Below are 55,713 nucleotides of genomic sequence, written 5' to 3'. Positions count from 1 at the left end.
GTGGAGTTCTGCCGCAACCCGCGCCCGGCCGCCGACCGGCTCTCCGCCAGCTCCCCGCTGACCAGGACACCCCCGCTCAACTCAAGCCAGCGACTGCGGCGGGACCTGGGCCTGTTCCGCGAGTACCTCAACGCCGGTGGCGCGGGCGAGGTCGCCCGCCGGGCCGGTGGGCGGCTGGCGCGGCTGGCCAAGGACCGGCTGCGCGGCGGGGACGAGAGAAGCCAGTGAGAGGAAACGCTGACGTGAAGCCGCTCCGGGTGCTGCTGGACGGCAACCCGCTGCTCGGGGACCGGACCGGGGTCGGCCGGTACACCTCCGCACTGGCCGAGGAACTCGCCTCGATGTCCACTGTGGACGTTCGCGCGGTGGCCTTCACCCTGCGCGGCTGGCGGGCGCTGCGCTCGGCCGTGCCGCACGGGGTGCGTGCCCGCGGCCTGCCGGTGCCGGCCCGGCTGCTGCGCGCGGCCTGGCTGCGCTCGCCGCTGCCGCCGATCGAGGTCTTCGCCGGATTCACCGACGTGGTGCACGCGACCAACTTCGTGCTGCCGCCCTCGCTGCGCGCCGGCAGTGTGCTCACCATCCACGACCTGGCCTTCCTGGACGCGCCCGCGGAGATCCCGGCCAGCGAGTCCGACCTGCCCGAACTGGTCCGGCGCTCGGCCAAGCGCGCCGACGTGGTGTGCACGCCGACGCACGCGGTGGCCGAGACGGTGAGCGAACGCCTCGGCGTGCCCAAGGAACGGATCAAGGTCACCCCGCTGGGCGTGGACCCGGCCTGGTTCGTGGCCAGGGCGCCCAGTGAGAACCTGCGGCGACGGCTCGGCCTGCCCGAGCAGTACCTGCTCTTCGTCGGCGCCGAAGGCCCGCGCAAGGGCCTGGCCAGCCTGGTCGCCGCGCACGCGGCCGATCCGGAACTGCCGCCACTGGTACTCGCCGGCCCCGGCACCGACACCGTCGGTGGCGCGGCGGACCGGGTGATCCGGACCGGGTACCTCTCCGAGCTGGACCTGCGCCGGGTGGTCGCGGGGGCCGCGCTGCTGGTGCTGCCGTCCCGGGACGAGGGCTTCGGCCTGCCGGTGCTGGAGGCCATGGCCTGCGGCGTGCCGGTGGTGTGCTCGGATGTGCCCGCGCTGCGCGAGGTGGCCGGCGGACTGGCCACCCTGGTCCCGTTCGGCGACGTGGAAGCGCTCACCGCGGCCCTGTCGTCCACATTGGACGATGGCGTGTCAGCGGACACCCTGGCCAAACGGCGGGCGCACGCCTCGGAGTTCACCTGGCGGCGCTGTGCCGAGGAGACCGTGGCGGCCTACCGGCAGGCGGCGGGCAGGCGCTGACTACGGCGTTGCCAAGGCGCGTGTGACAGAGCTGTCACGACGGAGTAACCCGTTGCTCCAAACGCGTTCCAGGCACGTGAAAGTCCTCGTGAGCGTGCCGTGATGCTGCCAGCATGGAGGCCATGACCCCAGGCGAGGAAGCCGAGTCGGCGCTCAAGGAGCTGCACGCCTCCCTCGACGAACGGCACCGTCCCGAGGACGTCGCCGAACTGGTGCTCCAGGCGCTCGGCGGCAAGCTCACCGCGGCGGAGTCCGCGTTACTCGGGGTCGCCGCGGCCAAAGGCCGGGGCAACGGTTACTTCTCCTCCATGCCGGAGGACTTCGCCCGCCCGGTCGGCGGCACCGCGCAACTGGCCTGCGCGGCCAAGGTCTTCGGCCTGCCCGAACCACCCGCGGTCAACCCGGACGACCCGCAGGCGCTGCGCGCGGTGGCCAACTCCCTCGGCGAGACCGTGGGCTGGCACACCGACCACGCCGACTTCCTGGCCCACCGGCTGGACCGGCAGGAACGCCAGCGGGCCGGGATGGAGATCACCGCGCGGCAGTACAACCGGCGCTGGCGCGCGCTGCACCGGCTGGCGGCCAAGGCGAAACAACTCGAACACGAGCAGTTCAAACGGCGGCTGGTGATGCTGGGCCGCTCCGGATTCGCCGGACAACTGGACTTCGCCCGCTTCCGCGCCGATGAGGACGCGGCCTGCTTCATCGCCTACTACACCGCCCGGCGCAACCTGCGCCGCGAGTTCTCCCTGGCCGGGCGGGCCAACCCGTTCGACCAGATCGCCGACGCGCTGCTGGCCCGCTGCGAACGCGGGGCCGCGACCGACTGGGCGATGATCGCACTCGTACTGCCCAGCCAGGAGGTGCTCTACCGGCTCGACGACGCCCAGCGCGGCGAACTGCTCGGCCGCTGGTCAGCGGTGATGCACCAGGCCGCGACCCTGCTGGGACGGATGTGGCGCACCGGCGGCTTTGATCGCGTGCGGATGGTTGTGCGCCGAGGCAACGATTCCAGCACCTGGAACCTGCTCGCCCAGGGCTACAACGCCGCCCGCGCGGCCTGGCTGTCCTGCCTGGCCGCCACCGGCACCGAACGACTGCTGGAGATCGCCTGCCCCGGCAAGGCGATGCGACTGATGGCCGCCGACCTGGTGCAGTGGCACGCGGCAGGCGCCGACCTGTCCCCCGACACCGCGGTCTGGGCCGGCCTGCCCCTGCCCTGGGACGTGCTGGACGGACACGTGGAATGCGGCCGGGCCAAGGTCGAGGAGGTCTGCGCCCGGGTCGGCCTGGACCCGCGCCTGTCCGGCTGGACCGCGCCCCGGCCCGCGGACGGAGTCGCCGAGTTCACCCCGACCCCGGAACTGGTGCACGGGGTCAGCATCGCCGATCCGGCCTGGGCACAGGTGCTGCGCCGGTCCGGATTCTTCAGCGGGCGGCCGATCGGGCGAAGTTCTGGCGCGACCGAGTAGTCCTGTGTCACTGTGGAAAGTCCGACTCGCTGTAGCTCAGTGGTAGAGCGCTCGGCTCTCAGGACCGAGTAGTCACCGGTTCGAGCCCGGTCAGCGAGGCTGTGTTGGATTGGCGTGCTCCGCACGCTGGATTTTTCGCTCTGAGTCGCCTCGTCGTGCATCCGCCGCACGCGAAGCAAGCTTCGGATGCGTCGGACGCACGACAAGGCAACGCGAAAAATCGGTACCCCGCCGCTGGTTAAAGGCTCGCCGTGTCGCTGCGCGCCACGCCTTTTCGCAACAAGTTGTGGTGGTTGCGTTTGGCTGCTTGGGCTATTCGGGGTTGATCAACAGGCAGCCGCTGGGGTGGACTTTTGCCGCGTGGCCTGGTTGTACGAGGGTGGTTGAGTCTGGTTCTACGATCAGGGCGGGGCCGGGGATTATGTTGCCTGCCAACAACTTGGTTCGGTCGTAGACGTCTGCGGCTACCAGGGTTGAGTCGACCATGATCTTCTTGGTGCGCAGGAGGGCGTCCGGGATTGGGTTCTTGCGGCCGGGTAGGGGCTCGTGGGTGAGCAGTGGGGGGCGGGGGCCGCGGACGATCACGCGTAGTTCCACGATTTCGGCCTCTGGGGGGATGCCCAGTGCGCCGCGTGGGTCTCCGGCGCTCAGCACTGAGCTGTCCAGGTCGGCCAGCAGTTCGGTGTTGCGGCCGCCGGGCAGACAGAGCGTGATGTCGGCCTGGGCCTTCAACTCGGTGCGCGGGATTCCTCTGGCGGCCAGGCGGTCGCCGGCGGAGTGGATCAGGTCAGCGAGGACCGCGCGTAGGCGGGCCGGGCCTGCGCCGGCGAGGCCGGGGGCGGCTACTACCTCTTCGCTGGGTTCGGTGGCTGCCAGGCCGTAGGCGGCGAGGGTGCCGGGGGATGGGGGGACGATGACCGGCCAGGTGCCGGTGATGCGGGCCAGGGCGTTGGCGTGCAGGGGGCCCGCGCCGCCGAAGACGACCAGGGGGAAGTCCTTGGGGTCGTGGCCGTTGCGGACGCTGACCAGGCGCAGGGCCCGAAACAGCTTGTCGTTGACCAGGGCCAGGACTTCGCCCGCCGCGCGTTCAGGGGTGGGCAGAGCGAGGGCGTCGGCCAAGGCGGCCACCGCTTTGCGGCCGCCTTCCAGGTCCAAGCGGATCCGGCCGCCCGCGATGGCCTCCGGCAGGTAGCCCAGGGCCAGGTTGACGTCGGTGACGGTGGGCTTGGTGCCGCCGTTGCGGTAGGAGATCGGGCCGGGCAGCGCGCCGGCCGAGGCCGGGCCGATGCGCAGTTCCATGGTGCTCTTGGACACCCGGACCAGCGAACCGCCGCCGAGGGCAACCGTATGCACGTCCACGCCGGTGGCGCGCAGGGTCAGGTCGCCGACCGCGGTCTGGCGGTCGATCCGCGGCCGCCCGTCCCGCACCAGCGCGACATCGGCCGAACTGCCGCCCAGGTCCAGGCTGAGGAAGTCGGTGAACCCGGCCAGCCCGGCGAAGTGCGCGGCCCCGAGCAGCCCACCGGCCCGGCCGGAGGAGACCGCGGCGATCGGGCGTTCCGCGGCGTGCCCGGCCGCGGTGGCCCGGCCGTCGTTGCGCAGCACCGAGATCCGCGCGGTGATCCCGGCCGCGGCCAGCGCGGTCTCCAGATCCCGGACCGCCCGGCTCGCCTGCGGGCGCAGATAGCTGTTGACCACCGCGGAGACCGTGCGCTCGTACTCGCGCGGCTCGGTGAGCACGTGCGCGGACAGCGACACCGGCACCCCGGGCAGCTCCTCGGCGGCCAGCCTGCCCAGCAGCCGCTCGTGCCGGTCGTTGACCCCGGCGTTGAGCAGCGAGATGGTCAGCGCCTCCACCCTGGCCGCGCGCAGGCGGCGCAACGCGATCCGGGCCGCGCCGGTGTCCAGCGGCAGCAGCACCGAACCGTCCGGGCCGATCCGCTCGATCACCTCGACGGTGTCCTCCGGGCGGGCCAGCGGTTCGGCGGCGTAACTGCGGGCCAGTTGCAGCACCTGGCGGAAGCCGCTGGTGGTGACCAGGCCGACCCGCGCGCCGCTGCCTTGCAGGATCGCGTTGCTGGCCACCGAACCGCCGTGCAGCACGTGGCCGATCAGCTTCGGGTCCACCCCGGCCGCGCGGCAGGTGTCCCGGATGCCGTTGAGCACGGCCACCGCGAGGTTGTGCGGGGTGGTCGGGATCTTGGCGCGGAAGGCCGCGCCGGTGCGCTCGTCGACCAGCAGGACGTCGGTGAACGTGTCTCCGACGTCGACCCCGAGTCGAAAGCCCCCCACCGAATTCTCCCTGTGCCCCACCCTGTCGCCATCCTTGTCCCAGGACCCTAGAGGACCCTACGCGCCTGCCGCGCAAGGACTTCCGCCGCCATCCCACGCCGGTCTACCTGGTATACACCCGGAGCAGAACCCGTTTCGCGGCCAGCACATGCGCCCGCATCACCGCCTCCGCCCAGTCCGGATCCCCCTCGGTCAGCGCGTCCACCAGCTCGCGGTGATGGGAGAGGCTGCGGGCCAGCTCGGCCGGCTGGTAGTCGTGGAAGGTGCGCAGCACCAGCGGCATCTCGATCACCGTGGTCAGCATGGTCAGCACCCGAGGGCTGGCCGCGGCCGCGCCGATGATGGTGTGGAACTCGCAGTTGGCCTCGGCCACCCTGGTCAGGTCCTGCGCCGCGCCCGCGGTCGCCGCGGCGGCCATGATGTCGCGGAGCTGGGCCAGCCGGGCCAGCGCGCCCTGGCCGATCCGGGTCGCGGCGCGGGCGGCCACGAAGGACTCCAGCAGCATCCGCAGGTCGTACAGCTCCTCCACGTCGGCGCGGGTCCACTGGGCCACCCGCGCGCCGCGGTGCGGCTCCAGCTCGACCAGGCCCTCGACCTCCAGCCGCCGCAACGCCTCCCGGACCGGGGTGCGGGACAGGCCGAGGCCCTCGGCCAGCTCGACCTCGGCCAGGCGCTGAGCCGGCTGGTGGGTGCCGTCCAGGATGCCCGCGCGCAGGGTTTGGTACGCCTTCTCCGCCGCCAGCGCCACTGGTCACGCTCCGAAATGCAAGCTGCATCATTTTGTATGCAAACTAGAGCGATGCAGCAACTTGACACAAGTTGTCAGCGCCTGGATGCTCCGCTCGAACGTTTGCTTTGTATACATGGAGCCGTCTGTGGACGCTGTTGAGCTGGTCGAGGTCGCGCCGCGGGACGGACTGGCCGGCGGCGGTCTCGCGCTGTCCGCGGTGGACACCATCGAGCTGGTGGAATGCCTGGCCGCGGCCGGGTTGCGGCGGATCGAGGCGGCCTCGTTCTGCCCGCCGTTCTCCCCCGCGGCCGAGCAGGTGCTCAGCGCGCTGCCCCGGCTGCCCGGCCTGCGCTACGGCGCGCTGGTGCCGGACCGGGCTGCCTTGCAGCAGGCGGCGGCCTACCTGGACGAGGCCCAGTTCGTACTGCCGGCCACCGAGGATTTCGCGCAACGGCAGGAAAAGCGCTCCCAGGCCCAGCTGCTCGCCGAACTGGCCGAGGTGACCAAGGCCGGACTGGCGGCCGGGGTGCCGGTCTCGGTGGGCATCGCGGTGGCCTTCGGCTGCCCGTTCGCCGGCGAGGTGCCGCGGGCCGCGGTGGCCGAACTGGCCGCGAAGGTGGCCGCGACCGGCCCCGCCGAACTGTCCCTGGCCGACACCCTCGGCGTGGCCACCCCGGACCAGGTACGCGCGATGATCACCGAGGTGCGCGCGGCCGCGCCAGGGATCCGGCTGCGCTGCCACTTCCACAACACCCGCAACACTGGGTATGCCAACGCGATCGCCGCGGTGGAGGCCGGGGTCAGGGTGCTGGATGTCTCCGCTGGTGGCTTCGGGGGTTGCCGGTTCGCCCCCGGCGCGGCGGGCAACATCGCCACCGAAGACGTGGTTTACGCACTGGAACGAATGGGTATCGCAACCGGCGTGGACATGATCGCGGTGGCCGACACGGCAGGCTGGCTCGCCCAGCGCCTGGGCAGGCCCGTACCCGCGCTGCTGGGCCGCGCGGGCATGTTCCCGCCGACCATCTGACCAGCCCGGCCGGCGCCTGACCCCCAGGGGCGCCGGTCGGGCCCCTCGTGGCTCACCTGGCCGGCGCCCGGAGCTTGACCCCGCGCCGGATCGAGTACCAGAGCACCACCACCAGCATCAGCAACGGCGTCGCCCAGGGCAGGAACTGCCCGGCCAGGTAGGCCACCGGCGGCACCGCGCCGGCCGCGTAGAGGTGCGAAACCGGCGCGGCAGCCTGCTTGCCCGGCGGCGTCCACGGCGTCCGTTTGCCCGGCTTGGCCACCGAAAGCCAGGCCTGGAAAGCGATTCCGCCCACCATGAAGGCCGAGGCCACCGCCAGCCACACCGCCGGACCGCGCCCGCCGGTCTCCGCGGCCAGCACCGAGTCGTGCAGGTTGGCGCTGAGGATGAAGATGCCGATGTAGAGCTGTAGCAGGGTGATCGCGAACTTGATCAGCACCCACCAGTGCCGGAAGTAGCCCCATGGCGTCAGCGCGGAGAGCATGAACCCGGTGAACGCCGAGGTCTCCGCCAGGATCTGCAACACCCGCAGGTCCAGCACCTCGGCCATCCGGAACGCGGCCAGCCGCAGTCCGGGATCCTCGACGCCGATGCCGTAGGTCACCAGCGCGAACAAGGTCAGCGCCAGCGACATCCAGCCGACCGAACTCACCACATGCAGCCACACCAACAGGTTCCGCGCCCGCTGCGCCCCGGATTTCGCCATGCCCCCAGCGTCATCCGGCCGCGCCCGCCGGACATCGGGTCAACCCCCGACCCGGCCCCCGACCCCGGTCGACACACGCCGTACGCCCCGGCTACAACACCCGCCGTACAACCAATCCGACGAGTTGGGCCAACTGGTACGCCGAGTTTGCCCAAGTGGGCGTACCAGTTTGCCCAAGTGGGTGGCTCAGGCCGTGCGGAACCGCTCGCCCTGCTCGGCGAACGCGGCGGTCAGCGCCTCACGCCAGGGGCGCAGCGGGGTCAGTCCGGCCGACTCCCAGGACTTCGGCGAGAGCACCGAGTACGGCGGGCGCTTGACCGGGCTGGGGAAATCGGCCGAGGTGCACGGCCTGACCCGCTCGGGATCCGCGCCCAGCTCGGTGAAGATGGCCTGGGTGAACCGGTACCAGGTGGTCTCCCCGCCGCCCGCGCAGTGCAGCAGCCGCTGCTCCGGCGGGTTCGGGCCGGTGGCCAGCACGGCCAGGTCCAGCAGGCCGGATGCCAGGTCCACGGTCCAGGTCGGGCAGCCCACCTGATCGTCCACAACGGACAGTGTGTCCCGGCTGGACTCCAGCCGGACCATGGTGCGCACGAAGTTCTTGCCGGTGGAGCCGTACACCCACTGGGTGCGCACCACGTAGGCCAGTGCGCCCGAGTCCAGCACCGCGCGTTCCCCGGCCAGCTTGGTCCGCCCGTAGGCCGAACGCGGCCCGGTGGCGTCGCTCGGCTCGTACGGCCGGGTGCCGTCGCCTGGGAAGACGTAGTCGGTGGAGAGGTGGATCAGCGGCACATCCCTTGCCGCACAGGCCTTGGCGAGCAGCCCGGCGCCGGTGCCGTTGATCGCCAGCGCCCGGTCCTCGTCGGTCTCGGCGGCGTCCACCGCGGTGTAGGCGCCCGCGCTGATCACCACCGGGCGCAGGCCCGCGTCCCTGGCCGCACAGGCGATCCCGTGCACCGCGTCCTCGACCGCGTCCGCCTCGCTGACGTCCAGTTCGGCCGAGCCGGGCGCATGCGTCAGCCAACCGTCCTTTGTGGACGCGAGAGCGGCCAGGTCGGTGCCGAGCTGACCGCGGCCGCCGGTGACGAGCAGTCCCAGTCCAGGCACCGGCTCAGCCCTTGGCCAGCTCAGCGCGCTGCTTGAGCGCTTCCCACCAGGTGCGGTTGTCCCGGTACCACTTCACCGTCTGGGCCAGGCCCTCGGTGAAGGGCACCCGCGGCGCGTAACCCAGTTCGGTGCTGATCTTGGTGATGTCCACCGAGTAGCGCCGGTCGTGACCCTTGCGGTCGGTGACCGGAGTCACACTGCCCCAGTCCTTGCCGGTGGCCTCCAGCAGCAGCCCGGTCAGCTCCTTGTTGGTCAGCTCGGTGCCGCCGCCGATGTTGTAGATCTCACCCGCCCGGCCGCCCTCGGCGACCAGCTGGATGCCCCGGCAGTGGTCGTCCACGTGCAGCCAGTCCCGGATGTTGAGGCCGTCGCCGTAGAGCGGCACGGTCTTGCCGTCGATGAGATTGGTCACGAACAGCGGGATGACCTTCTCCGGGAACTGGTACGGACCGTAGTTGTTCGAGCAGCGGGTCACGCAGACCGGCAGTCCGTGGGTGCGGAAGTAGGAGCGGGCCAGCAGGTCCGAGCTGGCCTTGGACGCCGAGTACGGCGAGTTGGGCTCCAGGATGTGCTCCTCGGTCCACGAGCCGGACTCGATGGAGCCGTACACCTCATCGGTGCTGACGTGCACGAACCGGCCGACGTTGGCCTCCAGCGCGCCCTGCAGCAGGGTCTGCGTGCCCAGCACGTTGGTCAGCACGAAGTCGGCCGCGCCCAGGATGGAGCGGTCCACGTGCGATTCGGCCGCGAAGTGCACCACCACGTCCTGGCCGGACATGAGCTTGCGCACCAGCTCGGGATCGCAGATATCGCCTTCGACGAAGGTAAGCCGGGGGTTGTCGGCCACCGGTTCGAGGTTGGTCCTGGTGCCCGCGTAGGTGAGTTTGTCCAGCACCGTCACCTCCGCCTCGGCGAAGGCCGGGTACGCGCCACCCAGCAGCTGTCGGACGTAGTGCGAGCCGATGAACCCGGCACCGCCTGTGACCAGTACCCGCATCCGTATCCTCCCCTGAACCCTGCCGCGTGGTCTCGTGCTGATCCGGTCGCAGTCTGTCACGAGCAGCAACCAGCAAACCCTCTGATGCGTCCACGTTATGTCGGCAACCGCGAACGCGGTGCCAGACCCCAGATAATCTGGTCCGATCGACCGGGAGGAGAACGGAGTTGGACGACCGGCCCCAGCGGCCCGGTGACCCCCAGGGTCGCCCGCGCCGCCCCGCACCGCCAGCTGGCCAGGGCGACCGGCGACGTCCGGTCCCGGACCCGGGCGCGGCAAGTCGGGGAGGCGGCCGTCCGGCACCGCGCGAGCAGGCCAGACCGCGCCCCAGTGAGCGGACCCGCGCCAACGCCGCCGCCGTCACCACCAAGGCGCGCACCCCCGAGCAGCCGAAGCTGTCCGCCCAGGAGCAGGGCAAGCGGCAGGCGACGCGGGTGGCCAAGATCGTGCTCGCGGTCAGCTCGGCCACCGTGCTGCTGGCCTCCGGGGTCGCCTACGGCATGCTCGGCAACCTCGACGGCGGGCTCACCAAGAACGACGTGATCGGCAAGAAGCAGCAGGGTGAGATCGCGGCCGACGGGGCCACGGACATCCTGCTGGTGGGCAACGACTCCCGGGTCGACGCGCAGGGCAACCCGCTGCCCAAGCAGATCCTGCAGGAGCTGCGTGCCGGCGACAACGAGGGCCACCTGACCGACTCGCTGATCCTGATCCGGATCCCCAACGACGGCAGCAAGGCCAGCGCGATGTCCTTCCCGCGCGACTCCTATGTCGACGTGCCGGGACACGGCAAGAACAAGGTCAACTCGGCCTACGCCTTCGGCCGCAACGCCGCGCTCAAGCAGCTGCGCAACAGCAGCAAGAGCAAGCCGGAGCAGGAACGCGACGCCAACACCGAGGGCTCCAAGGTGCTGATCAAGACCCTGGAGAACCTGTCCGGGGTGGAGATCGACCACTACGCCGAGGTCAACCTGCTCGGCTTCTACGAGATCACCAAGGCTGTCGGCGGCGTGGACGTGTGCCTGACCAAGGCCACCAAGGAAGAGAAGTCCGGCGCGAACTTCAAGGCGGGCCCGCAGACCATCTCCGGTGGCGACGCGCTGGCCTTCGTCCGGCAGCGCTACGGCCTGCCGCGCGGCGACCTGGACCGGGTGGTGCGCCAGCAGGTGTTCATGGCGGGGCTGGCCAAGAAGATCCTCTCCGGCGGCACGCTGACCGACACCACCAAGCTGAGCAACCTGTTCGAGGCGCTGAAGAAGTCGATCGTGCTGGACAAGGACTGGGACGTGATCGCCTTCGCCCAGCAGATGCAGGGCATGGCCGGCGGGCGGATCAGCTTCGAGACCATGCCGCTGGGCGAGTCGATCAAGACCTCGGACGGGCAGGATGCGTTCAGCGTCAACCCGTCCAAGGTCAAGGACTTCGCCAAGCAGCTCATCACCGGCGGCCCGGCCGCGACCACCAGCACCCAGGCCGGCAGCGGGAACAACGGCGGCAACGACTCGGCCGGCGCCAAGGTCGATGTGTTCAACACCACGACCACCACCGGACTGGCCACCAAGGTGCAGGACGCGCTGGCGGCCAAGGGTTTCGCCAAGGGCAAGAGCGACAACGCGCCGGCCAGGCCGAAGACCGTGGTGCGCTACGCCAAGGGCGAGAAGTCGCTCGCGGACAAGGTGTCCGAGGCGCTGGGCGGGGTTCCCGTCGAGGAGAACGCCAAGGTGGTCGCGGGCACGGTCGAGGTCTACCTCGGCAAGGACTACAAGGGCCCCGGCGCCCGCGGGTTCACCGCCAGAGGTCCCGTTTCACTCGATGGGGTGGACTCGGTCGCCCCGGCCGCCGCGCCGGGCCAGCAACCGATCACGGCGGACGGTGTCACCTGCGTGAACTAGGCTGGTGACCGGGGGAAATCCAGCACGTTCAACAGGGAGGCAGGGACGTGGAGGAGCAGAAACCACGTCCGAACCAGGACGACGCGCAGGCGTCGGCCGGGGACATGGATACCGACGCGGCGGCCGGGCAGGCCGCCGAGCAGGACCACGACACCGAGGTGGCCGGGCGGGCCAGCACGGCGAGTGCGGGTGCGGCGGCCGGGCAGGCCGCCGGGACCGAGGACGGGGCAGCCGGGCAGGCTGCCGAGAACGCGGTGGCCGGGCAGGTCGCCGACGCCGCCGAACGGGCGGCCGAGCCGGTCGCGGGCGCCGCCGAACCAGCGGCTGAGCCGGTCGCGGGCGCCGCGGTCGCGGCTGCGACCGTTGGGCCGCAACAGAAGTGGGCGCCACTGGACGACGCCGAGCCGGTGCCCGTGCCGCGCCGGCGCAGCCGGTGGAAGACCGCGGGGCTGGTCTCCGTGCGCACCGTGGCCGCGGTGCTCTCGGTGGCGGTGCTCACCGCGACCGGGATCAGCTGGGCCACGGTCTCGCGCATCGAGGACAACGTCACCACCACCAACCTGATCGACGAACTGGGCCAGGCGCCGAACGCGCCGGAGGCTAAGGACGGCGCCACGGACATCCTGCTGGTCGGCAGTGACAGCCGCACCGACGCCGAGGGCAATCCCTTGCCCGCCAAGGTGTTGAAGCAGCTGCGCACCGAGGCCAACGACGGCGGGGTGAACACCGACACCATCATCGTGCTGCGGGTGCCCGACGACGGCCGCAAGGCCACCGCCTTCTCCATCCCGCGGGACACCTACACGACGGTGCCCGGCATCGGCGAGGAGAAGATCAACTCCGCCTATACCCGGGGCAAGAACCGCAAGATCGACCAGCTCCGGGCCGAGGGCGTCACCGAGCACGCCCGGCTGGACAAGGAAGGTCACCAGGCGGGGCGGCTGGCGCTGGCGCTGACCGTGCAGGAGCTGACCGGGCTGCGCATCGACCGCTACGCCGAGGTCAACCTGTACGGCTTCTACCTGCTGACCGAGGCGGTCGGCGGGGTGGACGTGTGCCTGCGCCGCTCCACCAGCGATCCGGACTCCGGCGCGAGTTTCCGGGCCGGGCCGCAGACCATCTCCGGCGGCGACGCGCTGGCCTTCGTCCGGCAGCGCAACGGGTTGCCGCGCAGCGACCTGGACCGGATCGTGCGCCAGCAGGCGTTCATGGCCGCGGTGGTGAGCAAGATCCTCTCCTCCGGCACGCTGACCAACCCGGGCAAACTGGGCGCGCTGATGACGGCGGCGAAGAAGTCGATCGTGATGGACTCGGGCTGGGACCCGTTGCAGTTCGCCCAGCAGATGCAGGGGCTGGCCGGCGGCAACGTGGAGTTCCGCACCATCCCGGTCACCGGCGTGGGCGCCCGCAACGAGCGCGGGCAGAGCGTCGTCACGGTCAACCGGGACCAGGTGCGCTCCTTCGTGGCCGGGCTGACCAAGCCGGAACCGCCCGCCTCGCCCCAGCCACCTCCGTCCTCCGCGCCGCCGCCGAGTTCGCCACCTGCGCGGTTGGGCGGGGCCGGGGCGGTGCGTTTGGATGGGGTGGTCGGCCCGCCCGGCGCCCGGCAGCAGCCGGTCGAGGTGGACGAGCCGATCACCGCCAACGGGGTTCGCTGCGTGTACTGAGTTTGGGGCCCAGATGAGCATCACCGAGAAGCTGTTCCGCCCGCTGCTGCGCGCCGACCCGGCGCGGCCGCTGATCACCTACTACGACGACGCGACCGGCGTCCGGATCGAGCTGTCCAGGGCCACCATGGCCAACTGGGCCAGCAAGACCGCCAACTGGCTGCGCGATGAGCTGGACGTGGAGGCGGGCACCCCGGTCGGGGTGCTGCTGCCCACGCACTGGCAGACCGTCGGGGTGCTGCTGGGCTCGTGGTGGTGCGGGGCGAGCGTGCGCTTCGATCCGGCGGGCACCGAGGTGTGCTTCACCGCGCCCGGCGGGGACGCGCCGGGCGCCCGCACGGTCGCGGCGGCCTCGCTGGACCCGATGGGCCGCGGGCTGTCCAGCACGCCGCCGGGCGTGCTGGACTACATCTCCGAGGCCAGGGTGCACGGCGATGACTTCCTGCCGTACGAGCCGGTGCCCGGCGACACCCCGGCCCTTGGCGAGTCCACTGTGGACGAACTGCTGGACCTGGCGGCCAAGCGGGCGGCCGAACTCGGCTTCGGCGCCGACGACCGGATCCTGTCCACTGTGGACTGGAACACGGATGCGGGCGTCCTGGACGGGTTGCTCGCGGTGCTCGCGGGCGGCGGTTCGCTGGTCCAGTGCGTCAACCTGGACGAGAGCAAGCTCGCCGCCCGCAAGGAAACCGAGAAGATCACCCGCGAACTTCGTTAGGCGGCAACGGGATGACGGCGTCGGCGGTAGTAGCCGCCGACGCTGACCTCGCCGCCGGCGAAGCCCAGTGCCAGCGCGGTGCCCGCCAGCACCAGCTCGTACTCGTAGCCGCCGTTCCCGGCCCAGAAGCCGTTCTTGGCGGTGACGAACAGGATGCCGAGCACCGAGACGATCGCGAGCAGCACGCCGATCAACGGCAGGGCCACCCCGAGGATGAACAGCGCGCCGCCGAGCAGCTCGACCAGCGCGGTGAACCAGGCCATGAACTCCGGGGCCGGGAAGCCCAGCTTGCCGAAGTTGGCCGTGGTGGCGTCCATCCCGTCCGTCATCAGTTTGCGCCAGCCGTGCAGGATGAACACCAGACCGACCGCGATGCGGCCGATGAGCAACGCGAAACCCGCTGAGCGCACCATCTTCCGGCTCCTTCGCTCGTTGAGGGGAGTTCCGGATACCGGAGTTCCCCCGCACACGGGCGAGTGAACGTCGATGCGTCAGCGGGTTTCGGTTGAGCGCGCAATCAGGCGTCTACGGTCTGCCGCGAACGTTTGGGCTGACCGATGCCGAAGACCGCGTCCAGGGAGTAGCGGCCGCCGTTGAAACCGAGGGCCAGACCCGCCGCCAGCAGGGTCAGGATGTACTCGTAACCGCCGGGCAGGCCAAAACCGTTCTTGAAGTGCACGAAGAATCCGGCACCCGCCATCACGACCGCGAACAGCACGCCGACCAGCGGCAGACCAATGCCGACAATGAAGGCGGCGCCGCCGACCAGTTCGACCAGCGCGGTGAACCACGCGGACACCGTGGGCAGCGGAATGCCCATCTTCCCGAAACCTGCCGCAACCCCGTCGATCCCGCCGGTGACGAGCTTCTGCCAGCCGTGGTAGATGAACACCACGCCGACGACGACCCGCCCCAGCAGCAGGGTGAGATCCCGAAGTGGCTGCATTGACTTGACTCCTTCCAGTTCCGGCGCCGCCGTCAGCACCGGAGGTTCCCCAGTACCGCCGAAAGTACTGATTCAACTTGGAACCACCTACCGGAATGCGCTTTCCAACAGGAAACAGACAGGAAACCCCCTACGAAAGAGGGGTCATTCCGTCAGGTCATCCCACGTCCAGGGAAATGCTTGCGCGGCAACGCATTCGTACGTTAACGGAATAGGTGCGCGACGAAACATCCGTGCGAATTCCGGTGGTCAGCCCATGGTGGAGAGCCAGCCGAGGCCGACCGCGCCGACGGCCACCGCGGCGAACCTGAGCAGGCCCGCACGGTCCGGCAGGCCGCCGGTGCGCAGCACGCGCACCCCGAGCGGGAGCAGGGCCAGGCATAACGCCGCCGCCGCGACCACCGAGGAGATCGTGCTGCCCTTGAGCACGCCGACCGGTAACGCGGCCATGGCCGCCAGCGCCAGTGCGCCTACCGGCCCGAGCACCCTGGCCCGGTAGGCGCCGACGGCCAGCAGCGGCCAGCCGAACACGGCCGCGGCCGCGGTGACGCTGAACACGTGCGGCACGCCGTACCCGGCGGCGACCACCTCGGTGGCCGCGGCCGACTGCTGCGCGTCGACCAGTCGGAAGGCCAGGTGGTCGACGCCGGCGTGGAAGATGCGGGCGAACAGGCCGATCAGCACGAAGGCGGTGCCGATTGCGCCCCAGGCGTTGCCGATCCGCGCGGACAGCGCGAGCACGGCCGGGCACAGCAGCACGAGGCCGGCGGCGACCAGGCTGTAGGACACGGTCAGCCGCAGCGGTTCGGCGGCGTAACCGGCGAGCTGGGCGGGGAAGAAGAAGGGCACGCCGAAGCGGGTCAGCACGCCGGCGAGCAGCAGCACGGGGCCGAGAACCAGACTGATCCCGCCGAGCCAGCGGCCGGGAAACTGTTGGGGCTGCGTGGTCATGGCTCCACCGTGCCGTGCGGACGGCCGCCGCGGATCGGACCACAATGGACAGTTCCGGCCGCCAGGTCATACCTGGGTCTGATCAACCCTGGGCTGATCCCAGATCCCCCGCCGCGGATTAGCGTGCTCCCCATGCCCCCACCCACCCCACGCCACCTGGTTCTGCTGGACCTGCTCGCCGGGTTGCTGCTGGCCGCCGCCAACTTCGGCGTGGCCGGGAACCTGTGGCTGGCCCAGTCGGACGAGATGCCGACCATGCTGCTGGCCACCGCGGCCGCGGTGCTCGCCGGCACGGCGGTGGCCCTGCGCAGGCGATGGCCACTGGTGTGCCTGGGGATCGCGGTGGCGGTCGCGCTCACCGGGCTGCTGTGGGATCCGTTCGTGACGGTGGCGCTGGTGCTCTACGCGGGCAGCACGCGGTGGCCACGGCGGGACTCACTGCGGGTGCTGGCCCTGTGCCTGGTCACGGCCGGGCTCGGCTCGTTGTGGCTACCGCTGGGCTGGGTGTTCGGGCCGGTCGCGGCTGGGCTGGCTGTGTTGGCCTGGCTGGCCGGGGACACCGTGCGGCAGCGGCGGTCGCAGGCGGACCGGCTGGCCGCCCAGCAGGCCCGGCAGATCCGGCTGGACGAACGATTACGGATCGCCAGGGAGCTGCACGACGTGGTGGCGCACGGGATGGGGCTGATCGCGGTGAAGGCCGCGGTGGCCAACTTCGTGGCCGAGACCCGGCCGGAGGAGACCAGGGACGCACTGCGGGTGATCGAGGCGACCAGCAAGGAGGCCCTCGCCCAGACCCGGCGACTGCTCGGCGTGCTGCGCGCGGAGGACCCAGGTCCGCCGGACCTGGACGAGCTGTTCGAGCAGGCCAGAGGCACCGGGGTGCGGATCGAGGCCGCGGTGCCGGTGGCGGAGTTGCCCGAGGCGGTGCGGCCGGCCGTGCTGCGGATCGTGCAGGAGGCGGTGACCAATGTGATCCGGCACGCGGCCCCGGCGGACTGCCGGGTCAGCGTCACCGACACTGGGGAGGTGGTGACGATCGAGGTGACCGACACCGGTCCGGGCGGCGAGCCCCGCCCCGGTGGCTACGGCCTGACCGGCATGCGCGAACGCGTGGCCCTGCACGAGGGCGAGTTCAGCGCGGGCCCTGGCCCGGACGGCGGCTTCCGGGTGCACGCCACCCTGCCGCACCGGCGGCGCCCGTGACCGGCATCCGGGTGCTGGTCGCCGACGACCAGGCGTTGCTGCGCGGCAGTTTCCGGGTGCTGCTGGAGACCGCGCCCGGCCTGTCCGTGGTCGGCGAGGCGGCCGACGGCGCGGAGGCGGTCCGGCTGGCGGTCGAACTGCGCCCCGACGTGGTGCTGATGGACGTGCGCATGCCCGTCCTGGACGGCATCGAGGCCACCCGCCGCCTGCACGCCGAAGCCCCGGAGGTCCGCGTCCTGGTCCTCACCATGTTCGACGACGACTCAGCCGTCTTCACCGCCCTGCGCGCCGGCGCCGCCGGCTTCCTGCTCAAGGACACCCCACCCGCGGACCTGCTGCGAGCCATCACCGTCATCGCTGCGGGCGAGTCCCTGCTCGCCCCCACCGTCACCCGCCGCCTGATCGAGGAGTTCACCCGCGGCCCCGCCCCCACCACAAGCCCAGCCCGCCCCCTCACCGGCATCACCGACCGCGAACAACAGGTCCTGACCCTGATCGCCCGCGGCCACGCCAACGACGAGATCGCAATGGAGCTGCACCTGAGCCTGGCCACGGTGAAGACTTACGTCGGCCGCCTACTGGCCAAACTGCACGCCCGCGACCGGGCCCAACTGGTGATCATCGCCTACGAAAACGGACTGGTACGGGCCAACCCATGACCACCCGGCACGCCGAAGGAATCCACTCGCCCCCGGTCACAGCCGAGCCGGACCACACCGCCTTCGCCGCCACCCACCACCCGCACCACCTCGGCCCACCCCAGCCCGCCGCCTACCACGACTTCCCACCCCAGGTCGGCCACGGCAACGCGGACCCACACCGCACCCCCGGCTCCCCGGTCATCGACCTGGGCAGTGACGGCGGCCTGCCCTCGCACCGCGACTTCCGCGCCTGGTACCCGCCCCGGCCGGCCGACCACACCGCCGACCACCGACAGGCCACCCCATGACCACCTGGAACGCCCAGCACATCCACGCCACCTTGGCCGCCGCGGCGGCCAAGGACCCGGCGGGCGACTACGCGTTGCACCCGGTCCTGTCCGAAGCAGCCGTGGCCGATTTCGAGGCCCAGCACGGAATCACCCTGCCCACGGACTACCGCGACTTCCTGCTCCAGGTCGGCAACGGCGGCGCGGGCCCCGACTACGGCGTCTACCCCCTGGCCGACACCGTGCCCAGCTCCACCGACACCTTGGAAATCGCCGAGATCGGCTGCGGCCACTACCACCATCTGGTGCTCACCGGCCCGTCCCGCGGCCGGATCTGGCTCGACCCGAACTCCGGCAAGGGCTCCGCCGCGAACTTCCACGACTGGTACCTGACCTGGCTGGCGGCACTATGACCATCCCCGAGGATCTGCTCCGCCGCTGGCACCAGCAGTGGCACCCCTGCGACCCGATCGGCCACGACCTACGCGGCCCGCACCGCGACCGTTGGGTCCGTTTCCACAGCCTGCCGGAGTCCCAGCGCTACGCCGACACCGAGGCCGAGTACGACATCCTCTTGCACCGCTACAACACCGTGCTCGACGAACTGTTCGCCGGCGAGGACGTCTACCTGCTCACCCCGGACTGGAACGACCGCCCCGACCCCGATCCCCGCCCCGCCGACCACGCCGCCTGGCACCCGGCCGCCGAACACTGGACCTCGGTCTGCACCGACGACGACCCCGACTTCGTCGCCTACACCCACCTCTACCTGAGCCGGGTGCCTTGGCGACCAGGCTGCCTGGACGAACTGCTGCGCGCGGTGGCCGACGACCGCACCGCCGGAGTGCTGATCATGAGCCTGGACCTGACCCGCCTGCACCACCCCTACGACGGCGGCCAGGACATCTTCCTGCCCGGCACCACCGACCGCGACGCACTACGCGACCGGCACGCCGCCTGGCTGTCCCAACACCCAGGCGGCCTGTGACCGCTCAGTCCGCGAACCGCTCAGCCCTTGAGCAGCGCCCGGGACATGACCACCCGCTGGATCTGGTTGGTGCCCTCGTAGATCTGGGTGATCTCTGAACCGAATCCGAGTCACCTGGTATTGAACCCAGAAAAGAGGCTCTGACCAGCCAAAATAGTTCTCGTGAGTTCTCCAGGTTTCTCGCCACTTCTCCACGTCTGACGGCCTGTAGACGGCCTGACAGGCAGCGTGATCATGCTCAACCAAGACCAGCTTGAGCTGTCCGGGCTGGGGGCTGGTGACGCGTCGGGCGGCGGCCTGGCGGTCCTCGGTGTGGGCCTGGTTGATCACGCAGGGCGGGCACAGGGTGGTCGACCGGGTGATCGGGGTGAACCAGCTCTGGCAGTAGCGGCATGCCCGGGGACCGACCGGCTTGGGGCTGGGCCGGTCAGTCCACAGTGGAAGCTGTCCGGGGCCGGGGCGTCGGGTGCGGTTCATGTGCTGCCTCCCTGGTGGGTCGACGGCGGTGAGGGAGAGAGTGGGAACCTCTCGCCTCCCCTTTCCTTCGCCCCGGCGGCAGTTAGCACCGGAATGGAGGTGTCAAGAGTGGGCGCTTGCGTCCATCGCGGAGCGACGCCGTAGGCGCTCTTGATGCCGTAATTCCGGTGTTAAACAATAAAAAGGCGGAGGTGAGGGATCGACGTGAGTTGCCGTCGCAGGGTGATCCAGGGGGTTGAAAGACCTGGCTGGGAAGTGCTCGGGGTGGCCTGGGCGTCTCGGCCTGCATGGTCCTTCGTGTGGATACACGCGAAGGGGTATGCCGGCCGGGGCGTTCGGGACATGCCGGGTGCCAGGTCGGAGCAGGTCATTCCGCGGGAAGGGTTGGCTGTGATGGGGGCGGCGCGCGGCTACTCGGCCCGGCAGGTGGGCGCCGGTTCGACGGGCGCGCCGACAGGTCGGCCGCCGCAGCGGAGCGGTAGGCGGCCGTGCCTGGATGGGTGTGCCCGTCGCGGCCAGCGCGACTACCCGCCGCGCGCCGCTTGGCGGCGCGCCTTGATCCCATAGAGCCAAATTCGGCAACACAGCAGGACAGGCGCTTGTCGTGGTTCGGCTGATGCTTGACACGCTGGCTTCACCTGACGCTTGACGCACCGGATGGTCAGAGTCGTCCTAGCCGAGGATCTGCACTCCGTCGTGGGCCCGGGTCTGCGGTGCGCTCTCAAACGCGTCAGTCACGCGCACGGCGTAGGCGGGGGCCATGGCTTCGCGAACCTGGTCGAGCGTCATCCAGCGGACCTCGGTCGCTTCTTCGGTCGGTACCGGCTCGGCGGTCTCGGGCGTGCAGCGGAAGACCAGGGCGACGATGTCGCGCGTCATGTTCTTGTAGACACCGGTGAGTCGTTCGACCCGGATAGCGATTCCGGTTTCTTCGCGAACTTCGCGACGCACACCCTGTTCGAAAGTTTCGTTGGTTTCGACCACACCACCCGGCGGTTCCCAGTGACCGTTGTCGCGGCGGCGGATGACCAGCACTCGATCGTGCTCATCGACCACGATTCCGGCGACGCTGACGGAATATCGAGGGGTATTGGTCATAACCTCCACTTTCCTTCGGCTGTCGGGTATGGAAGACTGGGCACGTCTAGACGTCTACAGGAGTGTGACCCCGTGTTGGACCTCGATCCCATCAACCGGTCGGACGACCGTCCACCCTACCGTCAGATCGCGAACATCCTGCGAGAACAGATCAAGCTCGGACGGCTGACGGCTGGCGAGAAGCTGCCCTCAGAGAGTGAACTTATCGAACACTTCAGCGTGGCGCGCATGACGGTACGTCAAGCGATCCAGGAACTTCGCAGTGAGGGCCTAGTAGTCGCCGAACACGGCAAGGGTGTGTTCGTACGCTCGGCTCCCCCGGTCCGACGGCTGGCCGCCGACCGATTCGCCCGTAAACATCGGGACCGAGGAAAGTCCGCGTTCCTCGTTGAAGCCGAGTCGGCTGGCTACTCCCCCGGGGTTGACCAGATTCGCGTCACCAATGAAACAGTCTCGGCAGACATCGCGGCACGGCTTGGAATTTCACCAAAGGATCGGGTGATTGTCCGATCTCGGCGATACCTCGCAGACGGACGGCCGGTCGAGATCGCTACGTCCTACATCCCGGAGCACGTGGCGGCGGGTACCTCGATCACCGAGGTGAACCCCGGCCCTGGCGGGATCTACGCGCGACTTGAGGAGGCCGGTCACGAGCTGGCCCACGTCAAGGAAGAGGTCTCGGCGAGGATGCCGACACCCGAGGAGCGCAAGGTGTTGGAGATCGCGACCGGGGTGCCCGTGATGACGCTGGTTCGCACCGCGTACGACCAGAATGAGGTGGCGGTAGAGGTGTGCGACACGGTGAAGATCGCGCACGCCTACGTCCTGGAGTACGACGTCCCGACCAGCTAGCCAAGGTTGCAAAAGCGAAGAAAGTAGACATCTACTTGCACTCGTCTAGACGACTAGTTACCTTTAACTCGTCTAGACGACTAGGCGAACGAGTCTCAATGGAGACCCCGACAGGGGCAGTGATCAAAGAAGAGGTGTGGAGATGGCGATTCCGAAGGGGCACCGGTTCGAGGTGTCGTTTGACCTGGCGTTTCCCAAGGGGCTGGTGCTCGTCGGGGAGCTAGCTCCTGACAACGAGTACCAGGAGAACAAGAACAGGGAGCCCCGGCAGAAGGTTGACCCCGTGTCGGGCCTGCGTCAGTGGGTGGGGACGGTGACCGACCCGGATGAGACCAAGGCCAAGCGGGCCTCGTTCCAGGTCACGTTCCTGGCCGAGGTTCAGCCAGTGCCGACCACGGCGGAGCTGGTGCCCGGGTTGGGCATGCGGCAGATCATCTTGGAGGGCCTGACGGCCGAACCCCGGGTGACCGGAAACGGCGAGTACAAGTACCAGGGGTGGCTGTTCCGGGCGACCGGGTTCAAGGCCAGCGGTGCTGGGGCGAACAAGACTCCGGCGGTCAAGCCCGCGGAAACCAAGGCCGCTGACGCTTCCAAGGCGGCCTAGGCATGGGGATCACTCGTGATGAGGTCGGAGTGGATCTGACGGTGTCGGTCTATGAGGACACCCGGCTTGATGTTGAGCTGCACGGCGGGGAAACCCTCACGCTCGTTTTCGGTGGCCCGGTGCAAAAGATCATCGTCTCGCTGGACTGGGACGACTTCGACCGGCTGTACGACTTGATGGGCCCGTTCGCAGGGATCAGGCACCGTGAACCGGATGCCGGCGGTGCGCGATGACTCTTCAGGTGTGGGTCACGCCGGATGAGAACACGGCGGTCACCTTCGGCACGTTGCCCCAGGGGCAGCCGGTGCTTTCCCTCATCGGGCACGGGTGCGCGGTGCGGGTGGCTGTGCCCGAGGACGTCCACGGCTCCGCCATGGGTGTCCGGGTGGCGCGGGATCTGGTCGAGATCGCCCGGGAATTCCTGAACGCGGCCGAGGCCTACGCCTTCCACTCCGCGCAGGCTTACCGCGCCCAGCTCGAAGCGCACGCGGTGGTGCCGGGCGAGGTGGAAGCCGGGGCCAACAGGCACGCCCGGCGTGACGGGGAATGAGTCGGCACGGGGGCGGGCTCCTGTGGTGGTAGCCGTGGTTCCCGCTCCTCGTGCCTCCCACGAACCTCGACGTGAGGCGGTGGTGATGTCCAGGCTAGGCAACTGGATCCGGCGGGGGAACCCCGTCGACGCCCCCTACGCCCATCTGAGGCCGTTGCGGGTGCGGGTGTCCTGGCGGCGCTGCTCGGGTGTGTGCGGGCAGTGGACGCGGCTGCGGGACGGGCAGAACTACTGCCGGTCGTGCGTGGCCTGGCTGGTCCGGCACGGAAGGAGCGTGACGGAACAGCCGAAGACCAAACGATAAGTCCACAAGAGACAGTCCATAAAGGACAGACACGGGCCTTCGGGTGCCGTGGCGATACCGCATGTCTTGGTGCGGCGTAACAAAAAGAAAGACACAAGAGCGGCTCTCAGGCCTAGGAACCTCGCCGCTCTTGTGCCGTCCACAACCACGGGAAGTGAACAAGAATGACTGTAGGACGTGACAGAACCCCACCGCTAGGCGGGGTCCCCCGAAAAGGTCAGCGCCGGTGCTCCACCTGCGGGAAGTTCGCCCGCATGTTGCCTGGAGATCACCGGTGTGGAGTCTGTGAGGGTTGGTTGCCCCTGGACTTCACCGAGGTGATCAATGCCGCGACCGAGGATGAGTCCCGGCCCCGGCGGGTGCGGTTCTCCCGGGCTCGGGTGTGGTCGAGCCTGCTGGCCCGGCTGCAAACCATCGGCATCTACCCGGTCGCACTGGACGGGGCTGCGGTGCAGCGGATGAAGCTCACCGAAGCCCAAGCGGACGGGTTGACCTGCCTCGGGTGCAACCACCCGTGTGGGATCGGCACGGCTGCTTTCGTGCCTGCCGGACGGGTCGTTGGTGGCTCGCAGGTCTTCCGCTGCATCACCTGCATTGAGCGGGGTGAGCGGTGATGGCCTTCTCCCGTAAGCCTTTGGCCGAACCGGCGGCCCTGGAGATCGCCCGGCCCCGGCTGCCCTGGTGGACCCTGTTGCCGACCTGGGCCAAGCTCACCCTTCTGCCGGTCGCCCTGGTGTGGTCGGCCGGATGGCTGATCATCCGGGCGGCCCGGCTGGCGGTGCGCTACCCGGTGGCGCTGTTCCTGCCGCTACTCGGCTGGACCGGCTACGTCCAGCTCGGCGGACGCAACCTCGCCTTCCTGGCCGCCGTGGCGGGGATTGGGCTCGGCTGGTGGGCGTGGGGTCACCGTGCGTCGTTCGTGCGGTTCTGCTGGTCGCAGGTCCGCACGGAGTGGCGGCGCGGCACGGTGTATGGCTGGCAGTGGCGCTCGGTCATGCGCCTGGCCGACCTGACCAAGACCATGCGGGGTGCGGAGTACCGGCCCAAGCTCGGCCGCGTCCGGGCCGACGGCTGGCGGGACCGGGTCCGGGTGCGCATGGTCAAGGGCCAGGCCCCCGAAGCGTGGGAGCTACGGGCCTCTGGGCTGGCGCATGCTTTCGGGGCGACCGCCTGCCGGGTGCGGGTCCGCAAGCCCGGACGCCTGGAACTGGACCTGGTCCACCGTGACCCGCTCATCCGGCCGATCCCAGTTCCTTCCCTGGCCGCCCGGGATTCCGCGGTTGACCTCAAGCGTCTGGTGATCGGTCGCACGGAGACTTCTCGGCCGTTCACGTTGCGGCTACAGGGAAACCACATCCTCGTGGTGGGTTCGCCCGGCGCGGGCAAGGGCTCGGTCATGTGGTCGCTGATCTGGGCACTGGCCCCGGCGGTGAAGGCTGGGCTGGTCCGCCTGGTGGGCATCGATCCCAAGGGCGGCATGGAACTCGGGCAGGCACCGGAGTTGTTCCATCGCCTCGCCTACACGAATGGTGTGGAAGCGGTGGAGCTGCTGGAAGCCCTGGCCGCCGAACTCAAGGAACGTGCCGAGCGGTACCGGGTTCTGTTGCGGCGCTTCAAGCCCGGCACCGGGGAGCCGTTCACGGTGCTGGTGATCGATGAGTTGGCCGACGTGATCGCCTACCAGAGCGACAAGGCGTTGCGGGAACGGGCGGCGCGGGCGGTGCAGACCATCGCATCCCAGGGCCGCGCCCCCGGCTTCGCCATCGTGGGCCTGGTCCAGGACCCCCGCAAAGAGATCGTGTCCTTCCGGCACTTGTTCGGGACCAAGGTCGCCCTCCGGCTGGATGAGGCGGCCCAGGTGGACATGGTGCTGGGGGAGGGTGTGCGGCAACGCGGTGCGGCGGCTCACGAGATCAGCGAAGCCACCCCGGGTGTGACCTGGGTCAAGGTCGATGATCGGCGGGAACCGTTGCGGGCACGGGCTTTCCACGTCACCGATGCGGATCTGGCCCGGCTGGTCGACTACGTCACCGGCCGCGACGTGGTCCATGCCGAAGTCCTGCCCTTCCCCGGCGGCGGCTATGACGTTGACGGGGAGGTGGCGGCATGACCCGGCGACTCTCCCGCGACCAGCAAGCCCGGATCGCTCGGGCACTGGAGGTGTTGCGGCACAACGTGATCCCACCCCGACCCGAGACGGTGCCCAGGCTGGTCGATGGTGTCCCCGGGATGCCGGGATGGCTGCATGACCTGTGGTGTGGCTGCCGGACGCGGACCCGGGCTGAGGATGACTGCGCCTACGGGCACTGCCCCGGCTGCGGCCTGGCCGTGGCCTTCACCCCGTGCGGGGGTGAATGGTGATGACCGGACACGTGACCCAGGCTGGTGAGCGTATGCCGGCCGAAGGCCTGCATATCACCCGCGCTGACCGCATGCGCCAACCCCTAGCCCTAGATGTGGTGCGCTCGCTGGCTGAGACCAACGGCGTCTGTGTCCGGCCGCTGGCACAACGCAGGTTGGACTACGCCACCGGCCGCGTCGATGTCCTGCCGGTCGCCTGCGGCTCCACCGTGGCCTCCGTGTGTGCCCCGTGCGCGGACAAGGCCCGCAAGCTGCGCATGGCCCAGTGCCGGGAAGGCTGGCACCTCGATGACGAACCCGACTTCACCCCGGCCGAACCCACCTCGGATCAGGCGGCGCTGACAGAGCTGCGCTCCACCCTGTGGGCGGACTACCAGAACGCGCGGGCGCAGGGCGACGAGTCCGGAATGGAGGATCTCCGGGAAGCCGTCACGGCGGTGGATGTGGAGCTGCGGGAAGGTGGGGTGCGGGGCAAGCTCCCGGCCCTGGACGCCCCGGCCGCCAAGCCGGTCAAGCGCTCCACCCGGCGCAAGCAGGACCTGCCAGAGCTGCCCCGGCGCAAGGTCGCCAAGCACACCCTCGGCCGCGAGTACGCCGGACGGTTCCGCCCGTCGATGTTCCTGACCCTGACCCTGGATTCCTATGGGCGGGTCCACGATGACGGCACCCCGGTCAACCCCGACGGCTATGACTACCGGCGGGCCGCCCGCGACGCGGTGCACTTCGCCGCCCTGTTGGACCGGTGGGTGCAGAACCTGCGCCGGGCGGTCGGCTATGAGGTGCAGTACTTCTCCACCGTGGAACCCCAGCGCAGGCTGGCGCCGCACTGGCATGCCGCACTCCGCGGTGCCATCCCGCATGAGCTGGTGCGCCTCGTGACCGCGGGGACCTATCACCAGGTGTGGTGGCCCCGGCATGACGAGCTGGTCTACCCCGGCGAGACGGTGCCTGTGTGGTGTGACCGCGCCAAGGGCTTCGTCGACCCGGTTAGCCGGGAAGCGCTGCCGACCTGGGAACAGGTCCTGCCCGGGGCTGAGGACGACACTCCGGCGCATGTGGTGCGGTTCGGGGCACAGGTGCACTCCAAGGGCATCCTCGGCGGCACCGAGGAGTCCGGGCGGCACATCGGCTACCTGACCAAGTACCTCACCAAGTCGATCAGCGAGTGCCACGAGGAGAAGACCGAACGTCAGCGGCGGCACGCTGACCGGCTGCATGAGGAACTGACGGTCACCCCGTGCTCGCCCCGCTGCGCGGTGTGGCTGTGCTATGGCATCCAACCGGCTGGAGCGCGGATGAGCCTGGTTGCGGGGCGCTGCAAGGGAAAGGCGCACCGCCGGTCCACCCTCGGCCTGCCAGGTCGGCGGGTCCTGGTGTCGCGGAAGTGGTCGGGCAAGTCCCTGGCGGATCACCGGCATGACCGGACCCAGTTTGTTCGGCAACTGCTCACCGACGTCGGCATCACCCCGGAGACCGACCGGGGCAACACGGGCTCGGTGGTGTGGCAGAAGGTCGCACCCGGTGATGCGGATGTGCCTCCTCGCGCGCACCTGCTCATGCACGCGGTCGCGGAACGGCTGAGGTGGAAGGCCCAGTACAAGACCGCCTTGCTGGCGGCCAGCGGGGGCGACCCACCGACACCGCCGGATCTTTCGGCAACCGGTCAAGCGGCGTGAGGGGGAGCTATGGACAACGTCAGGTCAATCGACCGGCTGTGGACCGCTGAGGAAACGGCGGGGTTCCTCGGTGTGCCGCTTAAGACCCTCTATCAGTGGCGGTGGAAGGGCACCGGACCACGCGGGCGGAAAGTCGGGCGGCACCTGCGTTTCGATCCCGCCGTGATCAGGGCATGGGTGGCCGCTGACGACGCGGCCTGAATCTTTCGGCAACACCACACAGGAAGGCACGAACGATGGCGCACGTCGAAGATCGCTGGTGGAAAAGCGTCAAAGATCCCGAGTCCAAAAAGACGACCCGAGTGAAGACCGACCTGCACGGGAAGGGAATGCGGTATCGAGTCCGTTTCCTGGACCCGAATGGTGACGAGCGGTCGCGGAGCTTCCCGGACAGGTGTAAGCGACAGGCGGACGATTTCCTGATTGAGGTGGAGTCGACCAAACGAGAGGGCAAGTACGTCGATCCGCGTGCAGGTCAGATCAAGTTCCGGAAGCAGGCGGAGAGCTGGATCAAGGGTCAGTCGTCGGATGCGGCAACCCGGGTAATCCTGCACAGTCGGTTGGACAGTCAGATCTACCCGGTGTTCGGTGATCTGTCAGTCAGTGCCGTCAAGCCGTCAACCGTGCGGGACTGGCTTGGCCGGTTGGATGACCTGAAGCTGAGCGAGAACTACAAGGCGGTGTTGTTCACCGTGTTGTCCTCGGTGCTGGATTCGGCGGTTGAAGACAAGCTGATCACGGTCAACCCGTGCAAGACCAAGAGCATCAAGAAGCCCATCGGTGTGAGTCCGGAGATCGTGGTCTGGCCGACAGAACGGCTGTCCAAGGTCCGGGGCGGGCTGGCTCCGCGTTTTAAGATCATCTGCCCGCTTGGAGGCGGCTGCGGGCTGCGCCAAGGCGAAATTCTCGGTGTGTCGCCAGATGATGTGGACCGGGCAGCACAACTACTGCACGTTCGGCGTCAGATCCGAACCGTGCGCGGAACTCTCGTGTTCGCGCCACCCAAGGGCGGCAAGATCCGGCGCGTTCCACTGTCGTCTTCGGTGCTGGGCGATATCGACCGGCATGAGCAGGACTTCCCCGCGGTCGAAATCACGTTGCCGTGGCGAGAACCCGGCGGTGAACCGGTCACAGTGCGACTGCTGGTGGCTGGCGAAGGCGGACGCCTCTACTCGGGCGACCTGTTCCACAAGGTGGTGTGGCTTGGCGGATTCCGGGAGGCCGGACTGGAGTACCGGAAGCGGGCCGACGGCATGCACGCGCTGCGGCACTTCTTCGCCTCGCTGCTGCTGTCCCAGGGCGTGTCGATCAAGGAACTGGCTGAGTACCTGGGGCACTCCGATCCCGGCTTCACGCTGCGGACGTACACGCACCTGATGCCATCCAGCTTCGAGCGCGCCCGGCTGGCCGTGGACGGCGTGTTCGGCCTGTGGGCGACTGACGGCCTGGAGGCGGCCTGATCATGGAAATCAAGCCGTCCCCAGGCCGGGTCAAGATCGTTGATCTAGCCCTTGAGCAGCGCCCGGGACATCACGACCCGCTGGATCTGGTTGGTGCCCTCGTAGATCTGGGTGATCTTGGCGTCGCGCATCATCCGCTCCACCGGGAAGTCCCTGGTGTACCCCGCGCCGCCGAAGAGCTGCACCGCGTCGGTGGTGACCTCCATGGCGACGTCGCTGGCGAAGCACTTGGCGGCTGCGGAGATGAAGCCGAGATTGGGTTCGCCGCGTTCGGCGCGGGCGGCGGCGACGTAGACCATGTGGCGGGCGGCTTCGACCTTCATGGCCATGTCGGCGAGCATGAACTGGACGCCCTGGAAGTCGCTGATGGACTTGCCGAACTGCTTGCGCTCCTTGACATAACCCAGCGCCGCGTCCAGCGCGCCCTGGGCGATGCCGACGGCCTGGGCGCCGATGGTCGGGCGGGTGTGGTCCAGGGTGCGCAGGGCGGTTTTGAAGCCGGTGCCGGGGTCGCCGATGATGCGGTCGGCGGGGATGGTGCAGTCGGTGAAGTAGATCTCGTTGGTGGGTGAGCCCTTGATGCCGAGCTTGCGCTCCTTCGGGCCGACCTCGAAGCCGGGGTCGTCCTTGTGCACCACGAACGCGGAGATGCCGTTGGCGCCCTTGCCCGGTTCGGTGACCGCCATGACGGTGAACCAGGTGGACTTGGCCGCGTTGGTGATCCAGCACTTGGTGCCGTTGATGACCCAGTTGTCGCCGTCCAGGCGGGCGCGGGTGCGCATGCCTGCCGCGTCCGAACCGGCCTCGCGCTCGCTCAGCGCGTAGCTGGCGCTGGCCTCGCCACTGGCGATGCTGGGCATGACCTGCTTCTTCAGGTCCTCCGACGCGGACAGCAGGATCGGCATGGTGCCGAGCTTGTTCACCGCGGGGATCAGCGAGGAGGAGGCGCAGGCGCGGGCGACCTCTTCGATGACGATGCAGGTGGCGACCGAGTCGGCGCCCTGGCCGTCGTAGGCCTCGGGCACGTGCACGGCGGCGAAACCGGCCTTCACCAGGGCTTCGTGCGCCTCGATCGGGTAGCGCTCGTCCTCGTCGACCGCGGCCGCGTAGGGCGCGATCTCCTTGTCCGCCAAGGCCCGCACCGCTTCGCGGAGCGCGTCATGCTCCTCGGCCAGCTGGTAGGTGCCGAAGCTCGAGTCCACGGTATGTTACCTCCGAGTAGCAGCGTCGCTGTCGAGCATGTTAACCCCCGTTCACCCCGCGCGCCCTGTGCCCTCGCCCACCCTGAATGCAAGAGAACTTGCAGGATCCACTGAATCCTCAGCTATCTTTGTAGCGTGCTGGCCATGCTGACCCAGTCCGCGACGCTCGCCACCAACGAACGCATCCAGGCCCTGCGCGCCAGTGGCGTGCCAGTGACCCACCTGGCCTTCGGGGAGGCCGGGTTGCCGGTCGCGCCGGAGATCGCCGCCGCACTCGCCGCGGCCGCCGGGCGCAACTCCTACGGCCCCACCGCGGGCCTCCCCGAACTCCGCGCCGCCGCGGCCGGGTACTTCGACCGCCGCGGTCTGCCCACCGCGCCCGGCCAGGTCGTGGCCGGGCCGGGCAGCAAACCGCTGCTGCACGCGTTGCTGTCGGTGCTGCCCGGCGATGTGGTGCTGCCGCGGCCCAGCTGGGTGAGCTACGCGGCGCAGGCTTCGTTGCTGGGCAAGGAAGTCGTGTGGGTGCCGGTGCCCGAGGGCTCGGGCGGTGTGCCGGACCCGGCGCTGCTGGGACCGGCCCTGGCAGCGGCGCGGGCCCGCGGGTTGCGGCCCGGGGTGCTGGTGCTGACGTTGCCGGACAACCCGACCGGGGCGCTGGCCGGGGCCGGGACGATCCGGGCGGTGTGCGAGATCGCGGCCGAGCACGGGCTGATGGTGATCTCCGATGAGATCTACCGGGATCTCGCGCACGAGCCGGGTTCGGTGCTCAGCCCCGCGGAGATCATCCCGGAGCGGACCGTGGTGACCACCGGGCTGAGCAAGGCGACCGCGCTGGGCGGCTGGCGACTCGGGGTCTGCCGGCTGCCGAACGCCGGGCTGACCGCCGCGCTGATCGGGGTGGCCAGTGAGATCTGGTCGAACCCGAGCACGCCGGTGCAGGTCGCGGCGGCCTACGTGCTGGCGGAGCCGGAACCGGTGCGAGCCTTCGTCGCGGCCGGGCTGGGGCTGCACCGGGCGGTGGTGCGGGCGGCCTACGAGACGGTGCTCGCGGCGGGGGCCGGCTGTCCCGCGCCGGGCGGGGGTTTCTACCTTTACCCGGCTCTGGAAGCGGCACGAGGACATGCGGGCAGCGCGGGGGACCGGGGCACGGCGGGCCGCGGGACCGGGCTGGGCGGGGGTCAGGGCGGCGTGGACAGCGCGGTGGATCTGGCCGAACTCCTGTTGACGCGGTACCGGATCGGCGTGCTGCCCGGCTCGGCCTTCGGTGACGACCCGCGGGGGCTGCGGTTCCGGCTGGCCACCAGCCTGCTCTACGGCGACACCGACGAGCAGCGCTGGACCGCGTTGCGCAGCACCGATCCGGCGCGACTGCCCTGGATCGCCGAAGCACTGGCACGGCTGGGCACGGCCGTCGCGGAACTGACCGGAAAGGGCCATGGAGACCTTCGCTGAACTGACCTCTTTGCTGCGCACCGCCGAGTTGAGCCCGGCCCAGCGCGCGCTGGCCGAGCGGGTGCTCGCCGACCCCGAGGGCGTGGCCTTCCAGACCGCGGCCGAGCTGGCCGGGGCGGTGGGGGTGACCGAGGGGACCGTGGTGCGCTTCGCCCAGCGGTGCGGGCTTTCCGGTTATCCGGCGCTGGTGAAACTGTGCCGGGCGCACCTGTCCGGGCAGGCCCAGCTGGTCCGCCGGTTCGACGCGCTGGACGGGGACAGCGTGCTGGAACGCGCGGCCGAACTGGACCGGCAGAACCTGGCCCGCACCTTCGCCCAGGTCGATCCGGCGGCCTGGCGGCTGGCGGTGGGCTCGATCGCGCAGGCGCGGCGGGTGCACGTGATGGGACTGCGCAAATCGCACACCGTGGCCTACCTGCTGGGTTACCAGCTGGATCTGGTGTGCCAGGACGTCACGCTGGTCACCCCCGGGCCGGGCACGCTCACCGACAAACTACGGCGACTGGACCCCCGGGACGTCTTCATCGCGGTCTCGCTGCGCCGCTACGCCGCGGACACGGTGCGCGCGGTCCGGCACGCCAAGGCCGTCGGCGCCACCACGGTGGCTTTCACCGACACCGCCGCCTCCCCGCTGGCGGGACTGGCCGACGCGGTGTTCCTGGCCGATATGGCCGGGGCGGGGCTGCTGCGCTCGGTGACCGCGCTGACCAGCCTGGTGCAGGCGCTGGCCACGGCGGTGGCGGTGGAACGCGGGGAGGCCGCCTCGGCCGCGCTCCGTCAGCAGGAGGCCCTGCTGACGGAGTTCGCCACCTACGAACCCTGAGTGGCTCAGCCCTGAGCGATCCGCTCCCGCAGCTTGGCGTCCTTGTCCAGCACCATGGCTGCCAGGTCGGCCTGGAACTTCTCCACCCGGACCCGCAGCGACTCGTCGTGCGCGGCCAGGATGCGCACCGCGAGCAGGCCCGCGTTGCGCGCGCCGGCCACCGACACGGTGGCCACCGGGATGCCCGCGGGCATCTGCACGATGGAGAGCAGCGAGTCCATGCCGTCCAGGTACTTCAGCGGCACCGGCACGCCGATCACCGGCAGTGCGGTGGCCGAGGCGACCATGCCGGGCAGGTGCGCCGCGCCGCCGGCGCCGGCGATGATCACCTTGAGGCCGCGGCCCGCCGCGTCGCGGGCGTAGTCGAGCATGCGCTGCGGGGTGCGGTGCGCCGAGACGACGCTGATCTCGTGGGCCACCTCGAACTCGGTGAGCGCCTCGGCGGCGGCCTGCATGACCGGCCAGTCCGAATCGCTTCCCATGATCACGCCAACCTGCGGTGCCACGTCAGTTCCCTCCGTGCACGTCGTATCCGTCGGTCCACTCGCCGTGCGCGAGCCAGTGCGCGGCCAGCGTGGCCCGCCTGCGCGTCTCGGCCAGGTCCTGGCCGAGCACGTTCACGTGCCCGACCTTGCGACCGGGCCGCTCCGCCTTGCCGTAGAGGTGCACCCGCGCCTCCGGGAACCGGGCGAACAGGTGGTGGATCCGCTCGTCCACGCCCATCTTCGGCGGCGCGGGGGCGCCCAGCACGTTGGCCATCACCACCGCGGGGGCCTTCAGATCGGTCAGGCCCAGCGGGTAGTCCAGCACGGCGCGCACGTGCTGCTCGAACTGGGAGGTCCCGGCCCCGTCCATGGTCCAGTGGCCGGAGTTGTGCGGGCGCATGGCCAGCTCGTTGACCAGCACGCCGTCCGCGGTCTCGAACAGCTCCACCGCGAGCACGCCGACCACGCCCAGCTCGGCCGCGATCCGCAGTGCCAGCTCCTGGGCCTGCTGGGCCAGTGCCTCGGACAGGTCGGGGGCGGGGGCGAGCACCTCGACGCAGATGCCGTCGGACTGCACGGTCTGCACCACCGGCCAGGCCGCGCCCTGGCCGAACGGCGAGCGCGCGATCAGCGCGGCCAGCTCGCGGCGCATCGGCACGCACTGCTCGACCATCAGCGGGGTGCCGGCGGCCAGCAGTTCGGGCACGGTGCGCTCGGCGCTCTGCGGGGTGTTGAGCATCCACACCCCGCGCCCGTCGTAGCCGCCGCGGACGGCCTTGAGCACACACGGCCAGCCGTGCTCGGCGCCGAAGCGCAGCACCTGGGCCACCTCGGTGACCTCGGTGAACGGCGGCACCGGGACGTCCAGCTCACGCAGTTTGACCCGCATTTTGAGCTTGTCCTGGGCGTAGATCAGCGCGTCCGGGCCGGGGTGCACGGTGACGTCCTCGGCGACCAGGGCGTGCAGGTGCTCGGCAGGCACGTGCTCGTGGTCGAAGGTCAGCACCTCGCAGCCCTTGGCGAAACGACGCAGGGCCTCAAGATCGGTGTGCGTGCCGATCTGCACGTCCCGCGCGACAAGCGCGGCGGGATCGGCCTCGGAGACGGCGAGCACCCGCAACGACTGACCGAGGGCGATCGCCGCCTGGTGAGTCATCCGCGCGAGCTGTCCGCCGCCGACCATGCCAACTACTGGGGTGCCGGTTCGGGGGTCCACGGGCAGGTCAGCCTAGTGCAGCGGCGCAGGTCAGCCGCGACCGAGGTCGTTGACGAGGTCGCAGGCGGCCTGATGGGTGGGCGGCAGCGCCTCCAGCCACACCCGCAACGGCACGTTGCCCTCCAGATCCGGGTCGGCCGCCAACCGTTGCTCCACCAACCAGCGGGCGGTGGCCAGTCGCAAAGGCAATCTTTGATCACGTCGAGTGAGCACTGCTCCGACCGAGGGACCCACGACCGCCAGAGTCTCGCCCCGGTTGAACACCAGGCGTAGCACGTCGGCGACCAGCACCATGGCCACCACCCGGGACCAGCCGGTGGCCTGGCTCAGGTCGATGCCGACCATGGCCAGCACGTGCCGGTCCTCGGTCCGCTCCCCCGCCGCGGTGGCCTCGTGATAGACCTCGCGCAGCCGTGTGCGCAGGTAGGAGGCGGTGGCGAGGCCGGTGAGCCCGTCGGTGGCCTCGGCCGAGGTGACCCGGCCGGACATCTCCTCGGCCCAGCCCAGCGCGACCACCCGCAGCAGTCGCGCGGGCACCGCGTCCGGGTCGGCGGAGACGATGCCGTCCCGGCCGTCCGGGGCCTCCAGCACCGCGTGCAGCGCGGCCAGGTCCTGCAGCGTCTCGGCCAGGCTGGCCCCGGCTTCTGCCCGCCGGTGCCCCAGCCTGATCAGCGCGGATGCCACATCTCCCGGCTCGACCACGGCCCGGCAGACCGCGTCCACCTCGGGCAGGGTCCAGTCAGCGGGGAACGGCCAGCCGGCGGCCAGGCTCGCGGTCCGCCACCGCGAGCGCAATGCACGCAGGTCCGCGTCGCTGCCACCGCGGCTGGGCCGGGGCGCCACCTCACGCACACTCACGCTCGATCGGTCTCCTTCTCGAAAGGCCCCTGGTTCTGCTCCGATGCGGTGACGCGCCAGACACCTCTTCGTGACGCCGTTCGAGGTGACGAAGCACAAACCGTTCCGTCACACTGAGCGAGCACACCAGGTGGGCGATATCGGAACAGCCGGTGCGATGTCGTGCGCCACACATGGAGGACGGGCGTGGCAACAGTTCAGGACGAGGTCCAGGGTCCCAGCGACGCGGAGCTGATCGACTCGGTGCGCTCGGGTTCGATGGACTCCTACGCCCTGTTGTACGAGCGGCATGTGTCGGCGGCCTACAACCTGGCCCGCCAGATGTCCCGCTCGCCGGGGGAGGCCGACGACCTGGTGTCGGATGCCTTCGCCAAGGTCCTGGACACGCTGCGGGCCGGCAAGGGCCCGGACGCGGCCTTCCGCGCCTACCTGCTGACCGCGTTGCGGCACAACGCCTACGACCGGTCCCGCCGGGAGAAGAAGGTCCAGGTCTCCGATGATGTGGCCGCCTTCGACTCCGGCGTGCCCTTCACCGACACCGCGGTCGCCGGTCTGGAGAAGACCCTGGCCGCCAAGGCCTTCGCCCGGCTGCCCGAGCGCTGGCAGGCCGTGCTGTGGCACACCGAGGTCGAACAGCAGTCCCCGGCCGAGATCGCGCCGATCCTGGGGCTGACCGCCAACGGCGTCTCCGCGCTGGCCTACCGGGCCCGCGAGGGCCTGCGCCAGGCCTACCTCCAGGTGCACCTGGACTCGGTGGCCGAGGAGCAGTGCCGGGCCACCGTGGACCGGCTCGGCGCGTGGACCCGCGACGGCCTGTCCAAGCGGGAGACCGCGCAGGTCGAGGTGCACCTGGACACCTGCGCGAACTGCCGGGCACTGGCCGCGGAGCTGCACGATGTGAACGGGGCCATGCGGGTGTTCATCGCCCCGCTGGTGCTCGGCGGCGCGGTCACCGCCTACCTGGCGCTCTCGGCCACCGCGGCCAAGGCGGCGGGCGTGGCCGCGGTCGCGGTCACCGCGGGCGCCGCGGCCGGCGGTGCCGGTGGCATGGCTGGCGCGGCCAGTTCGGTGCCCCGGCAGTTCCTGGCCACCGGGGCCTCGGCGGCGGCCGTGGTGGCCGCGGTCGCGGTCGCGCTGGCCGCGGGCGAGTCCCCGCAGAACCCGCCGGTGGCCGCACCGCCGCCGAGCAGTTCGGTGGTGGTGCCCAGCCCGCCCCAGCCAACCCCCAAGCCCCCGCCGCCGAGCCCGCAGCCGCCTCCACCGTCCCAGCCGCCGCCCAGCTCCCAGCCGAGCCAGCCACCGCCGCCACCTCCGCCGCCGCCGACCACTCCCCCGCCGCCCGCGCCGACCCCCTCGCTGTCCGCCTCCGCGCCCAGCGAGCCGGTGCAGCTCACTCCCGGCGGCGCCCCGGTGGACCTGCCGGTGACCGTGCGCAACAGCGGCAACGGGGTGTCCGAGCCGGTCACCGCGGCGCTGAACCTGCCACCGGGCGTGCTGGCCGAGGTGCCCGGCGCGGGACAGCGTTTCGCCCGCACCGGCGTGCTCGCCCAGGCTGTGCAGGCCATCGGGATCAACTGTCAGAGCGGTCCGGGCCGGATCTCGTGTGTGACCGGCCGCGGGCTGGAACCCGGTGAGTCGGTGACCTTCGGGTTCCGGCTCAGCGCCGGGCCGGACGTGCAGCCGGGGCGGATCACCGGCAACGTGAACGCGGGCGCGGCCATCAGCCTGTCGCTGTCCGAGGTGACCGTGCGGGTCAAGCAGAACGACGCCCTGGAACTGCGCGCGGAGACCTGGCACCACGGCTGGTGGTGGCCGATCCGGATGGATGTCACCGCGATCAACCGGGGCACCAGGGAGGCGCCGCTGGCGGTGACCATCACGCTGCCCGAGCGCACCGTGTCCTTCGCCTGGACCAAGCACTGCAAGGGCCACGGCAACGTGGTGACCTGCACCGGCAGGCTCAAGCCCGGCGAGCGGGTGGTGTTCCGGACCTGGCTCACCTCGCTCGGCGTGATCAAGGACGAGGCTCAGGTCAGCGGCACCCTCGGCGAGGCGAAGGCCGCGATCACGGTGCCCATCCACATCCGCGAGCACCCGGGGCCGGTCGACCCGGACCGCCCGCCGAACCCGCCGGTGCCCGGCACCACCACGCCGACCACCACCACGCCGGTGAAACCGACCACGCCGAGCAGCCGGAAGCCGACCACCAGCAGCCGGGAGCCCGGCAACTCCGAGCAGCCGAGCACCCAGCCACCACCCGCCGCTCCCCCGTCGACCACACCGGTGCAGCCACCCAAACCAACCTCCCCGGCCCGCACCACGACCTCCGCGCCGCCGCCGCCGACAACGTGTAAACCGACGCTGCCGCCGTGGCTGTCCTGGCTGCTGCCGGAATGCTGATCGGGCGTGTCGGTCAGGCGTGTCACTGACAAACCCGGCAAACCCGGCCGGTAGTTGGTGAATTAGGCACGGGCCGATCGGGGGGTGTGATCGTCGATCTCTAAACTCCCCCGGGTGTTCGCAGCCGAAGCCGTGTTCGCCACATTGCCCCCGCGATACCGCGACTGGATTCGGCAGAACCGGGAGATGTTCCGCTTCGCCGTGGTCGGCAGCGCGACCTTCCTGGTCGACACCGTGGTGATGTACAGCCTGAAGTGGACGATCCTGGACACCAAGCCGGTGACCGCGCGGGCAATCGGCGTGATCGTGGCCACCGTGGTCGGCTACGTGCTCAACCGGGAGTGGTCCTTCCGCACCCGCGGCGGCCGCGAGCGCCACCACGAGGCCGCGCTGTACTTCCTGATCAGCGGCATCGGCGTGGTGATCAGCTCGGCGCCGATGTGGGTGGCCCGGTACGCGCTGTTCCTGGAGGAGCCGCACGTCAGCTGGGCCGTGCAGGAGATGTCGGACTTCCTCAGCGGCCTGATCCTGGGCACCCTGCTGGCGATGGTGTTCCGCTACTGGGCCTTCCGGAAGTTCGTCTTCCCCGCGGCCAAGGACGCCACGCCGAGCAAGCCCGAGGTGCACACCATCATTCACACCGTCCGCGCGGAGAAGCGCCTCGCCGGCGCGGAGGAGCGGTCCGTTCCGCTGCGCTGAGGCCAACCGGGTGAATGGAATCCGTAGACTGCCGGAGTGGCCGTTGTGGAGACCGTGCTCGGATTGCTGCCGCAGGGCCTGCGGCGGCACCTGCTCAAGCACCGTGAGCTGCTGAAGTTCGCCCTGGTGGGCGGAACGACCTTCCTCATCGACAGCGGCATCTTCTACGGCCTCAAGCTGACGGTGCTGGAGACCAAGCCGCTGATCGCCAAGGGCATCGCGGTGCTGATGGCGACCATCGTCTCCTACGTGCTCAACCGGGAGTGGTCCTTCCGCACCCGCGGCGGCCGCGAGAAGCAGCACGAAGCGGCGTTGTACTTCCTGGTCAGCGGTATCGCGGTGGGCATCTACACGGCCCCGCTGGCCTTCTCCCGGTACGTGCTGGACCTGCGCTACCCGGACGTGAGCCTGCTCTCCCAGGAGCTGGGCGACTTCTTCATCGGCCAGATCGGCGGTGTGCTGATCGGCATGCTGTTCCGCTGGTGGGCCTTCCGGAAGTTCGTCTTCCCGGAGGAGGGCGTGCGCCCGCACAAGACCTACCGGGTGGGCGCGCCGGTGCTCACCGACCACGAGGCCAACGGCAGCGCGAACGGGACCGCGGCCAACGGCGTGGCCAACGGCAGTGGCAAGGCCCGGCGGAGCACGCCCAAGCGCACCGATGAGGACGAAGAGCAGCTCGGCCACTCCTGATCTACGGCCACTCCGGTCCCTCAGCGCGGGCTGGCCTCGGTCGGCCAGCGCAGGTCGGGCACGTCGTCGGCGCGCGGCACCGGCAGGAAGATGCTGAAGGTGGCCGTGCGCGGCACGGACAGTTCCAGCCGCCCGCCGTCGGCCTCCACCAGCGCCCTGGCCAGCGCCAGTCCCACGCCGGTCGAACCGCCGCCGGAGACGCCGCGCTCGAAGATGTGCGCGGCCAGGTCCTCCGGCACCCCGCCACCGCCGTCGGTGACCTCCACCACGATCATCGCGTCGCCGCGCCGGGCGCTCACGTGCACGGTGCCGCCACCGTGCCGCAACGCGTTGTCCAGCAGCACGCCCAGGGTCTCGCGCAGCCGGGACGGGGTGGCCCTGGCCAGCAGCCCGTTGGGCGCGCGCAGCCGCAGTGCGCGGCCGTGCTGGCGCAGCGAGGCCCGCCACTCCTGGACCATGATCGGCAACTGCGAGGCCAGGTCCACCGGTTCGGCGTCCACCGCGCGGGCCGCGTGCGCGGCGGCCAGCAGCTCGTCCAGCACCGTGGACAGCCGTTCGGACTGCTCCAGGGCGGCGTTGGCGTCCTCGGCGGTGGCCTCCTCGGCGTGCATGGCCAGCGATTCCAGCCGCAGCTGCATCGCGGTCAGCCTGCTGCGCAGCTGGTGCGAAACGTCGCCGATCAGCTCCCGTTCCCGTTGCAGCAGCTGGGCCAGTGCCGAGGCCGAGGTGTCCAGCGCCTCGGCCAGCTTGTCCAGTTCGTTTATCCGGTAGCGCCGCGGATCGGGCCGGAAGTCACCCGCGCCCAGCCGGGCGGCCCGGTCGGCGACGTGCCGCAGCGGCTCGGCCAGCCGGCGCGCGGTCACCGTGGCCACGGTCGCGCCGATGCCGACCGAGAGCACCACCAGCAGGGCCACCACCCCGGCGACCTCCAGCTGGTCGGTGCGCAGCGGCGCGGCGCTGGCGGCCACCGTCACCTGGCCGTGCTGGGCCATCGGCACCGATTCGCTCATCTCATCCGGCGCCGGGCTCGCGCCCAGTGTGCGGTCCCCGGAGGACAGCCCGGTGATCCGGATCTGGCCGCCTTCGGGCCGCAGCACGTCCACCGCGGACATGTCGATCTGCCTGCGCTCGGCGAGCTGGTTGTCCAGCACCGCGGCGATCTGCCGGGCCCGGTTGGCCAGGTCCCGGTGGGTCACGTCGTGCACCACGGTCAGCGCCGTGTAGCCCAGCGGCAGCCCGAGGGCGACCCCGGTCACCGCCACCGCCAGCAGGGTGGACTGGAGGATTCGGCGACGCACCGGCACCCCTCCTCATCACCTAATCGCTGTTGAACCGGAAGCCGACGCCGCGCACGGTGGCGATCCGGCGTTCGGTGTTGCCGCCCTGGGTGTCCCCGATCTTGCGGCGCAGCCAGGAGATGTGCATGTCCAGGGTCTTGCTGCCGCGCAGTTCGGGGTCGTTCCAGACCTCTTCCAGGATCTCGTCCCGGCTGACCACCTGCCCGGCCCGCTGCATCAGCACCCGCAGCAGCTCGAACTCCTTGTTGGCCAGGGTGACCTCCTGCCCGTCGACCAGCACCCGGCGCGCGGCCAGGTCCAGCCGCACGCCGCTGGCCTCCAGCGTGCCCGGCGAGCGGCGGCGCAGCAGGGCCCGGATCCGGGCCATCAGCTCGGCCAGCCGGAACGGTTTGGCCACGTAGTCATCGGCCCCGGCGTCCAGGCCGACCACGAAGTCGACCTCGTCGGCGCGTGCGGTGAGCATGAGCACCGGGATGCCCCGCCCGTTCGCCCGCAGCCTGCGGCAGACCTCCAGGCCGTCCAGCTTGGGCAGGCCCAGGTCCAGCACCAGCAGGTCGACCTCGCCGTTGCTGGCCGCCTCCAGCGCGCTGACCCCGTCCGCGACCACGTGCACCGAGTAGCCCTCGCGCTGTAACGCGCGGGACAACGGGTCGGCGATCGCGGGGTCGTCCTCAGCCAGCAGCACCACACTCACGGCACCAGCCTAGGCTGCTGGACGTGACCACGTATTCCGCGGATCTTGATCTCGCGCTGCGCCTGGCCGACACCGCCGACTCGATCACCCTGGATCGCTTCCGCGCCCGCGACCTGGTGGTCGAGCGCAAGCCCGACCGAACCCCCGTCACCGACGCCGACCTGGCCGTCGAGGACGCCATCCGGACCGTGCTGACCGCCGAACGACCGGACGATGAGGTCGCGGGCGAGGAGCGCGGCGGCACCGACTCCGGCGCGGGCCGGGTCTGGGTGCTGGACCCGATCGACGGCACCAAGAACTTCCTGCGCGGTGTGCCCGCCTACGCCACCCTGATCGCCCTGGTCGAGGACGGCCGCCCGGTCCTCGGCGTGATCAGCGCCCCCGCCCTGCACCGCCGCTGGTGGGCGGCTCGCGGCGCCGGGGCCTGGGCCGCGCCCACCGGCGGCGAGCCACAGCGGCTGGCCGTCTCCGGCGTGCGCGAGCTGGCGGATGCCTACCTGTCCACCACGCACCTGGGCTCCTGGGTGGAATACCACTCCCGGGATGCCTACCTGCGGCTGGTCGACGCCTGCTGGGAGAACCGGGCCTTCGGCGACTTCTGGCAGCACTGCCTGGTCGCCGAGGGTGTCATCGACCTGGCCGCCGAGGCCATCGTGAACCCCTGGGACGTGGCCGCGGCCCAGGTCCTGGTGGAGGAGGCCGGCGGCCGCTTCACCGACCTGACCGGCAAACCCGACTACACCGGCGGCAGCGTCCTGACCAGCAACGGCCTACTCCACCAGCCCGCCCTCGACCAGCTCACCCACTGACCCTCTCCCGCCCGACTTGGGCCAACTGGTACGCCCACTTGGGCAAACCGGGCGTACCAGTTGGCCCAAGTCGTCAGGGCACTTGCTGGACCACGCCCAGCGCGCCGCGGGAGACCTGGGCCCAGGTCAGGCGGCCGAACAGGTAGAAGCAGGCCACCTGTTCGTTGGAGAAGCGGGCCCAGTCGTAGCGGTTGCCCTGTTCGCGCCAGAAGACCTCCCAGCCGAACTGGCCCTCCTCGTCGGCGACCTCGTCGCGCAGCAGGCACCACGCGTTGTCGGCCTCCGCGCCGATGGACACCACCTGCGGCGGCACGCCCAGCGCGCGCAGCCATTCCCCGATCGACTCGGCGTTCACGCGTTGACTTCCTCTCCCAGTTCGACCAGGAATCCCAGGGCGACCAGCTCGGCGGCGGCGTGGGTGGCCCGGAACCGGACCCCGCCGCCTGCCTGACCGAACCACGGCGCGGCCACCGTGCGCCACACCGGCAGCTCGCGGGCCACCTGGAACCGGTGGTAGCCCTGGCCGATCAGTTCCGGTGGCAGACCGCGTTCGGTGAACGGGGTGCCGTCCACGGCGAAGACCCGGCCGTCCCGCTGGCCGAACCGGTCCACGATCGACCCGACCGAGAGCACGATCGGCTCGGCCCCGTCCGGGTCGACACCGCCTTCCGGGCACAGCTCGGCGGGCGGCCAGGCGTACTCGGCGGCCCGGTCGTCCTGGGCCGCGCGGGCCAGGAAGCGGCGGTCCCAGTCGCGTTCGTGCTGGCCGCCGAGCGGGTCGTAGTCCGGGATCAGCGCCAGCACGGCCGGGTGGTCGGCGGCCAGGCCGGGGGTGCGCGGCACCGGCGCGACCGGGTAGCCGGTGATCAGCCCGGACTGCGGGTGGTCGTGCGGGGCGAAGCGCAGACCCGCGGCGTAGTCCAGTTCGGCGCGCGGCCTTGGCAGCTGGCGGTCCGGGCGGTTGGCCGGCCTTGGCATGTGCCCCAACGGGAACAGGTGCACCAGGAACAGCGCCAGCTCGTCGTCCTTGCGGGCCGGGAGCGGGATCTTGGCGGCCACCGGGCGGTCCGGTTCGACGATCGGCTGCACGCCGGGGGCCATGTCCAGGTACCCGGCGCCGGGGCGGACCCCGCGCCAGTCCTTGTTCGGCCCGAACCCGCCGTCCAGCCCGACGCCACCGCGGCCGCCGGGCACCGGCACCGGCGCGACCCCGGCCGCGCCGCCCGCCGCCGCGCCCGCGTGCGGGGCGCCGACGGCGGAGTGACCGGGTCCGGCGATCGGCTGGGCGGCCGGCGGCGCGACCGGGGGCGGCGCCGGCGGCGCACCGGGCGCACCCGGTCCGAACTGCTGGAAGTTGGGTGGCGGCTGCGGCGGGGGCGGCCCGGGGGCCGCGGTCACCGGCGGTGGAGCCGCGGGTGGGGCGGCGACCGGTTCCGGCGAACCCGCCCAGGACAGCTGGACCTGGTTCGGGGCCGGGGCGGCCGGCGCGCGGTGCACCGGGGTCGGCGTGGGGTCGTAGTACGGCGGCGGCGGTCCCGGCTGGTGCTGCCGGGGCAGCTCGATCGGGCCGGTCTGCGGGCTCGGGTCGTAGTACGGCGGCGGCGCGCCCTTGCCCGGCTGCGGACCGAAGGAGGGCTGCTCGTGATCGCCCGCCCGGCCCGGGTCCGGCTGACGCGGCTCGGTGGGCAACCCGGGCTGGGTGCCCGGCGGTGCGGCCGGGGGCGCCCCGGAAGCACCGCCGGGGAGCGGGTACTCGCCGTCCCTTGGCTGGAGCACCTTGGAGACGTCCACCGGCTGGCCGGAGTTCTGGTAGACGAGGTTGCCCTCGCCGTCACGCACGTACTCACCGGGCATGCCCAGCAGGTTGCCGCTTTCCGGGTGGATCAGTCGACCGCTCTTCGGGTCCAGCAGCCAGCCGGTGGCCGGGTCGACCTGGAAGCCGGTCTTGCCGTCCCTGGCGCCGGGGCCGGTGACCGGGTAGAGGTCGGTCTCCACCGAGCCGTCGCCGCCGAGCACCACGGTGCCCGCGAGCTTGTCGGTCAGGCTGGTCAGGTTGGCCAGTGCGCTGCTGGCCTGGGAGTTGCCCGAGGCCAGCGCCTCCAGACCGCCCTCGGAGGCCAGCAGCTGGGCGACCTCGCTCTGCCGGACCAGCTTCAGCAGCTCTGCGATGATCTTGGTTTTGGTGGCCGCGATCTCGGTGGCCGCGTGCTCCAGTCGCTGTGCCGCCCGCAGACAGCCCTTGGCGATGGCGGGCATCCGGCCGGTGTCCGCGGCGACAAAGCCGTTCCAGTGCTTCCTGGCCGACTCGGCCGCGTCCCCCTTGGCCGCCTGCAGCGCGTGCTGGGCGACCGCGTCGGTCTCGGTGGACAGCCGGGTGACCCCGTCACCGGCCGCACGCCAGGCCTTGGCGGCCAGCCGCATCTTGTCCTCATCGCCCTTGGGCCACTGCACCCGCAGCGCCTTGGCGACCTGGGCCACCTCCGGCGGTAGCTCGATCCCCATACCGTCCTCTCCCCGACTTCCCGGCGCTCACCTGAACTCAGGTGAGTTTCAGCTTCTGCTCGGCGTCCCGTTCGCTGCTCCGGTACTCCTCCGCGGTGTCCGCGAGCTTGCCGCTGACCGCCACCAGCGCCTCTGGCAACTCGCCGAGGGCCTTCAGCGTCGCCTGCGCGTCCGGCAGGTAGGTGCGGGCGAAGTTGCGGCCCACCGCGTCCGAACCCCAGCACTCGCCCTGTTCGGTCAGGGCCCGCTGCAGTTCGGTGGCGATGGCCCCGGCCCGGTCGCCGTAATCGTCGAAGTCCCCGGCGGCCCGGCTGAGCCGCTCGTGTTCTACCCGGAACCCGCTCACCGCTCTCCTCCCGCACGCAGCCAGTTCTGCTGTTCGAAGTCCTCATCGGCCCGTGGCGGCCGCAGGTTCAGTTCCGCCTCGGTGAGATCGCCGCTGCCGTCGAGCACCGCCTGGGGATCCGCGTCCACCGGCAGCAGCGGGGCCAGGGCGCGGGCCGCGCTGGCCGCGGCGAGCGCGGCGGCGGCCTCGGTCACCTGGAGCACCACCTGGGCCAGTTCGGCGGCCCGGTAGCGCTGGTAGGCGTTCTCGGTGATCCGCAGATCGACCAGCGTGCCGCGCGGGCCGACGGTGGCCGTGACCAGGCCGTCCTCGCTGCTGGCGGTCTCCCTGACTTCGCGGAAGGCGCGCTGCACGGTGCCCAGCTGGTCACGGCTGCGCCGGTAGTCGGCGATCAGTTCGGCCACCTGGGCCTTGTGGTCGGTCGGCACGAGACCTCCAGGGGTGGGACGCAGGTCACCCCTTTGACGGCCGAACACCCCTCCCGGTTCCCGCTGGATCGAAGGCTTTTCAGTGGCACGATCGTTGGCATGGCAGCCATCGCGTTCGAGGACCTCATCCCGGGGCGGATCATCCCGCTCGGCGAGATCGTGATCGACAAGGACGAGATGCTCGATTTCGCCGAGCGCTTCGACCCGCAGCCCTTCCACCTGGACGAGGAGGCGGGCGCGGCCTCGGTGCTGGGCGGGCTGTGCGCCTCCGGCTGGTACACCAGCTCGCTGTGGATGCGGTCCTATGTGGACCACGTGCTGGCCGGTTCCACCTCGCAGGGCTCGCCGGGCTGCTCCGAACTGCTGTGGCCGAAGCCGGTCTTCCCCGGCGACGTGCTGCGCAGCGAGCTGGAGGTGATCTCCGCGCGCCGGTCCAAGAGCCGGGAGCGGCTGGGCCTGGTGGAGATCACCGGGCGCGCCTATCGGGGTGACGAGGTTGTCATGCGGACCACCTTTGTCGGCATGTTCGGCACCCGCGAGCCATGATCGGGTGAGTGAGACTCACTCAGTACGCGCGCGGCGGCGGCTGCGCCTGCAAGATCCCGCCCGGTGAGCTGGAGTCGGTGCTGTCCGGCCTGGCCGCGCCGCACCCGGATCTGGTGGTGGGCGCGGAGAACGGCGACGACGCGGCCGTGCGCCGCCTCGACGACACCCGAGGGCTGGTGCTGACCACCGACTTCTTCACCCCGGTGGTCGACGACGCGGCGGACTGGGGCCGGATCGCCGCGGCCAACGCGCTCTCCGATGTCTACGCGATGGGCGGCCGGCCGGTGCTGGCGGTGAACCTGCTGGCCTGGCCGCGCGAGGTGCTGCCGATGGAGCTGGCCGCCGAGGTGCTGCGCGGCGGCGCGGAGATCGCGGCCAGGGCGGGCTGCCCGATCGGCGGCGGGCACAGCATCGACGACGCCGACCCCAAGTACGGGCTGGCGGTGACCGGGCTGGTCGAGCTGGCCCGGATGCTGCGCAACGACGCCGGACGCGCGGGACTGCCGCTGTCGCTGACCAAACCGCTGGGCACCGGTGTGCTCAACACCCGGCACAAGCAGACCGGCGAGGTCTTCCCGCAGGCCGTCGCCACCATGATCGCGCTGAACGACCGGGCCGCCGAGGCCGCGGTGGCCGGTGGCGCGCGCTGCGCCACCGACGTGACCGGCTTCGGCCTGCTCGGGCACCTGCACAAGCTGGCCAGGGCCAGCGGGGTCACCGCGGTGCTGGACCCGGCCGCGGTGCCCTACCTGGACGGGGCCCGCGCGGCCGCCGAGGCCGGGTACGTCAGCGGTGGCACCCGGCGCAACCTGGACTGGGTGCGCCCGCACGCCGAACTGGCCGGACTGTCCGAAGTGGACGCCCTGCTGCTGGCCGACGCGCAGACCTCCGGCGGCCTGCTGGTGGCAGGCGAGGTGCCGGGCGCGCCGGTGATCGGCGAGCTGGTGCCAGCTCAGGGCCCGACGATCACGCTGGTCTGAGCCAGCACGAAAGCCAGGCACAGCAAGGCGGTCAGCGGCCGGGAGTGCCGGAGCCAGGCCGCGTCCCAGGCGCCGGGCGGACCGTGCCAGCGGACCCCGAAGGTCATCACGGACCGCCCGGCCCCGAACGCCAGCCCGGTGAGCAACGCGGTCAGCGGACTGGCGAACAGGGCGAGCAGCACCAGCGCGGCGTACGGCAGGCCGCTGGTCACGTAGGTGCGCAGGCCGGTGCCCATCTCCAGCCCGAACTGCAGCGGGCCGAACACCGGGCCGTGCCGGAACACCGTCTCCGGCACCAGCCGGGCGTTCTGCGGCAACGGGAACCGGAGCAGCCCGAACTCCCGCAGCACCACCGTGATCAGCCACCCGGTGACCAGCCCGGCCAGCACCACGGTCGGTGCGAACGGCCGCAGCACCGAGCCGAGCACCAGGAACCCGAAGGCGCTCAGCACACCGCCGAGCAACAATCCCCCCGCGAACGCGAAGGGCGCGACACCCCGCCAGACCGGCGAGCCCAGCACCGAGGCTGAGTTCCGGCTTCAGGTGGAGCCGCTGACCGCGAAGCCCGCGGTGGCGCCGACCACCAGCCAGGACCAGCCGGCGCCACCGCGGTCGAGGGCGAATCCGGCCAGCGCCACCAGCGCGAGCAGGACCGCCGAGGTGAGCGGGTGCCAGAGCAGCCTGGTCATCGCACCAGGGCGCGGCAGATGGTGAAGTAGGTGTTCGTGGTGCCGCTCCTGGTGACCGTGAGGTTGCCGTCGGAGCAGCGGTACACCCGGCCGTCCGGGGTCCGCCACTTCCACGCGTTCTTGCCGCTGCACGAGCTGCTCACGGTGGCGTAGACCTCGGCGCCGAAGGTGCCGGAGCGGTGCCAGCCGTTGGCGCAGTACTCGCTGGAGCGGAACTCGCCGCCGAAGCAGGCGCCCGCGGCGTTGCGGAACTGCCCGCCGGTGTCCTTGTCCTCCTGGTAGCCCTGTGGGTAGGCGTCCTTGCAGTCGTTGCGGTCCCAGCCCTCCAGGCCACCCGGCCCGGTCTCGGCCTGCGCGCTGCGGTTGCCCCAGGTCAGCGACAGAGTGCCCAGGGTGAGCGCGGACAGCGCCACCCCGCGCAGCACGCCCCGGCGGCTGGCCGGGGTGCGCAGCGCGCGCAGGCCGCCGGTGCTGGAGTAGCCGCCCTCGGGGAGGACGTCGGCGTGCGGGATGAGGTCGAGGCGGAGGGTCACGAGGGCTGCCTTTCCGGGGCGCGCAGCGCGCGGAGCACGTCCGCGGCGGAGGTGGGCAGGACCAGGGAGTCGATCCGGCCGTCAGCGGCCACCGACAGCAGCATCGGCGGGTTGAGGTGGGCCAGGCCCTGCCAGGCGTCCCGGTCGGTGATCAACTCGACCGAGCCGGGCAGTTCGGGCCAGGCGGCGCGATCCTCGTAGGTGAGCAGGACGGGGCGGTCGGCGTGCCGGGCCAGTTCGGTGGCGGTGAACTGGCACAGCGGGCAGCCGGAGTCGGCGACCAGCACGGTGCGCGGGCCAGCCAGCTTCGCGGTGACCGATTCCGGCAGCCGCAGGTCGGTGCCGCCGAGTCCGGTGGCCTGGCCGGCGGTGAGCCCGCGGCGCAGCAGCCGCACCTCGCGCAGCACCGCGGCCAGGCCCAGGTACAGCAGCGTGATCGCGGCCCAGGCCAGGATCAGCAGGGCGAGCACGGGATCCATCAGCGGCCTGCCCAGGCCACGTCCAGGCCGCCCACCCAGTCCAGCAGCTCCTCGGTGGAGGCCACCGTGTCCCGGCTGAGCTGCACCTCGGCCGCGCCGCGCGGTCCGGCCACCACGAACAGGTAGTCCCTGGCGTCGGCCGAGCCCGCCCGGCCGGGCAGCGCCAGCCGCCACAGTTCGCCGCCGGGGGTGGGCGCGCCGCGGTGCTTGGGCAGCACCTGGCGGGCGGTCTCCGGCCCGGGAATGGTCACGGTGCCGCGGCCGTGCACAGTGAGCGTGATCCGTTCCAGGACCTGCTCGACCACGGCCCGCACCCGCAGGCCCTCGGGCCGGTCGTCCAGGTCAAGTCCGGCGAACAGCGCGACCAGGGTCTCCCGCTCCGGCGCCGGACCGCTGAACACGGTGAGCAGCTCGTGGAAGGGACCCAGCCAGCTCACCACCGTGGTGTCCCGGTCCGCGGTGGCCGCGACCACGATCTCCCGCCCGGCGCCGAGGAACCGGTCCACCGGGGTGGCTGGCAGCACCTCCCGGCAGGCGAACTCGTGGTAGCCGCGCGGGCCGATCTGGAAGCCGCGGCTGTAGACGCCGCCGGCGAACCGCACCTCCGCCGCGACCGCGGTCACCCGGGCCTGATCCGGTAGGCCGACGGTCACCTCCCGGCCACTCGGACCGCGCAGGCGCAGTGTTGAACCGGCCACTTCGGACCTCCCGTTCACTCATCCGTGGTCATTCGTTCGTGTGCACCTTTGAGCCTGCTCATCAGCGAAAGTCGTGGCCTCTCGGCAGGGTCCGAAAGGTTTCGGGTTTGCCGTGCTCCCGGTAGGACAGATCACGAGAGGTATCGCTCAATCGGGTCAACCTGAGTGAGGATCAGGCGTCCATGCTGAAGGCGGCCCGCGAAGAGAAAGAGGGAGTGGGTGGATCTCGTCGGACGTGCGGTCGAGCTGAACGCGGTCGACGAGCTGCTCTCCCTCGCGCACGCAGGCCACGGGACCAGCGCGCTGCTGCGCGGTCCGGCCGGCGCGGGCAAGAGCGCGCTGCTGCGGGCCGTGCTGGCCCGCGCGCGGGCCGCGGGCGATCTGGTGCTGGCCGCCGGCGCGGACCGGTGGGAGGCGGATTTCCCGTTGTGCCTGCTGCGCCAACTGTTCTCCGAACGTTTGCTCGGCCAGGAAATCGACCGCGGCCGGGAGCTGACCGTGGTGAGCGCGGGCGGGCGCGCACCCGGCGTGCCCGCCGCCGCGGTGCGCTCGCTGGGCAGGCACGAGACCCGTTATCTGCCCTATGACGCGGTGGACGAGCTGTACCGGGTCGCGGTGGGACTCAGCGAGAAACGCCCGCTGGTCATCGCCATCGACGACCTGCACTGGGCGGACACCGCCTCGGCCCGCTGGCTGGCCTACCTGCTGCGCCGGATCGGCGGCGAACGGGTGCTGGTGCTGGGCACCACCGCGCCAGCCGAGGTGTGGCCCGCGGATCTGGCGGACCGGTTCGCGCACCACATCGTCCTGGACGGACTGTCCATCCCGGACGTCACCACGATTGCGGGCGCACTGCTCGGGGTGCCGGTGGCCGAGGGGGTCGGCGCGGCCTGCCACGCGGCCACCGCGGGCAACCCGTTCCTGGTGCACGCCCTGCTGCGCGGACTGCGCCAGGGCGGGGTGCCGCCCACGGTGAGCACGGTGCGGGCACTGCTGGAACGGCCGCCCGCGGAGATCGTGAGCTGGCTGCGGCTGGTGCTGGCCGAACTCGGACCGGGCGCCGCCGAGCTGGCCGGCACCCTGGCCGCGCTCGGCGAGGAGGTCGAACTGGACCTGGCCGGCGCGATCCGCGGGCTGTCCCCGGAACGGGCCGCCCGGCTGGCCGACGCGCTCACTGAGGCCGGACTGCTGAACTGGCGGCGGGACCAGGTGTCCCTGCGCCAGCCGCTGGTCCGCGCGGCCGCGGCGGCCGATCTGAGCCAGGAGGCCCGGCAGCACGTGCACGGCGGCGCGGCCCGGCTGCTGCACGCCAGGGGCGCCGGCGCGGAACGGGTCGGCGCCGAACTGCTGCGGGCCGGACCGCTGGGCGAGGCGTGGGCCGCGCAGGTGCTGGAACTGGCCGCGGCCGAGGCGGTCACCGCGGGCCGCACCGGGCACGCCGTGCGCTACCTGCGGGCCGCGCTGCGCGAACAGCTCGGCAACCGGCAGCGGGCCGGGATCCTGGTCCGGCTCGGCTCGGTGCTCAGCCACCTGGACGTGGCAGGCGCGGTGGCCGCGCTGCGCCGGGCGCTGACCGTGAGCACCGAACCGGCGCAACGCGCGGAGATCGCCCGCCAGCTGGCCGGGCTGCTCTGCCTGAGCCGTCGGCACGAGGACGGGCTGCGGGTGCTGACCGAGGTGCGCGAACAGTGCGCCGACCCCGAGGTCACCGAGGCGCTGCTGGTCGGCGAGGCCCTCCTTGCGCTGCTGCACTCCTCCACCGCCGCGGCCCGGCTCACCCCGGAACCCGGCGCGGAACTGCCGCCGGTGTTGTGGAGCGTGCGCGCCATCCTGGCTGGATCCGAACGCGACCGGGTGCTGTCCTGGGCCTGCGCCGAGGCGGACACCGCGCTGCTCTCCGGACCGGCCACCGCGCTCGCACTCAGCATCGCCGGGGCCAACGCGGCCGCCGCCGAGGAGACCGACCGGCTCTTCGAGGCCGCCAGCTCGCCGGCCGACCTCGCCTTCGCTCTCGCCGTACGCACCGAGGTCGGCTACCGGCTGGGCAGGCTCACCCAGTGCCGCGACGACGCCCGCGCCTGCCTGAACGCACTGGTCCGCTTCGGCCCCCGGTACGCGCACGGCCTGGCCGTGACCGCGGCGACCCGGCTGGCCGACACCCTGTCCGAAACCGGCGATGTGGAAGGCGCGCACCGGCTCTACGAGGAAATCCTGGCCGCCGACCAGCTACCCGGCGGCCTGGCCGGGGCCTGGCTGCTGGCCGGTCGAGGCCGGCTGCGGATCGCCACCGGCGCCCCGGCCGAGGGCGTGGAAGACCTGCTCTGCGCGGGCCGCAGGCTGGATGCCTGGCGGATGCCCAACCCCGCCGTGGTGCCCTGGCGCTCGGCCGCCGCCATCGGCCTGGCCACCCTGGGCAGGCTTGGCACCGCCAAGGCCCTGGCCATGGAGGAGCTGGAACTGGCCCGTTCCTGGGGCAGCCCGCAGGCCATCGGCGGCGCACTGCGCGTCTCCGGCGTGCTGGCCCGCGGCAGCGCGGCGGTGGAACTGCTGCGCGAGGCGGCCAGGGTGCTCGCCGAGGCCGAAGCGCCACTGGAACACGCCCGCGCGCTGGCCGATCTGGGCACCGCGTTACGCAAGACCAACCAGCTCGCCGAGGCCCGCGACCAACTCCGGCTGGCCGGCGCGCTGGCCCAGCAGTGCGGGGCGACCGTGGTGGACCGGCGGATCCGGGCCGAACTCCGGGTCTCCGGCGCCCGGCCCCGGCGGCAGGCGCACAGCGGCCTGGAAGCGTTGACGCCGACGGAGTTGCGGGTGGCCAACCTGGCCGCGCACGGGCTGAGCAACCGGGAGATCGCGGCCCGGCTCTTCGTCGTGCGCCGGACCGTGGAACTGCACCTGAGCAGCGCCTACCGCAAACTCGGCATCACGAGCCGAACCGAGCTTCCGCCGCCGTGAGCTTGAGCCCGGTGCTGATCGCGGTGTGCACCGCCTGTGCCAGCGCCGACCCGACCAGCGAGCGCGGCCCGCCGTACCGTTCCGGGTAGCCATCCGCCGGGCACAACAGCACCGTGGCGTCCGTGCAGGTCCCGGTGCCCTCGATACCGGCCTGCACCAGCGCCTGCGCCTTGGCCTCGGCCACCGTGGCCACCGCGTTCACCAGCGCGCCCTCGGTCAGCCGCACCGGCAGCCAGCCCACCACGTTGATGGTGCCCGGCGGCGGGAGCCACACCGGCGGCTCGGCCGAGGCCGCCCACAGCGGCTGGCCCACCCCGGTGGTCGCGGTGACGCTGACCCCTGCGCCCTCGCTGAGCACCGCGTGCCGCACATCCACCGCGGTCAGCAACGCGGTTCCGTTGCCGGACAAGCCGATCCGCTCCGCCATCTGTGCACAGTGGACTTCCGGATCGGTGCGGTCGTAGCCGGTGGGCACGGTGGCGTTGAGCACCCAGTCCCGTTCGCCGACGCCACCGCCGAGCACCGCGGAGGAGATGGCCAGCCAGGGCCGGTCGAGTTGCCAGGCCAGTAACGGAAAACCGTCCAGCCACTCGGTTTCCGGGGTCACTTGGCCAGTGCCTGCACCACCCGGGACGGACTCGGCCTGCCCAGCCGCTCGGCCATCCACACGCTGGTGGCGACCAGCTTGTCCAGATCGACCCCGTGTTCGATGCCCATGCCGTCCAGCATCCACACCAGATCCTCGGTGGCCAGGTTGCCAGTGGCCGATTCCGCGTACGGGCAACCACCCAGCCCACCGGCTGATGAGTCTATTGTGGACACTCCGCAGTACAGCGCGCTCAACGAGTTCGCCAGCGCCTGCCCGTAGGTGTCGTGGAAGTGCACCGCGAGCATGGACGGGTCCACGCCTGCCTCGATGAAGCCGCCGAGCACCGCCTCCACGTGTCCCGGGGTGGCCACGCCGATGGTGTCGCCGAGGGAGAGCTGCCAGCAGCCCATCTCCAGCATCCGGCGGCCGACCTCGACCACCTGCTGCACCGGGACCGGGCCCTCCCACGGATCGCCGAAGCACATCGAGACGTAGCCGCGCACCGACATGTCCGCTTCCAGGGCCCTGGTGACCACCGGGTCGAACATGGCGAACTGCACGTCCAGGCTGCTGTTCAGGTTGCGCTGGGCGAAGGTCTCGGTGGCGCTGCCGAAGATCGCGATGTGGTCCACCCCGGCGGCCAGCGCGCGGTCCAGGCCGCGTTCGTTGGGCACCAGCACCGGGTAGATCACGTCCGGGCGGCGGGTCAGCCCGGCCAGCAGGTCCTCGGCGTCGGCCAGCTGCGGCACCCACTTGGGATGCACAAAACTGGTCGCCTCCAGCACGGACAGGCCGCTGTCGGCCAGCCGGTCCAGGAACTCCAGCTTCACCTCCACCGGCACCGCGCTCTGCTCGTTCTGCAGCCCGTCGCGGGCGCCGACCTCCCAGATGGTCACCCGGCCGGGCAGGTCCTCGGTGTTGACCGGCAGCACCGTGCTCGGCAGTCCGACCTCACGCGCGCCCATCAGCGGCCGTCCTCACGCGGTTGACGATTGCGGACGAAGTCGTCGTCAGGGTCATCGTTGACCTCTCGGTAGAGCAGGGTGTGCACGCGTTCCACGCCGGGGATGTCGTCGAACTCCAGTGGTTCGTCCGAGGCGGACTCCACGATCAGGGTGCCGCAGCCGAGCACCCGGTCCAGCAGGCCGTGCTTGAACCGGACGCTGTTGATCCGGGACAGCGGGATGTCGATGCCGGTGCGGGTGAGCACGCCCTCCCGGACCATGATCCGCTGGGTGGTGACCACGAAGTGCGTTGACCGCCAGCGCACCAGCGGCACCAGCACGAAGATCACCACCACCAGCACGCCGAGCACGCCGAGCACGATCCAGCCGATGCCGGCCCAGCTCAGGTCCTGGATGAGCGCGGCGAGGTAGAGCCCGAGCCCGATGGTGACCAGCAGCACCAGCACCGGGATGAGCAGCATCTTCCAGTGCGGGTGTTTGTGGACCACGACGTGCTCGTTGTCGGCGAGCAGGTCGTCCGGATAGGCCACGGCACTTCCTCCAGGAATGGCACACCATTCGGTCGACGATCACGGTACCGGCGCGCACTGACCGCGCACCCCGACGACCGGCCCTAACCAGCCACCCCGGTCGGCGTGACCGGCCGCAGGTGCACCACGTCACCTGCGGAAACCGGTTTGAGTTCGCCGGTGGTGGTGCGGATCACCAGGCGGCCGTCCAGGTCCACGTCGGCGGCGAAGCCGGTCAGCTCCGCGCCGCCGGGCAGTTCCACCCTGACCTGTTTGCCCAGGGTCGAGCAGGCCGAGCGGTAGTCCCCGACCAGTCCGCACCGGCCGGGATCGCCCTCGGCCTCCCGCCAGTGCGCCTCGGCCCTGGCCAGCTCCTCCAGCAGCCGGACCGCGAGGAGCTGGCGGTCCAGGCTGGCGGCCTGTTGCAGCGCGAGCGAGGTCGGCCGCAGCCCGCCGGGTCCCACCGGCAGCTCGTCCCTGGTGTGGTGCACGTTGACGCCGATGCCCAGCACCACCGCGGGTTCAGGCTGACCGGCGACCACCTCGGCCAGGATGCCGCCGCACTTGGCCAGGTCCGGGCCGACCAGCAGGTCGTTCGGCCACTTCAGCCGGGCCTGCACCTCGCACAGCTCGCCGACCGCGTTGACCACCGCGACCCCGGCCAGCATCACCAGCCAGCCCAGCCGCGGGAACGGCACCCCGCCGGGGCGCAGCAACACGCTCAGGTACAGCCCGGCCCTCGGCGGGGAGAACCACTGCCGGTCGTGGTTGCGGCCACGGCCGGCGGTCTGGGTCTCGGCGATGAGCACCGTCCGGTCCGCCGCGCCGGACTGCGCGGCGGCGACCAGGTCGGAGTTGGTGGATCCGGTGCAGGAGACGACCTCCAGCGCCGCGTACGGCCCACCCGGCCGCACGAGCTTCTCGCGCAGCCCCTCGGCGTCCAGCGGGGGCCGTTCCGCGGGCGCCTGATCGTCCCAATCACGCACCGGACCAGTGTACGAAAACCCGGGTGAACGGCCGGTCAGGCCAGGCCGAAGTTCTGCGTCCAGTAGAAGCGGTAGCTGCCGCCGCGGTGCAGGCCGACCCCGAGCGACTTGTAGTCGCAGTTGAGGATGTTGGCCCGGTGCCCAGGGCTGTTCATCCAGGTCTTCATGACCGATTCGGGCGTGGTCTGGCCTGCGGCGATGTTCTCGCCCGCGCCGCCATGGTAGCCCTCGGCCTTGACCCGGTCGGACGGGGATCGCCCGTCCTGGGAGGTGTGCGAGAAGTAGTCGTTGGTCGCCATGTCCGCGCTGTGCTTGTCCGCGGCCCTGGCCAGCCGGTCGTCCCAGCGCAGCGCGGCGCAACCGGCCTTGCCGCGTTCGGCGTCGACCAGCTCGCGCACGGACTGCTCGGCCGCGTCCCCGGACGGCGGGTTCGGGGTGCGGCTGGGCGCCGGGCTGCTCGGCTTCGGCTTGGGGCTGGGCTTCGGGCTGCTCGACGGGCTGACGCTGGTCGGGCTGGGCTTCGCGCTGGTCAGGCTGGTCGGGCTGGTGCTGCTGGCAGTCGTGCCGGTCTCACTCGGGCCGGCGGAGGCGGACGGGGCAGGGCCACCCACGCCGGAACCGGGGTCGACGATCCCTGGCGGCAGCGTCGCCAATGCCGCCACCGGCAGCGGCTGCTGTTCCGGCGTGGTCAGCCATGCCGCCACACCCACTCCCACCGTCGCCGCGGCCAGCACGGCGATGATCGTCCGGTTCCGCCGCCATCGTCTGCTCCTCTCGAGTGCGGTCACTTGTCAGGGGGTCCTTTCCGGGGTGCCGGACACGGGTAGTGGCTGGGCCCGAGCAGGGGTGCGGGCCCAGCCACTCGTCTGGAGGACGGAAACTCGCCCGGAGGGATTACGGTCTGAGTCGAAAAAGTCCGGGAAAGGTTCGGCACTCGCGTCCGGAGGCCCCGCTCGTGCAGACCCAGGAACCCACTGACGCGGATCTGGTCCGCGCCGCGGCGGCCGGTTCGTCGCAATCGTTCGCGACGCTCTACGCCCGGCACTGGCCCGCGGTCGCCGGTTTTGTGCGGCGCATGGTCCGCGATCCGCACCTGGCCGAGGACCTCAGCCAGGAAGCCTTCGTCAGCGCCCTGCGCAACCTGGCTGACCTGCGCGAACCCGAACGGTTCCGGCCCTGGCTGGTCAGCATCGCGCACCGGGCCGCGCTGGATCACCTGCGCAGGCCGGGTCCCGCGCTGCTGCCGGAGCTACCCGAGCTGGTCGACGGCGAGGCGTCCCCGGCCGAGGCCGCCGCCGCGCACGAGGCAGCCCGGCTGGTCTGGGACGCCGCGGCCAGCCTGGAACCGCGGCAGCTCGCGGTGCTGGAGCTGACCGTGCGCGAGGGCCTGTCCGGTCCGGAGTTGGCACAGGCCCTGGACGTGCGGGCCAACCACGCCGCGGTGCTCGCGCACCGGGCCCGCTCCGCGCTGGGCAACGCGGTGCGCATGCTGCTGGTCGCGCGCAACCCGCGCCGCTGCCCGCGACTGGCCGAGCTGGTCCC

60 protein-coding genes, 1 tRNA gene and 1 pseudogene (2 of these 62 cut by a window edge) are annotated in these 55,713 nt (G+C 71.2%); 33 read left to right on the top strand and 29 right to left on the bottom strand.

Features of this window, described 5'->3' with window-relative positions; all coding sequences use genetic code 11:
* The 4 genes from MZC64_RS11240 to MZC64_RS11225 form a co-directional block, all read left to right on the top strand.
* A protein-coding gene (locus tag MZC64_RS11240) for a glycosyltransferase (protein ID WP_247766254.1) crosses the window boundary here: on the top strand, positions 1-228 show its 3' end. Its footprint begins 2,286 nt before the window's first position; the window shows 228 of its 2,514 coding nt (coding positions 2,287-2,514); the start codon falls outside the window, past its left edge; it ends in the stop codon at positions 226-228.
* 14 nt (positions 229-242) lie between these two features.
* Entirely contained in the window at positions 243-1,334 is a 1,092-nt protein-coding gene (locus MZC64_RS11235) for a glycosyltransferase family 1 protein (protein WP_247766255.1), read from the top strand.
* Positions 1,335-1,456: 122 nt separating this feature from the next.
* Entirely contained in the window at positions 1,457-2,806 is a 1,350-nt protein-coding gene (locus MZC64_RS11230) for a hypothetical protein (RefSeq protein ID WP_247766256.1), read from the top strand.
* 25 nt (positions 2,807-2,831) lie between these two features.
* Positions 2,832-2,905, top strand: a tRNA-Glu gene (locus MZC64_RS11225).
* Positions 2,906-3,118: 213 nt separating this feature from the next.
* Here the strand turns inward: MZC64_RS11225 and MZC64_RS11220 are convergent.
* Together MZC64_RS11220 and MZC64_RS11215 are read right to left on the bottom strand one after the other, a co-directional pair.
* Positions 3,119-5,098: a hydantoinase/oxoprolinase family protein gene (locus MZC64_RS11220; protein WP_247763372.1), complete on the bottom strand. Its 1,980-nt coding sequence runs from the start codon at positions 5,096-5,098 to the stop codon at positions 3,119-3,121.
* 103 nt (positions 5,099-5,201) lie between these two features.
* Positions 5,202-5,846 carry a GntR family transcriptional regulator gene (locus tag MZC64_RS11215; protein WP_247763371.1) on the bottom strand — a complete coding sequence of 215 codons (645 nt, stop codon included), beginning with the start codon at positions 5,844-5,846 and terminating at the stop codon, positions 5,202-5,204.
* Between the two features lie 127 nt (positions 5,847-5,973).
* Here MZC64_RS11215 and MZC64_RS11210 point away from each other — a divergent pair, with 127 nt between their 5' ends.
* Positions 5,974-6,858: a hydroxymethylglutaryl-CoA lyase gene (locus tag MZC64_RS11210; protein WP_247763370.1), complete on the top strand. Its 885-nt coding sequence runs from the start codon at positions 5,974-5,976 to the stop codon at positions 6,856-6,858.
* Positions 6,859-6,910: 52 nt separating this feature from the next.
* Here the strand turns inward: MZC64_RS11210 and MZC64_RS11205 are convergent, their stop codons facing one another.
* From MZC64_RS11205 to rfbB, 3 genes are all read right to left on the bottom strand, one after another.
* Positions 6,911-7,564 carry a hypothetical protein gene (locus tag MZC64_RS11205; protein ID WP_247763369.1) on the bottom strand — a complete coding sequence of 218 codons (654 nt, stop codon included), beginning with the start codon at positions 7,562-7,564 and terminating at the stop codon, positions 6,911-6,913.
* Positions 7,565-7,750: 186 nt separating this feature from the next.
* On the bottom strand, positions 7,751-8,668 hold the full coding sequence (gene rfbD, locus MZC64_RS11200) for a dTDP-4-dehydrorhamnose reductase (RefSeq protein WP_247763368.1): 918 nt from the start codon (positions 8,666-8,668) through the stop codon (positions 7,751-7,753).
* A gap of 4 nt (positions 8,669-8,672) precedes the next feature.
* Positions 8,673-9,665: a dTDP-glucose 4,6-dehydratase gene (gene rfbB, locus MZC64_RS11195; protein ID WP_185001713.1), complete on the bottom strand. Its 993-nt coding sequence runs from the start codon at positions 9,663-9,665 to the stop codon at positions 8,673-8,675.
* A gap of 167 nt (positions 9,666-9,832) precedes the next feature.
* Between rfbB and MZC64_RS11190 the strand changes: the two genes are divergently transcribed.
* The 3 genes from MZC64_RS11190 to MZC64_RS11180 are packed head-to-tail and all read left to right on the top strand — an operon-like array spanning position 9,833 to position 13,942.
* Positions 9,833-11,557 (top strand): LCP family protein, encoded by a 1,725-nt coding sequence (locus MZC64_RS11190; RefSeq protein ID WP_247763367.1) that lies wholly within the window; start codon positions 9,833-9,835, stop codon positions 11,555-11,557.
* 47 nt (positions 11,558-11,604) lie between these two features.
* Positions 11,605-13,224, top strand: a complete 1,620-nt coding sequence (locus MZC64_RS11185; RefSeq protein WP_247763366.1) for an LCP family protein — start codon at positions 11,605-11,607, stop codon at positions 13,222-13,224.
* A 13-nt stretch (positions 13,225-13,237) separates the two neighbouring features.
* Positions 13,238-13,942 carry a TIGR03089 family protein gene (locus MZC64_RS11180; protein ID WP_247763365.1) on the top strand — a complete coding sequence of 235 codons (705 nt, stop codon included), beginning with the start codon at positions 13,238-13,240 and terminating at the stop codon, positions 13,940-13,942.
* On the opposite strand, the gene MZC64_RS11175 is transcribed toward MZC64_RS11180, so the two are convergent.
* The 3 genes from MZC64_RS11175 to MZC64_RS11165 all read right to left on the bottom strand — a co-directional run bounded on the left by MZC64_RS11175 (position 13,939) and on the right by MZC64_RS11165 (position 15,839).
* On the bottom strand, positions 13,939-14,355 hold the full coding sequence (locus tag MZC64_RS11175) for a DoxX family protein (protein ID WP_247763364.1): 417 nt from the start codon (positions 14,353-14,355) through the stop codon (positions 13,939-13,941). The two genes, MZC64_RS11180 and MZC64_RS11175, sit on opposite strands and share 4 nt — an antisense overlap.
* 104 nt (positions 14,356-14,459) lie before the next feature.
* Entirely contained in the window at positions 14,460-14,888 is a 429-nt protein-coding gene (locus MZC64_RS11170) for a DoxX family protein (protein WP_247763363.1), read from the bottom strand.
* A 249-nt stretch (positions 14,889-15,137) separates the two neighbouring features.
* Positions 15,138-15,839 (bottom strand): hypothetical protein, encoded by a 702-nt coding sequence (locus MZC64_RS11165; protein ID WP_247763362.1) that lies wholly within the window; start codon positions 15,837-15,839, stop codon positions 15,138-15,140.
* A 132-nt stretch (positions 15,840-15,971) separates the two neighbouring features.
* Here MZC64_RS11165 and MZC64_RS11160 point away from each other — a divergent pair, with 132 nt between their 5' ends.
* From MZC64_RS11160 to MZC64_RS11140, 5 genes are read left to right on the top strand one after another with little or no spacing between them, the layout of a single operon-like run.
* On the top strand, positions 15,972-17,042 hold the full coding sequence (locus MZC64_RS11160) for a sensor histidine kinase (RefSeq protein ID WP_247763361.1): 1,071 nt from the start codon (positions 15,972-15,974) through the stop codon (positions 17,040-17,042).
* Entirely contained in the window at positions 17,039-17,701 is a 663-nt protein-coding gene (locus MZC64_RS11155) for a response regulator transcription factor (protein ID WP_247763360.1), read from the top strand. The genes MZC64_RS11160 and MZC64_RS11155 overlap by 4 nt, the downstream gene beginning before the upstream one ends.
* A complete protein-coding gene (locus MZC64_RS11150) occupies positions 17,698-17,991 on the top strand; it encodes a hypothetical protein (protein WP_247763359.1) in 294 nt (97 codons plus the stop codon). Before MZC64_RS11155 ends, MZC64_RS11150 begins: the two co-directional genes overlap by 4 nt.
* Positions 17,988-18,383 (top strand): SMI1/KNR4 family protein, encoded by a 396-nt coding sequence (locus MZC64_RS11145; RefSeq protein ID WP_247763358.1) that lies wholly within the window; start codon positions 17,988-17,990, stop codon positions 18,381-18,383. The genes MZC64_RS11150 and MZC64_RS11145 overlap by 4 nt, the downstream gene beginning before the upstream one ends.
* Positions 18,380-18,958 (top strand): hypothetical protein, encoded by a 579-nt coding sequence (locus MZC64_RS11140; protein WP_247763357.1) that lies wholly within the window; start codon positions 18,380-18,382, stop codon positions 18,956-18,958. The genes MZC64_RS11145 and MZC64_RS11140 overlap by 4 nt, the downstream gene beginning before the upstream one ends.
* 1,149 nt (positions 18,959-20,107) lie before the next feature.
* Here the strand turns inward: MZC64_RS11140 and MZC64_RS11135 are convergent.
* Positions 20,108-20,533 (bottom strand): NUDIX hydrolase, encoded by a 426-nt coding sequence (locus MZC64_RS11135; protein ID WP_247763356.1) that lies wholly within the window; start codon positions 20,531-20,533, stop codon positions 20,108-20,110.
* Positions 20,534-20,605: 72 nt separating this feature from the next.
* Between MZC64_RS11135 and MZC64_RS11130 the strand changes: the two genes are divergently transcribed.
* From MZC64_RS11130 to MZC64_RS11085, 10 genes are all read left to right on the top strand, one after another.
* Entirely contained in the window at positions 20,606-21,385 is a 780-nt protein-coding gene (locus MZC64_RS11130) for a GntR family transcriptional regulator (RefSeq protein WP_247763355.1), read from the top strand.
* Positions 21,386-21,527: 142 nt separating this feature from the next.
* Positions 21,528-21,989, top strand: a complete 462-nt coding sequence (locus MZC64_RS11125) for a hypothetical protein (protein WP_247763354.1) — start codon at positions 21,528-21,530, stop codon at positions 21,987-21,989.
* A gap of 29 nt (positions 21,990-22,018) precedes the next feature.
* Entirely contained in the window at positions 22,019-22,222 is a 204-nt protein-coding gene (locus MZC64_RS11120; protein ID WP_247763353.1) for a hypothetical protein, read from the top strand.
* Entirely contained in the window at positions 22,219-22,539 is a 321-nt protein-coding gene (locus tag MZC64_RS11115; protein WP_247763352.1) for a hypothetical protein, read from the top strand. Before MZC64_RS11120 ends, MZC64_RS11115 begins: the two co-directional genes overlap by 4 nt.
* 600 nt (positions 22,540-23,139) lie before the next feature.
* The gene (locus tag MZC64_RS11110) at positions 23,140-23,457 is read left to right on the top strand and encodes a hypothetical protein (protein WP_247763351.1); all 318 of its coding nucleotides are present in this window, start codon (positions 23,140-23,142) and stop codon (positions 23,455-23,457) included.
* A complete protein-coding gene (locus tag MZC64_RS11105; protein WP_247763350.1) occupies positions 23,457-24,953 on the top strand; it encodes an FtsK/SpoIIIE domain-containing protein in 1,497 nt (498 codons plus the stop codon). Before MZC64_RS11110 ends, MZC64_RS11105 begins: the two co-directional genes overlap by 1 nt.
* Positions 24,950-25,204 (top strand): hypothetical protein, encoded by a 255-nt coding sequence (locus MZC64_RS11100; protein ID WP_247763349.1) that lies wholly within the window; start codon positions 24,950-24,952, stop codon positions 25,202-25,204. The genes MZC64_RS11105 and MZC64_RS11100 overlap by 4 nt, the downstream gene beginning before the upstream one ends.
* Positions 25,204-26,880: a replication initiator gene (locus MZC64_RS11095; protein WP_247763348.1), complete on the top strand. Its 1,677-nt coding sequence runs from the start codon at positions 25,204-25,206 to the stop codon at positions 26,878-26,880. Before MZC64_RS11100 ends, MZC64_RS11095 begins: the two co-directional genes overlap by 1 nt.
* Before the next feature lie 9 nt (positions 26,881-26,889).
* Entirely contained in the window at positions 26,890-27,081 is a 192-nt protein-coding gene (locus tag MZC64_RS11090) for an AlpA family transcriptional regulator (protein WP_247763347.1), read from the top strand.
* A gap of 35 nt (positions 27,082-27,116) precedes the next feature.
* Complete coding sequence (locus tag MZC64_RS11085) at positions 27,117-28,340, top strand: tyrosine-type recombinase/integrase (RefSeq protein WP_247763346.1); 1,224 nt, start codon at positions 27,117-27,119, stop codon at positions 28,338-28,340.
* Positions 28,341-28,384: 44 nt separating this feature from the next.
* Here MZC64_RS11085 and MZC64_RS11080 read toward each other — a convergent pair whose 3' ends face one another.
* Positions 28,385-29,542, bottom strand: coding sequence for an acyl-CoA dehydrogenase family protein (locus MZC64_RS11080; protein ID WP_247763345.1), 1,158 nt, complete (start codon positions 29,540-29,542; stop codon positions 28,385-28,387).
* Positions 29,543-29,686: 144 nt separating this feature from the next.
* On the opposite strand from MZC64_RS11080, the gene MZC64_RS11075 reads away from it, so the two are divergent.
* On the top strand, positions 29,687-30,994 hold the full coding sequence (locus MZC64_RS11075; protein WP_247763388.1) for a pyridoxal phosphate-dependent aminotransferase: 1,308 nt from the start codon (positions 29,687-29,689) through the stop codon (positions 30,992-30,994).
* On the top strand, positions 30,978-31,817 hold the full coding sequence (locus MZC64_RS11070) for a MurR/RpiR family transcriptional regulator (protein ID WP_247763344.1): 840 nt from the start codon (positions 30,978-30,980) through the stop codon (positions 31,815-31,817). The genes MZC64_RS11075 and MZC64_RS11070 overlap by 17 nt, the downstream gene beginning before the upstream one ends.
* A 5-nt stretch (positions 31,818-31,822) precedes the next feature.
* On the opposite strand, the gene purE is transcribed toward MZC64_RS11070, so the two are convergent.
* The 3 genes from purE to MZC64_RS11055 are packed head-to-tail and all read right to left on the bottom strand — an operon-like array spanning position 31,823 to position 34,376.
* The gene (purE, locus tag MZC64_RS11065) at positions 31,823-32,323 is read right to left on the bottom strand and encodes a 5-(carboxyamino)imidazole ribonucleotide mutase (RefSeq protein ID WP_247763343.1); all 501 of its coding nucleotides are present in this window, start codon (positions 32,321-32,323) and stop codon (positions 31,823-31,825) included.
* Between the two features lies 1 nt (position 32,324).
* Positions 32,325-33,518, bottom strand: coding sequence for a 5-(carboxyamino)imidazole ribonucleotide synthase (locus MZC64_RS11060; RefSeq protein ID WP_247763342.1), 1,194 nt, complete (start codon positions 33,516-33,518; stop codon positions 32,325-32,327).
* 30 nt (positions 33,519-33,548) lie between these two features.
* On the bottom strand, positions 33,549-34,376 hold the full coding sequence (locus tag MZC64_RS11055) for a GGDEF domain-containing protein (protein WP_247763341.1): 828 nt from the start codon (positions 34,374-34,376) through the stop codon (positions 33,549-33,551).
* Between the two features lie 186 nt (positions 34,377-34,562).
* On the opposite strand from MZC64_RS11055, the gene MZC64_RS11050 reads away from it, so the two are divergent.
* The 3 genes and pseudogenes from MZC64_RS11050 to MZC64_RS11040 form a co-directional block, all read left to right on the top strand.
* Entirely contained in the window at positions 34,563-36,776 is a 2,214-nt protein-coding gene (locus MZC64_RS11050; protein WP_247763340.1) for a sigma-70 family RNA polymerase sigma factor, read from the top strand.
* 114 nt (positions 36,777-36,890) lie between these two features.
* Entirely contained in the window at positions 36,891-37,475 is a 585-nt protein-coding gene (locus MZC64_RS11045; RefSeq protein ID WP_247763339.1) for a GtrA family protein, read from the top strand.
* 36 nt (positions 37,476-37,511) lie between these two features.
* A pseudogene (locus MZC64_RS11040) lies at positions 37,512-37,991 on the top strand (GtrA family protein); the annotation flags it as partial.
* A 194-nt stretch (positions 37,992-38,185) separates the two neighbouring features.
* On the opposite strand, the gene MZC64_RS11035 reads toward MZC64_RS11040, so the two are convergent.
* Positions 38,186-39,463, bottom strand: coding sequence for an ATP-binding protein (locus MZC64_RS11035; protein WP_247763338.1), 1,278 nt, complete (start codon positions 39,461-39,463; stop codon positions 38,186-38,188).
* Positions 39,464-39,482: 19 nt separating this feature from the next.
* Positions 39,483-40,157 carry a response regulator transcription factor gene (locus tag MZC64_RS11030; protein WP_247763337.1) on the bottom strand — a complete coding sequence of 225 codons (675 nt, stop codon included), beginning with the start codon at positions 40,155-40,157 and terminating at the stop codon, positions 39,483-39,485.
* A gap of 17 nt (positions 40,158-40,174) precedes the next feature.
* Between MZC64_RS11030 and hisN the strand changes: the two genes are divergently transcribed.
* Positions 40,175-40,966: a histidinol-phosphatase gene (hisN, locus tag MZC64_RS11025; protein WP_282105198.1), complete on the top strand. Its 792-nt coding sequence runs from the start codon at positions 40,175-40,177 to the stop codon at positions 40,964-40,966.
* Between the two features lie 73 nt (positions 40,967-41,039).
* Here the strand turns inward: hisN and MZC64_RS11020 are convergent, their stop codons facing one another.
* Genes MZC64_RS11020 through MZC64_RS11005 form a run of 4 tightly spaced genes read right to left on the bottom strand, consistent with a single transcriptional unit; the run spans position 41,040 to position 44,242 of the window.
* Positions 41,040-41,321 carry a hypothetical protein gene (locus tag MZC64_RS11020; protein ID WP_185001696.1) on the bottom strand — a complete coding sequence of 94 codons (282 nt, stop codon included), beginning with the start codon at positions 41,319-41,321 and terminating at the stop codon, positions 41,040-41,042.
* Positions 41,318-43,468, bottom strand: coding sequence for a TNT domain-containing protein (locus MZC64_RS11015; RefSeq protein ID WP_247763335.1), 2,151 nt, complete (start codon positions 43,466-43,468; stop codon positions 41,318-41,320). Before MZC64_RS11015 ends, MZC64_RS11020 begins: the two co-directional genes overlap by 4 nt.
* Before the next feature lie 37 nt (positions 43,469-43,505).
* Complete coding sequence (locus MZC64_RS11010) at positions 43,506-43,814, bottom strand: WXG100 family type VII secretion target (protein ID WP_247763334.1); 309 nt, start codon at positions 43,812-43,814, stop codon at positions 43,506-43,508.
* Positions 43,811-44,242, bottom strand: coding sequence for a YbaB/EbfC family nucleoid-associated protein (locus MZC64_RS11005; protein WP_247763333.1), 432 nt, complete (start codon positions 44,240-44,242; stop codon positions 43,811-43,813). Before MZC64_RS11005 ends, MZC64_RS11010 begins: the two co-directional genes overlap by 4 nt.
* A gap of 99 nt (positions 44,243-44,341) precedes the next feature.
* On the opposite strand from MZC64_RS11005, the gene MZC64_RS11000 reads away from it, so the two are divergent.
* Complete coding sequence (locus MZC64_RS11000) at positions 44,342-44,788, top strand: MaoC family dehydratase (protein WP_247763332.1); 447 nt, start codon at positions 44,342-44,344, stop codon at positions 44,786-44,788.
* A gap of 8 nt (positions 44,789-44,796) precedes the next feature.
* Positions 44,797-45,768 (top strand): selenide, water dikinase SelD, encoded by a 972-nt coding sequence (gene selD, locus MZC64_RS10995; protein ID WP_247763331.1) that lies wholly within the window; start codon positions 44,797-44,799, stop codon positions 45,766-45,768.
* Here selD and MZC64_RS10990 read toward each other — a convergent pair.
* Genes MZC64_RS10990 through MZC64_RS10970 form a run of 5 tightly spaced genes read right to left on the bottom strand, consistent with a single transcriptional unit; the run spans position 45,741 to position 48,167 of the window.
* Positions 45,741-46,289 (bottom strand): hypothetical protein, encoded by a 549-nt coding sequence (locus MZC64_RS10990; protein WP_247763330.1) that lies wholly within the window; start codon positions 46,287-46,289, stop codon positions 45,741-45,743. The two genes, selD and MZC64_RS10990, sit on opposite strands and share 28 nt — an antisense overlap.
* Positions 46,290-46,307: 18 nt before the next feature.
* Complete coding sequence (locus tag MZC64_RS10985) at positions 46,308-46,457, bottom strand: hypothetical protein (protein WP_247763329.1); 150 nt, start codon at positions 46,455-46,457, stop codon at positions 46,308-46,310.
* On the bottom strand, positions 46,454-46,990 hold the full coding sequence (locus MZC64_RS10980; RefSeq protein ID WP_247763328.1) for a hypothetical protein: 537 nt from the start codon (positions 46,988-46,990) through the stop codon (positions 46,454-46,456). The genes MZC64_RS10985 and MZC64_RS10980 overlap by 4 nt, the downstream gene beginning before the upstream one ends.
* Complete coding sequence (locus tag MZC64_RS10975) at positions 46,987-47,469, bottom strand: hypothetical protein (protein ID WP_247763327.1); 483 nt, start codon at positions 47,467-47,469, stop codon at positions 46,987-46,989. Before MZC64_RS10975 ends, MZC64_RS10980 begins: the two co-directional genes overlap by 4 nt.
* Positions 47,469-48,167, bottom strand: coding sequence for a hypothetical protein (locus MZC64_RS10970; protein ID WP_247763326.1), 699 nt, complete (start codon positions 48,165-48,167; stop codon positions 47,469-47,471). The genes MZC64_RS10975 and MZC64_RS10970 overlap by 1 nt, the downstream gene beginning before the upstream one ends.
* 219 nt (positions 48,168-48,386) lie before the next feature.
* Between MZC64_RS10970 and MZC64_RS48595 the strand changes: the two genes are divergently transcribed.
* Complete coding sequence (locus MZC64_RS48595; protein WP_247763325.1) at positions 48,387-51,122, top strand: LuxR family transcriptional regulator; 2,736 nt, start codon at positions 48,387-48,389, stop codon at positions 51,120-51,122.
* On the opposite strand, the gene MZC64_RS10960 is transcribed toward MZC64_RS48595, so the two are convergent.
* The 5 genes from MZC64_RS10960 to MZC64_RS10940 form a co-directional block, all read right to left on the bottom strand.
* A complete protein-coding gene (locus MZC64_RS10960) occupies positions 51,091-51,729 on the bottom strand; it encodes an adenosylcobinamide amidohydrolase (RefSeq protein ID WP_247763324.1) in 639 nt (212 codons plus the stop codon). The two genes, MZC64_RS48595 and MZC64_RS10960, sit on opposite strands and share 32 nt — an antisense overlap.
* Positions 51,726-52,676 carry a hydroxymethylglutaryl-CoA lyase gene (locus MZC64_RS10955; RefSeq protein WP_185001683.1) on the bottom strand — a complete coding sequence of 317 codons (951 nt, stop codon included), beginning with the start codon at positions 52,674-52,676 and terminating at the stop codon, positions 51,726-51,728. The genes MZC64_RS10960 and MZC64_RS10955 overlap by 4 nt, the downstream gene beginning before the upstream one ends.
* Positions 52,676-53,206, bottom strand: coding sequence for a PH domain-containing protein (locus tag MZC64_RS10950; RefSeq protein WP_247763323.1), 531 nt, complete (start codon positions 53,204-53,206; stop codon positions 52,676-52,678). The genes MZC64_RS10955 and MZC64_RS10950 overlap by 1 nt, the downstream gene beginning before the upstream one ends.
* An 83-nt stretch (positions 53,207-53,289) precedes the next feature.
* Positions 53,290-54,171 (bottom strand): biotin--[acetyl-CoA-carboxylase] ligase, encoded by an 882-nt coding sequence (locus MZC64_RS10945; protein ID WP_247763322.1) that lies wholly within the window; start codon positions 54,169-54,171, stop codon positions 53,290-53,292.
* A gap of 35 nt (positions 54,172-54,206) precedes the next feature.
* Positions 54,207-54,959, bottom strand: coding sequence for a CAP domain-containing protein (locus MZC64_RS10940; RefSeq protein ID WP_247763321.1), 753 nt, complete (start codon positions 54,957-54,959; stop codon positions 54,207-54,209).
* A gap of 167 nt (positions 54,960-55,126) precedes the next feature.
* On the opposite strand from MZC64_RS10940, the gene MZC64_RS10935 reads away from it, so the two are divergent.
* Positions 55,127-55,713: the beginning of a sigma-70 family RNA polymerase sigma factor gene (locus tag MZC64_RS10935; RefSeq protein WP_247763320.1), read on the top strand. The gene runs 793 nt beyond the window's last position; only the first 587 of its 1,380 coding nucleotides appear in the window; it begins with the start codon at positions 55,127-55,129; its stop codon lies beyond the right edge, outside the window.

It is taken from the genome of Crossiella sp. S99.2, assembly GCF_023094165.1.
Taxonomy (GTDB): Bacteria; Actinomycetota; Actinomycetes; order Mycobacteriales; family Pseudonocardiaceae; genus Crossiella.
The sequence above is the reverse complement of the archived record's forward strand: the minus strand, read 5'-3'. Positions and strand labels throughout refer to the sequence as shown.

Excerpts from the sequence above, each read along its gene's own strand:
- MZC64_RS10985 (WP_247763329.1), bottom strand. The coding sequence starts at position 46,457 with ATGACCAGGCTGCTCTGGCACCCGCTCACCTCGGCGGTCCTGCTCGCG.
- MZC64_RS11170 (WP_247763363.1), bottom strand. The coding sequence starts at position 14,888 with ATGCAGCCACTTCGGGATCTCACCCTGCTGCTGGGGCGGGTCGTCGTC.
- MZC64_RS11140 (WP_247763357.1), top strand. The coding sequence starts at position 18,380 with ATGACCATCCCCGAGGATCTGCTCCGCCGCTGGCACCAGCAGTGGCAC.
- MZC64_RS11015 (WP_247763335.1), bottom strand. The coding sequence starts at position 43,468 with ATGGGGATCGAGCTACCGCCGGAGGTGGCCCAGGTCGCCAAGGCGCTG.
- rfbB (WP_185001713.1), bottom strand. The coding sequence starts at position 9,665 with ATGCGGGTACTGGTCACAGGCGGTGCCGGGTTCATCGGCTCGCACTAC.
- MZC64_RS11105 (WP_247763350.1), top strand. The coding sequence starts at position 23,457 with ATGGCCTTCTCCCGTAAGCCTTTGGCCGAACCGGCGGCCCTGGAGATC.
- MZC64_RS11000 (WP_247763332.1), top strand. The coding sequence starts at position 44,342 with ATGGCAGCCATCGCGTTCGAGGACCTCATCCCGGGGCGGATCATCCCG.
- MZC64_RS11160 (WP_247763361.1), top strand. The coding sequence starts at position 15,972 with ATGCCCCCACCCACCCCACGCCACCTGGTTCTGCTGGACCTGCTCGCC.
- MZC64_RS11145 (WP_247763358.1), top strand. The coding sequence starts at position 17,988 with ATGACCACCTGGAACGCCCAGCACATCCACGCCACCTTGGCCGCCGCG.
- MZC64_RS11175 (WP_247763364.1), bottom strand. The coding sequence starts at position 14,355 with ATGGTGCGCTCAGCGGGTTTCGCGTTGCTCATCGGCCGCATCGCGGTC.
- MZC64_RS11230 (WP_247766256.1), top strand. The coding sequence starts at position 1,457 with ATGACCCCAGGCGAGGAAGCCGAGTCGGCGCTCAAGGAGCTGCACGCC.
- MZC64_RS10975 (WP_247763327.1), bottom strand. The coding sequence starts at position 47,469 with ATGGATCCCGTGCTCGCCCTGCTGATCCTGGCCTGGGCCGCGATCACG.
- MZC64_RS11115 (WP_247763352.1), top strand. The coding sequence starts at position 22,219 with ATGACTCTTCAGGTGTGGGTCACGCCGGATGAGAACACGGCGGTCACC.
- MZC64_RS11095 (WP_247763348.1), top strand. The coding sequence starts at position 25,204 with ATGACCGGACACGTGACCCAGGCTGGTGAGCGTATGCCGGCCGAAGGC.
- MZC64_RS11205 (WP_247763369.1), bottom strand. The coding sequence starts at position 7,564 with ATGGCGAAATCCGGGGCGCAGCGGGCGCGGAACCTGTTGGTGTGGCTG.
- MZC64_RS11150 (WP_247763359.1), top strand. The coding sequence starts at position 17,698 with ATGACCACCCGGCACGCCGAAGGAATCCACTCGCCCCCGGTCACAGCC.
- MZC64_RS11135 (WP_247763356.1), bottom strand. The coding sequence starts at position 20,533 with ATGACCAATACCCCTCGATATTCCGTCAGCGTCGCCGGAATCGTGGTC.
- MZC64_RS11180 (WP_247763365.1), top strand. The coding sequence starts at position 13,238 with ATGAGCATCACCGAGAAGCTGTTCCGCCCGCTGCTGCGCGCCGACCCG.
- MZC64_RS10955 (WP_185001683.1), bottom strand. The coding sequence starts at position 52,676 with ATGGGCGCGCGTGAGGTCGGACTGCCGAGCACGGTGCTGCCGGTCAAC.
- MZC64_RS11085 (WP_247763346.1), top strand. The coding sequence starts at position 27,117 with ATGGCGCACGTCGAAGATCGCTGGTGGAAAAGCGTCAAAGATCCCGAG.
- MZC64_RS11165 (WP_247763362.1), bottom strand. The coding sequence starts at position 15,839 with ATGACCACGCAGCCCCAACAGTTTCCCGGCCGCTGGCTCGGCGGGATC.
- MZC64_RS11070 (WP_247763344.1), top strand. The coding sequence starts at position 30,978 with ATGGAGACCTTCGCTGAACTGACCTCTTTGCTGCGCACCGCCGAGTTG.
- MZC64_RS11100 (WP_247763349.1), top strand. The coding sequence starts at position 24,950 with ATGACCCGGCGACTCTCCCGCGACCAGCAAGCCCGGATCGCTCGGGCA.
- MZC64_RS11090 (WP_247763347.1), top strand. The coding sequence starts at position 26,890 with ATGGACAACGTCAGGTCAATCGACCGGCTGTGGACCGCTGAGGAAACG.
- MZC64_RS11125 (WP_247763354.1), top strand. The coding sequence starts at position 21,528 with ATGGCGATTCCGAAGGGGCACCGGTTCGAGGTGTCGTTTGACCTGGCG.
- MZC64_RS11075 (WP_247763388.1), top strand. The coding sequence starts at position 29,687 with ATGCTGACCCAGTCCGCGACGCTCGCCACCAACGAACGCATCCAGGCC.